Genomic DNA, 54,823 nt, shown 5'->3' with positions numbered 1-54,823 from the left:
TCCTGCGGGGGAGCGGGCTGCGGGGTGGAGCGGCGCATCCAGGCGGCGCCGGTGAACACGCCGGCGATAAAGCCCGCGAGCAGGCCGGTGGCGAGGAGCAAAAGCACGGTGGCGGTCGACATGGCTGGCAGTCAACCACACCCGCAAGACACGCTAGCGTTCGGGTTCGCTCATATGTTCGCTTGGGGTGTCCTTGCTACTGTCGCTCGACTGCCACCCGCGCAGCCGCCCAAGGCCAGTTTCGCGCAGCTTCCGCAGGCTGGAGGTGCCGAAGCGCTCAGTCTGCCTTTCTGCTTCCTCGTCGGCGACGGGGGCGTTGACCCACTCGCGCTCGCCGCGCCACTCCTGGCGTTTGTGCACGGACTCTGCCTCGACGATCTCCGCGATGACCCGGCCCTCGTCGGTGGTGAATTCGATGTCATCTGCGCCCAACTCGCCGGCGTTGATGCGCAGCACCTCCAGCAGGTAGCGGTACACCACCGCGACCATCGCGGCGGTCGGCACGGCAAGGAAGCCGCCGACAAGGCCGAACAGCGTGCCACCGACCGTGACCGAAACCAGCACGATCACCGGGTGCAGGTTCATCGCCCGCGACTGCAGCATGGGGGAGAGGACGTTGCCCTCCAGCTGCTGGGTGGCCAGCACGATCGCCAGCACGATCAGCGCCTTGGTGAACCCGAGGGTGACCAGAGCGATCAGCACCGCCAGCGCGCCCGCGACCACGGCGCCGACGATCGGGATGAAGCCCGCCATGAACGTGATCAGCGCGAGCGTGAACGCCATCGGCACGCCCACGATCGCGATACCGGTGCCGATGACGATCGCGTCTACCAGCGAGCACACCGCCTGCGCGCGGATGAACCCGGACAGGGTGTTCCAGGCGCGGGTGAGCAGCTCCGTCAGGTACAGGCCGGTGCGGCCGCCGGTGGCGGAGCGCAGCCACGGCAGGAAGCGGTGGCCGTCCTTAAGAAAGAAGAAGGTGAGCACGAACAGCACCATCAGCGTCACCGACAGCCCGGCGGCGGTGTTGATGCCGGAGAACACCCCGCCGGCGATCGCGCCCGCCTGGTTCTGGATCCACCGCTGGATCTCGTTGACGCCCTCGTTGAGGTTTTCTGGGTCCATGTTCAGCGGAGGGCCCTGCGCCCATAGCTGAAGGCGCTGAATGCCCTCGAACGCCTGGATGTACAGCAGGCGAGACTGGCCCACGATGTCCGGGGCGATCAACATGCCGATAAATGCCAGCACCCCGAAGAACAACAGCATCGTCAAAAGGGCTGCCAGGCCGGCGGGGACCTTGTGGCGTCGTAAAGCAGCTGCGATGGGGGCGAGCACGGTGCACACGATGAGCGCGAGCACGACCGGCAAAATGCCCGCCCAAAACGCGCCGATGAGCTGGCCCACCGCGTACAAAAACACGGCGATGACCAGGATGCGCAGCGTGAACTTCGCCGCGGAAGCGATCCAGTCGTTGAACACAACGTTGCGGTCCACGCGGTCGTCGCGCACGGCGGTCTGGATCGGTTCACTCACGCGCACCATTATGCCCCATTGCATTTTGCTTTGCGACGGCCCACCTCACGGCCCCCTCCGAACCCCGCGCAAGTCTCCGCTAGGATGTTGCGACGTGAGCCTTACTCTTGGAATTGTCGGCCTGCCCAACGTTGGCAAGTCCACCCTGTTTAACGCCCTGACGCGCAACGAGGTGCTTGCCGCGAACTACCCGTTCGCCACCATCGAGCCCAACGTGGGCCTGGTGGAGCTGCCGGATCCGCGCCTGGACCGGCTGGCGGAGATCTTCGACTCGGAGCGCGTGCTGCCCGCTACCGTGTCCTTCGTGGACATCGCCGGCATTGTCAAGGGCGCCTCCGAAGGCGAAGGCATGGGCAACGCGTTTCTGGCCAACATCCGCGAGGCGGACGCGATCTGCCAGGTCGTGCGCGCGTTTTCCGACGACAACGTCATCCACGTCGACGGCAAAGTCGACCCGTCCTCGGACATCGAGGTCATCAACACCGAGCTGATTCTCGCCGACCTGCAGACCATTGAAAAGGCCCTGCCGCGCCTGGAAAAGGACGGCCGCAAGGACAAGGACATCGCCGCCCAGGCCGAGGAAGCCAAGAAGGCCCAGACCGTGCTCGAGGACGGCCGCACCCTCTTCGCCGCCTCCAAGGGCGGGGAAGTGGACCTTGCGCTGCTGCACCACCTGCACCTGATGACCGCGAAGCCGTTCCTCTACGTGTTCAACTCCGACGAGGACGTGCTCACCGACGACGCGCGCAAGCAGGAGCTGCGCGATCTGGTCGCCCCCGCCGAGGCGGTGTTCCTGGACGCCCAGACCGAAACCGAGCTGCTTGAGCTTGACGACGAAGACGCCGCCGAGCTCCTCGCCGCCGTCGGCCAAGACGAACCGGGCCTGCAAACCCTGGCCAAGGCCGGCTTCGACACCCTCGGCCTGCAGACCTACCTCACCGCAGGCCCGAAGGAGGCCCGCGCCTGGACGATCCGCAAGGGCGACACCGCCCCGAAGGCCGCCGGCGTGATCCACTCCGACTTTGAAAAGGGCTTCATTAAGGCCGAGATCGTCGGCTTCGACGACCTGGACGCGGCAGGCTCGATGGCCGACGCCCGCGCTGCCGGCAAGGTCCGCCAGGAAGGCAAGGACTACGTCATGGTCGACGGCGACGTGGTGGAGTTTCGTTTCAATGTAACCTAAATGCGCTATGAATAGCGTATGACTACACGCGCTGCTATTTACCTCCGTATCTCGCTAGACGCTGCCATGGACGGCCTTGCTATCGACCGGCAGCGTCAGGACTGCGAAGCCCTTGCCGAGCAACGCGGCTGGGACGTTGTGCATACCTACGTCGATCAGTCGATCTCCGCGTCAAAGAAGGACGTGGACCGCCCCGACTACGACGCGATGGTGGCGTCCTTTGAGCGCGGCGAGATCGACGGATTCTGGAACGCTAAGGCGCGTTCTTATTTCACCGTGAATCGGTGCCATACTTCGACTGTGACCGTCAACGGCAGAACGCAACGAAGCATCAACACCCGCGGCGGCCAGAAGTCGATCGCCGAGCTTTCGGCAACGAATTTGCCGGGCACTAAGGACAGCTACTACTACAACTTCTGCTAGAACTCATGCGCATTCGACCCCTAGTACTTGGGCTTTTGAGCCTACTTCTTGCTGCAGTCATCGCGACTACTGGGTGGCTGCTGACAGCCCTGGTTGACTCCACCAAGCCCTTGTCCTTAGGGGTCGAATCAACCTTTAGTCTTGACTACGTCGAGCCTAAGACTTCACTCGCGGAGGAACTTGAGTCAGACTACGCACCGACGGTAATCCGTAACTCACTGGTTTCATTGGCCGAGCAGAACGGCTACTCCATCTACCGGCTGACTGGCACCGATGACGCAAGCGGGACTTCCCACGAGGTTTTCATCCCGCTGGAGCAAAATTATCCAGCACCGGAACGCATTCCCCGGCTCAACCGGCCGGATGCCTTGAGCCAAGCGTCCAGTGAGCTTGGGTCGCTGGATTACCACGGTGACTACGTCTTGGTTCCCAAAGCAACGGGTGGCAATGCGAACCACTTCTACGAATCGGCCAGGAATGACGGGCTCAGGCTAAGCGAAAAGACGCAGTTCCTTCACCTCATCCAATCGGTCGTATTCCGCCTGCCCGCGTTGGTGGCGATCCTGTTTCTATTTGTCGTTTCCCTTTTTGCCCTGGTATTTGTTCTTCGGGTTTCCGGTCTTAGATTGGCAGCGCTGCGCACAATAAATGGCGGGCACCGCAGTCAAAAAGGCAATTGGCGGCAATGGGCCTTTGTCATCCTCCCACACCTAGTTCTCATTGGCCTTGCGAGTACATTCCTCGCCCGCCAAGGAAGCTATTCTTTTGCCTTCCTGTTCCTCAGGTTCTACGCCGCCGGGATAGGCTTGGCCCTGGCCACCACCGGTTTGGCCGTAGCCGTCACCGCCCCATTGTTGCGCCGCGCAGTAGCGCTGCTGGGGCAGCGTGCCCCCGCAGAGAAGGCGGCGGGAAAAGCGCTGAAAGTAATTTCGGTCTTTACCTGCGTGACCTTTGTAGCAGCGGGTCTTAGCTCAGCGGCTGCGCTCCGCTCCTACCAGCAGGAATCCGAGGCCCAGCAGACCTGGAAATCTCTCGCGGAGTTTGGAGCCTTGCATTTTTCAGCCAACTTCGACGGCCCTGCTGGCCGCGCGGAAGGAGGCGAGCTCTTGCCGCCCAGTGTGCAGCAGAACTTCCGCGACTTCGCGCTCAGCTGGGAACGGGAGCACGGGGCTGTCCTCAGCCATACTTTGCCGAAAGAAGGTACCGGTGTGCCGGACTCCTGCCCCGTGGCACTTGCTAACCGCCAATGGCACGATCTGCAGGATTATCAGTTCCGTCCCGGAGACGACAACCACTCGGTCGACTATTCCGCAGCCCAAGAGCATTTCGCAGCTTCCGTGGATCTGTGGGCTCAGGAATCCGGCGACCTGCTCCTTAAGTCTGCGCAAATTGGTCCGGTCAGTGCCGATCATGCGGTCGGATTCATTAGTGGAACAATGTCGGGGGAACTGGTTCCCGGCGATTGTTTTTACGTGCTTGAAACGGACGATCTATCCGGCTTCGACGCAGACTTCCTAAGCTCCACAGCTTCGAGTGAAAATTTGCTCTTCGCGGATTTCTCGGAACTGGGTCCAGAACTTACCGCTGCCGGCCTCGAAGGCTACGTGTACCCGGTACGCGCGGCCGATCGCGGTCTGGCCGAACTAGTAGCCAGCACGGCGCTGTTCTGGCTGAATATCCTGAGCGTCCTCGGAGCTTTGCTCGCCACGCTTGCGGCCTTGATAGTCCAGGCGCGCATCCAGCTCCGAGTTCACCGTCGCCTCCTGGTACTCCTCCACAGCGCTGGGCAATCACCGGACAAAACGATGTGGCGACTATTCAAAAGCCAACTGGTCAGCCTGACAGTTGTCGTCATATTGTCCGTCCTGGCTCCGCTACTGCTTCCCAACCCGTTCCTCTACACCTTCACCGCGCTAAGCTGCCTTGTCTTAATCGTCTACCTCGGTTTTGCCCGTCTCAGTATTTCTCAGCACATGTCCGCCTCCCCTAGGAGTCACAATGTCATTGGCTAGCCCCAATCAGTCCCCCACTCTGCCGCCGGAGATTTCCACCTCTCATCTCTGTCTCGCCGCGGAGTCGACTTTTTCTGTGGGGCGCAGCACGCGGATGGTGAAGAAGTCCCTCGTGGAAAATGCAACGTTTTCCCTACCCGGGCCAGGCTTTGTCGCCATCTGTGGAGCCAGCGGTTCCGGAAAGACTTTGCTGCTCAACACCTTGGCCGGGCTCCTGCCGCCGGCGGACGGCCTCCTCCGGATAGACGGTGAGAATGCCTCCGCGTGGAGGATGAAGCGGAGGCGGAGATTCTGGCGAGAACGCGCAGCGATAATCCACCAAGACCACGGAATCATTCCCGAACTAAGCTGCGAAGATAACCTCACCCTCGGACTATCCAGGAAGCAATACTCCAAAGAAGAATTGCTGCACTCCCTCGGCGAAGTCGGTCTTGATGTCCCCTTCGACGGGCCGGCAGCTATTCTCAGCGGAGGCGAGCAGCAGCGGCTGGCGATCGCCCGAGCCCTGCTCCGCGGCGCGGCTTATGTGTTCGCTGACGAGCCGACCGCCTCCCTCGACCCCACTAACCGCGACCAAGTTATCGCGCTCCTGCGGCGAGCTGCGGACGGGGGCGCACTCGTTCTGGCCGCCACGCACGATGCCGCAGTTATTGCTGCCGCTGACAGCACCTTGCGCATCAATGATCGCCAGGTCACAGTCTCCGGCTCTGCGCGGGATTAAATCGCGATGCCCGCGGCCTTGGCCACCTTCCGGTACCCGGCCGCATGGTCCGCGACGCTGGCGTGGGCGTTGAGTCCGCTGGGGTTGTCGAGCACGGGCCTGACCCCCGGAAAGTAGACACGTCGGGGGTTAGCTATGCTGCTTGGGTCAGCGTAGCTGATGTGAGTGCTTCGAAGTCATTGGGGGCTAGAAAGTTGCACCAGGAGTGCCGTCTGCGGGTGTTGTAGCGCATGCACCACCGGAAGACTTCTTGGCGACTGATGTCGAAGTGGTCGAGTTTTAAGTTCAATGTTAGCTAAGGGCCTTATTAAAAGCGTTTGGCAACACGCGCTCCTATTTACCTTCGTATCTCGCGAGACGCTGACGTGGATGGCCTCACCATCGACCGGCAGCGTCAGGACTGTGAAGCCATTGCAAAGCAGCGTGGCTTGGACGTTGGACATAGGGCATAACTACGTCGATCAGTCCATTTCCGCGTCAAAGAAGAATGTGGCTCGCCCCGACTACGACGCCATGGTGGCATCCTTTGAACGCGGCGAAATCGACGCGATCATCTGCTGGGACCTCGAACTACCCGCCCCACGTCGGTGGGTAGTCCGATCAGTCGGACAAAACTACTCCCGCACCACAGCGTAATAAGGGGTGCACCTTAAAAACATCCGGAGGTGGGGGTAACTCCCCCTCGTTGCCCAGAGACAAAATACGCCAGTGGCGTCTGTACGACGAGCCGAAGGTAGGACAAATTCCAATCCAGAGAGGTCTTGCACTGTTGCGGTGCGGTTGTCTTCTTTCTCACCGTATTGGACCCTGCGAAATTAATTGGATACGATAGGCCCATGTTGATTTCAGGTTCCGTTTTCATGCGGCCGCTCACCAGCCGCTAAGGCGGTTTTCTCCCTCCCGCAGGTTAGAAACCGCTCCGGTCCTTTAGCCGGGCGGCAATTTGCCATGCCCGGCTCCGTTTCAACTCCACGGAGCACACCTGATGTCTACATACGGATACGGCCGTCACGAACATGGCCAAAATTTTCTCACAGACCACAAGATCATCAACTCCATCGTCGATCTTGTAAAACAAACCTCCGGCCCCATCATTGAGATCGGGCCAGGAAGCGGTGCCCTCACTCACCCGATATCCCACTTGGGGAGGGCAATAACGGCAGTTGAGGTAGACGCAAAACTAGCTGCCAAACTCACAAAAAAGACCGCCTCGGCGTCGGTCGAAGTGGTCCATGATGATTTCCTCAACTTCCCGTTACCCGCCACTCCCTGCGTCATTGTGGGAAACATTCCCTTTCACCTCACCACTGCCATTCTTCGAAAGCTGTTGCATGCGCCGGCATGGACTGACGCTGTACTCCTCATGCAGTGGGAAGTCGCTCGCCGCCGGGCCGGGGTAGGTGCAAGCACGATGATGACAGCTCAGTGGTCCCCATGGTTCACGTTTCACCTTGGTTCCCGGGTACCAAGGTTTGCTTTCCGGCCACAGCCAAACGTTGACGGGGGGATCTTAGTGATCCGCCGGGTGGGTGACCCGAAGATCCCGATAGAGCAACGCAAAGCCTTTCAGGCGATGGTGCACACCGTTTTCACCGCCCGGGGACGCGGGATAGGGGAAATTCTCCGAAGGGCAGGGTTGTTTTCATCACGTTCAGAGACACAATCATGGTTGCGCTCGCGAGGAATCGACCCCGCAACCCTACCTCCCAGATTGCACACCAGCGACTGGATCGATCTCTTCCAGGTGACTGGTTCCTCTTCACCGCGCCATCGGCCCATTTCACAATCGGGAAGTAGTCAACGCCCTCCTCAACGGAAAAATCGAGGCCGGCGGCGGTAATCCCCCCACCACCAAAACCGAAATCCACCAGTAGTAGTGAACGACCCATGTTCGTCTACCGTGAGCCGCGTTATGGCAGTGACGTGTTCTCGTCGGGCACAGTCATAGTTCCCGGCGTTGCCAGCGACAGGGTTCTACACCCAGCAGCGGGACCGATCAAAATCACCCGCACGGGGAACGACCCTGCTGGTGGTTTCGATTTTGATGAAAGCGAGGAGACATAGCCCCTCGCCAACTCCCCGTAGCTGGCGAACAGTAGCTCCTGGCGCTGGCGCTCGTTGGTGAGTTTGCGTGCCACATCGAAAGCCTTATCGACTTCCCGGTCCAAGTTGTTGTGAGCCTTGAGCAGAATTGGGTCCATCGATAACGGGTTGTAGTGCTCCGCGAGTGACCGCTGGGGGTGCCGCTCGCGTGCCCGCAGCACCAACTGTCCAGCGTCGATGATTCGCTGCTGCGCCTTCTCATCTAGTTCACACAGAGCTGGTCCGCAGTTGTAGCTCCCGATGTACTCCGAAAACGGAAAAAATAAATAGTGGGGATACATCAACCTTCCACTTTCCATTCTTCCGGCTCAGAGTATTGAGGGGTCTGGGACCGTGTCCGTAAACCCTTTATGTTTTTCGCGCACAGCGGTTTTTAGCGACGCACCCTATAGGTTTTCCGCAGAACTTATATGTGTTTCTGTGCACCCCATATGTTGTCTGTTTTAGCGGTATTTCGTTGTTAATTCCGCACGCGCGCATCAAATGGTTATTTATCGACGACACTCCGTGGAATTTAAGTTCAATGTGTAGGTTAGCCGAATAAGAAGCTCTGGCAGATGGTGGGGTAATCCTGCTCTGACATCTTATTCCAGCTTGGATGCGCTGGGATTAGGACTGGTCACGTGTGAGAAGGTTTCGTGTACAACTAGGGATATGAACTTTTTGTTGCTCGGTGGTACCGGTTTCCTTGGAGGGCACATTGCGTTTGCAGCAGTCGAGCGAGGACATCAAGTTACTTGCCTCGCGCGGGGTAACGGGAAGGTTCCCAACGGAACCGAATTTGTGAGTTCAGACCGTGACCGTGACGGTGCGTACGATGAGGTTGCGGGGAAAACTTGGGACACCATTGTGGATCTGACGAGTCAGCCGAAGCATGCGCGGGATGCGGCGGCGAAACTCCAGGCCAAGCATCGTATATTTGTGTCTTCGAGCAGCGTATATGAGGATCAGGGAAGTATTTCTTCCGAGTCTGATTCTGTAGTCGCTCCGCTTGAAATTGACTACATGGAGAACATGGGGCAGTACCCAGCCGCAAAGTCTGCTTGCGAAACGACTTATCGAAGCACAAATCGGTCGGTAATGGTAGTTCGACCCGGTCTGATCGCCGGCTACGGCGACGAAACAGGGCGCAGTGGTTACTATCCGTGGCGCTTCGCGCATCCCACGGGTGAGAACGTGATCGTCCCAGACCCGGCGTTTCCCGTCGCTATGATCGATGTGAAAGACCTTGCAGGCTGGATAGTTGAGTCCGCAGAAGTCGGGACTTTCGGAACCTTTAATGCTACGGGGTTTGCTACTTCCTTGTCCGATGTGTTCAAGATTTCGCGGGAGTTAACCGCATCGGAGTCTACGGAGCGACCTTGCTCTGATGAACTGCTTCTCGCTAATGATGTAACCCCGTGGATGGGCCCAAAATCGTTGCCGTTGTGGGTACCAGGTGAACAGTTTCGCAACATCGCGCTACTCGATTGCACCGCAGCCTACGAAGCGGGCCTGCGGATTCGCCCGTTGAAAGAAACATTGGCGGATGCGCTGCGATTCGAAGAGGAACAACACGGTGAAAGACTTGCCGGGCTCAGCGATGAAGAAGAAGTCGTGCTTCGCCAGCGGTTAGAAGATGGTATTTAGTTTCGGCACCAACAGTTCTAGCTGCAGCCAGGACCGTGCTCAGTTGGTTTTCGTTCCGCGACTGACTGTGAGAATGAGTCCGAATCTGGCGTGAGGGCAACTTCGGCGGTGCCAGCTCTTCGTGACGGGGAGCGATCTAGCCTGCGGAGGTTGCCTTTCCGAGCAGAAAACGCCTTGCGGCACACTTTTCAGGTTTCTCGAATCGCTTACAACTGAGTGAGGTAGCCTTCTTTCGCCACTCCGTTGAATTCAAATTTAATGTGTAACGCGGAGCGTTAATGACGTTTCGCGTTATTGGGGGGGGGAGGTTGAAGAGCGCTGTCTCTAACTCCGGTTTTCGTTCGGCCTCGGTCCATTCCGCTACCTCGTGTGTAGAATCTGCAAGCGGTATCGGGCCGTTGAACTATTAGGTTCACCCACAGTTCCCGTGCCTGCACGCATCGAGAAGGACCAGGTGGTGAACTCGAATGACTCGCCTGGTCCAACGTGTGTGCGCTCGGCGCGTGGTTTAACTCTTATAAGACTTGCCGGTCACAGCCTCAGCGTTTCGCTCGTGCAGCCCGCAGGCCGTTCAAGATCACGATGACTTCAGCGACTTCGTGAACCAACACGACGGCGGCCAGGCCCAGCACACCGCTGATCGCCAGTGGCATCAACACGATGATGATGGCCAGAGACAGCACGATGTTCTGGTTGATGATCCTGCTGCCTCGGCGGGCGTGCTGCAGCGCCTGCGGGATCAGCCGGAGGTCGTGGCCGGTGAAGGCGACGTCAGCGGACTCGATCGCGGCGTCAGAGCCGGTTGCTCCCATCGCTATGCCCACCGTCGCGCCCGCCAGTGCCGGCGCGTCGTTGATGCCGTCGCCGATCATCGCCGTCGGCGTCTTGGAGGAAAATTCGGCGACGATGCTTGCCTTGTCCTCAGGGCGCAGCTCGGCGCGCACGTCGTCGATTCCGGCGATTTCAGCCAGCGCCCGGGCGGTGCGAGTGTTGTCGCCGGTGAGCATGCTCACTTCCACATCGTTGGCGCGCAGGGTCTGCACGGCTTCGGGCACCTCGGGTCGCAGCTCGTCGCGGACACCGATCGCTCCGGCGAGAGCGTCATCGACGGTGACTAGGACGCAGGTCTGGCCTTCGGACTCCATGCGCTCAACGTCTGCCTTCAGTGGCCCGGCGTCGATCCACCGGGGGCTGCCCACCAGCACCCGTCGGCCTTCGACGGTGCCGCTGATGCCGTGCCCGGCTTCCTCGCTGATGTCCTGGGCGGCGGGCGCTTCGGGCCCCGCTGCCGCGATCGCCGCGGCGAGGGGGTGCGTCGATTGCTGCTCAACTGCCGCCGCGAAAGTAAGCACCTGCGCCCGATCAAACCTGTCTGCCGGGACCACGCCGGTAACCTCGGGCTGGTTGCGGGTGAGGGTTCCGGTCTTGTCCACCGCCAGGTGACGGATGCCGCCGAGCCGCTCGAACGCCGCGCCAGACTTGATGACCACGCCGAACTGGCTGGCCGCGCCGATCGCGGCCACGACCGTCAGCGGCACGGAGATTGCCAGCGCGCACGGCGACGCTGCGACCAGAACCACCAACGCACGGGTGATCCACGTCTCGGGGTCGCCCAGCAGCGAGCCGATCACGCCGACTAGCACCGCCAGGATCATCACCCCGGGCACTAGGGGTTGGGCAATCCGGTCGGCGATCCGGGCGCGGTCGCCCTTTTCCGCCTGCGCCTGCTCGACCAGGTCCACGAGTGTGGTCAGCGAGTTGTCCGTTCCAGCTGCGGTCGTCTCGACTTCCAGCACACCGGCGGAGTTGATCGCTCCCGCGGGCACCTCGTCGCCGGGCGCAACCTCCTCCGGAATGGATTCTCCGGTGATCGCTGAGGTGTCAAGGCTGGAGCGCCCAGACCGAATGATGCCGTCCGTGGCGATCCGCTCTCCGGGGCGCACGAGCATAAGCTCGCCAGCCGCGAGGTCCTTCGCTGCGACCTCGACCGACGTGCCGTCGCGCAGCACCGTCGCGGTCTGCGGTACCAACTTCAACAGTGCCCGCAGCCCGCCCTGCGCCCGGTCCATCGCCTTGTCTTCCAGCGCCTCGGCGATCGAGTACAGGAACGCTAGCGCCGCGGCCTCTCCGACGTAACCGAGGATTACCGCGCCGACCGCGCTGATGGTCATCAGCAAACCAATGCCGAGCTTGCGCTTCGTGACAAGGTTCCGGATCGCGCCGGGCGCGAACGTATACGCCCCTAGCAGCAGGCCGCCCCAGAACAGTACTGTCGCGGGTGTCTCTAGCCCGGACCAGCCCAGCGCCAGGCCTATGCAGAGGGCTACGCCGGAGAAGATCGGCAGTAGCAACTCGGGGTCCTTCCACCATGGCCGATCGAGTTCTTCGATCTCCGTGGCGGGTTCGTGTTCGCATCCACACGCCGAGCTCATGCGTCCTCTCCCTTCTCGCCGCAGCCGGGCACCGAGCACTCAGGGTCGATGCACGGGGCGTTTTCGTCGACAGCCAACGTCGCGTTCACCAGCGCGTTGAGCGCTGCCGCGAGGTGCGGATCGGCGATTTCGTAGCGTGTCTTGCGGCCCTCCGGCTCGGCAACGACGATGCCGCAGTCACGCAGGCAGGTCAGGTGGTTCGAGACGTTTGAGCGGGTCAGGCCCAGGTCGCGCGAAAGTACGGCCGGGTAGCTCGGGCCGTCGAGTAGTGTCATCAGGATTCTGGAACGCGTCGGATCCGCCATGGCCCGGCCGAGCCGGTTCATGACGTCGAGGCGTGAAGCAATAGTCAGCATGTGCTGAACAATACATCGTGTGCTGAACTATTCAAAGTGTGCTGAACTGACAGTTACGCGAAGGTCCTGCGACCTGCAAGAATTAGTCGATGGGATAGCAGATGACTGATCCTTTGTGGTTCGGCTGCCACCCAACGCGGGAGCGACGTGGGTGGCGAGGTTCTCGAGAAAGTTACTTTGCAACTACATACCGTGGAGTTCAAGTTCAATGTGTAACTAGGCCTCGGGGCTGCCCACGCAGAACTCGTTGCCTTCCGGATCCTGCATCACGGTCCATACGAGTCCTGGCGCCTCGTGGGTGGTGAGTTCGGTAGCGCCCAAGTCTGTGAGGCGCTCCACTAAGGTTTCGCGTTCCGCCCCGCCAACGTCGATATGCATGCGGTTCTTGCCAGGCGTGGGATCCTCGACGCGCTGAAACCCTAGCGCTGGAGTCGAATCAACCATCACGAAATCGCCGTAATCCGCGGCGATTTCGCAGCCGGCTGCGGCTGACCAGAACTCGGCGAGCCTAGACGGATCGTGACAGTCGAAGGTAATTTGCCGGATAGTGAGGTTCGGGTCGCTCATGAGCATCATTATGGGGGCGGGGCTTAGAAAGTGCAGCCTGGTCTCCAGGCGGGGACTCAGCCTTCCGGCGTAGTGGAGCGTTTTGAATCGCGAGGGTCACTCCCGCGAGAGCGTAAGAACTCGATCTCGTAGCCATTTTCGGCTTCGGTGACCCAAGCATCAACCTGATCTTCACTGATCGGCTTCCCGTTTATTGTCTTCACGGTAATCACCGTAATGCGGAGCTTGCGACGGTGTGGTTGCGTAAAGTGGGTGTGCATTTGCATTCGGGTGAGCACAAACTTAACGTTGTGCGTTATTGACGCTTCGCGTTATGGGGGATAGGGTGAGACATGATCCAGTCGTTCGCTGACAAGGACACTGAGCGTCTGTGGAATCGAGAGCGGGTTCGCTCGATCGATTCCCGCATTCACTCAGTAGCGCTGCGCAAGCTTCGCCAGCTTGGGTACGCGCAGACGCTTGATGAGTTACGGATTCCCCCGGGGAACCGGCTCGAGGCGTTGAAAGGTGACCGGCGGGGTCAGTTCAGCATTCGAATCAACGACCAGTGGCGGATCTGTTTTCGGTGGTCCGCCGCGGGGCCAGAGGAGGTTGAGATCGTTGACTACCACTGACAAGCTCCCTCCGGTTCATCCGGGTGAGATCCTTATGGAGGACTTTCTCAAGGAAATGGAGATCACCCAGCACAAGCTGGCCGTCTCCATCGGCGTTCCGCCCCGCCGGATCAACGAAATTGTTCACGGTAAGCGCGCTGTAACGGCTGACACGGCCCTTCGTCTAGCGAAGTTTTTCGAGATGAGCCCCCAATTCTGGCTCGGGTTACAGGCCCAGTACGACCTGGATGTGGCAGAAGACAAAATCCTGGCGGAAATCGAACGGATTCAGCCGTTCCAGGCTGCCTCGGCGTAGCAGGTCAGCGACTCTAAATGCGTCGAGCCATGTCGGGGTAGTAGACGACAACCCCATCTTCGTCTACTTCGAGCTCTACATCGACTCCTCGTGTTCCGCTTGCGTAGCGAACTTTGTGTGAGTCGATTGAACTGTAGTACTGATCCGAGGCGATCACCTGGAGGGAAGGCATATCAATCCAGGCCATGATGAGCGGAGTCTTGGAGACATCTTCTTCGAGCAACCCGAGGCGCCGGATGGGCATCGCGTTTGTCAATGGGCATAGTCCGAGATCACAGTCCAGTGCAGTTTCAAGATCAGCTGGTTGCACAATGCCAGGGGATGGGAGACCGTTCGGCTGGGTACCCGATTCTTTAGTAGTCGATGTCCACTCGCCATCTTTGGTCCGTGTGAGCTCAAGGTGGCGCTCCCAACCGTCGCCCACGACGTTGACCTCCACGTTTTGGGTTACCCAGTTCTCTACAGCACTCAGTTCCCAGGTGGCTTCGTACCCTTCCCCGACCTGGGTACCGCTAGCCGTCAAGCCAGTTCGGTGAAACTGCACTCGGGCCTCGTTCTGGATTGAGGGGTTGTTTACGTGCTGCCATGTGTAAGTCTGTTCCATGCGCCGAAGCCTACTGGCCCAGGGAGCTTGTGGTCGATGGCGACAGCTCTAGGGAATCTGAGGTCGCTTCCTTGTGGACTTCAGCTCCGAGCGACGCATCTTCGCTTCTCGACGGCGCCGCACCGAGCCCCTGGTCGGCTTCGTCTTCCGGCGCGGAGGAGGCGGCGGGGCGAGCGCCTCGCGCAGCAGGGCGGCCAAACGCTCGCGCGCCTCGGCGCGGTTGCGGATCTGCGACCGTTGGTTCGACGCGGCCACGGTGAGGACGGTGCCGTCCAGGCGGTGTCCGAGGTTGCGCAAGATGCGGCGGCGTTGGGCGTCGGAAAGCGATGCGCACGCCGCGACATCGAGGGAGAGCTGCACCTTGCTGTCGGTGGTGTTGACGCCCTGGCCGCCCGGGCCCGACGACTTGGCGAACCGCTCCGTCAGGTCGACGGCGGCTATGACCACGCCGCCGGGGATCCCCGGGCCGGGAGCGATGGTCAGGTCCTTCATGCCGCCCACCCTACGTTTTCGCCTCCTGTGTCAACAGCTTCCGATTCTTTAGCACCCCAACTCGCGACAAATCTCGTCCGTAGTGAACCTCTCACCGGAGTCGAACTCGAGAGCAGCACGAAGTTCGTCAACATCTTGGAGGTCTTCGACCTTTTCCATGATGGCGGATCGAGCGAATTCGGAAACAGTCATGCCTTCGGAATGCGCAAATTCGGCTAGGAGCGGTGCTTCCTCGCTACTCAATCGGATCTTTAGGAACACTTTTTTCGGCGGCGAGCTCGACATCATCACCTACGGCGAGCAGCTCGACCGCGGCGCGCAGTTCCCGTTCGACCCGCCGCGCGACGCCGTCGCACACGGCACCCTGACCGGACCGTTCACGCTCGGCGGCGGCGACGACCTGCAGAACAACTCCAGCACGCTGGACCGTGGGGTCTTCGGCTTCACCGCTGAGGTGGAGTCGCCGGAGGAGGGCGAGCAGCTCATCGAGAAGCTCACCCGCGGCGGCGGCAAGGTCACCATGCCGTTCACACAGGCGCCGTGGGGCGCGCACTTCGGTGTCGTCGAGGACAAGTTCGGGCTCGCCTGGAACATCACTACTGGCGACGGAAGGTAGGGCCGCGGGGTGGGGCGGAGCGCCGTCGTGAAGCAAGTGCGCTACCGTCCCGGCAACACCACGGTGGGGTACTTGCGCACGTAGCCCACCGCGATGATGACAAGCGCCGCGATCGCACCGATGACAGTTTCCGCGGTACGGGCGAGCAGCATCGGCGCGACGGGGGCGGCGTCGACGACCTGAATCATGAGCAGCGCCGTCGGGGTGATAAACGTCGCCGCGATGGTGTAGTTGCGGGTCACGTACATCTCGGTGAGGTACTGCAAAATTACAATCCACACGACGATCTGCCAGCCCTGCATCGGGTGTGACAGCAGGAAACCGGCGGCCGCGATGCCGGTCAGGGTGCCCAGCACGCGCTCGATCGCCCGGTAGTACTGCACCTTGAACCGGGAGTTCACCAGCGGCGCAACCGCGGCGACCATCGCCCAGTAGGAATGCGATAGCGGGTCGAAGATCGTCACGGAAATCAGGCCCAGCACGCCGGCGAGCAGCGGGGCGAAAAAGAAGCGGCGCGCCTCGACGCGCAGGCGCCGCCAGGGAACACGGCCCGCGTCGGGGGCGCGGGAGGGGTGCTCGGTTTCCTTCGCGTCGCCGCCCGGGCCCTCGCCGATGAGGTGGGACAGCTGCCCCAGCGCAACGCACAACAACGCTGCGCTACCGGCGATGGCGAAGGCGAGCGCCGGGTGGACCGGGTTGTTGAGGGAGCCGACCGCGGCGACAGAAAACACCACGAACACGGAACCGGTCGGCTTCATGTCGTTCGCCAGCGCCACCGTCGCCCACGCCGAGGACACCAGGGCGGTGGCGGCGATGAGCAGCCAGGGACTCAAATCCAACCACGCAATCGTCGCGCCGAGAGTAACCGACAGCGTTAAGGCGGAACCCGCGAGGATGTGATGCTTCAGCCGCACCTGGCGTGTGGCGTGGCGCCCGTAGACCCCGGTGAACGCGCCGAAATTCGCGTAGATAGCAAGGTCCAGCCGGCCGAGCGCAAGCAGGGTAAACATCGCGGCCGCAACGCCGAGCGCGACGCGGAACGCCGGGATGTGGTCGCGCCGCGCAGGGCCCATCTCAAACAGCGGGCTGAAGTGGTGCAACCGTGGACCTCCCAAACGCGTTCGTGAATTTTTCCGGCGGAGAGTCTAGCGCGGTGGGCGCGGCGACGCGGACTCGTGCCTCTGCACATATCAACCGCGAGGCATACCATGGCCCAGTTAGCCCACACGCAACAAAGACAAGGAGCATGCCGCAGTGTCCCGCACCGGGAATTTCTTTTTCGCCGCCCGCAATCAACCGAACTACGCGTGGTGGAGGCCCCTCGGCGAAATCCTCGCGGTGGCCGTCCTCGCTGTGCTGTTTACGGGAGTGCTCGACCTGTCGTTGGAAGCTGCGGGCGTGGACACCTCCAGCGGCGCGGCCGACAAGTACTTCGGCTACGGGTCGGTGATTGTGGAGATCCTCGCGGTGCTTGTCGCCGTCCGCTTCATCGGGCGCCGGCCGGCCGCGTCGGTGTTCACCGGGCAGCCGGGCACGAAGCCGTGGGTGCCCTTTGCGGCTTTCGCGGTGGCCCTGGTGGTTATCTCTGTGGTCATGTCGCTGGTGGGCGTGTACGGATACGGCGCGTCGTGGGGTCAGGTGGTCGGCAACATCGGCGCCGACTTCCCGGTTGAGCTGGTCGCGCTGCTGTTCGCCGCGCTCGCCGAGGAGATGACGTTCCGCGGCGTGTTCCTCCAGGCGTTCACCGCGTGGACCCGGAACCCGGTGATCGGCGCGCTGCTCGCTGCGGTCCCGTTCGTCCTCGTGCACCCGCAGGCGTACGGCTCCCCGGTCGGCATCGCGCACTACGTCGCCGACGCGCTGCTGTTTACCCTGCTGGTGTGGGTGTTCAACGGGATCTGGGTCGCGGTGGCCGTGCACCTGGCCTGGAACACGTTCGGCACGGTGCAGGACCTTGGATTGCCCACGTCGGCCGCGGCCACCGCAGAGAGCTTCGTCGCCATGGCGGCCGCGACCGCGCTGGTCATAGCGCTCTTCCGGCGAAAGGCGTCGGCGCAGCCCGTCGCGTAGCTGCCTTCGCTACCATCTCGTCTTGTGTTGGAAGTACTGCGCATATTCACCCGCCTCGGCCTGACATCCTTCGGCGGGCCGACGGCGCATTTGGGGTACTTCCGGGACGAGTTCGTCGATAAGCGCAAGTGGCTCAGCGATGAGGAATACGCTGACCTCGTCGCCCTCTGCCAGTTCATGCCGGGCCCCGCATCCAGCCAGGTCGGCATGGCAATCGGCCTCAAGCGCGCAGGCTACGGCGGCATGCTCGCGGCGTTTTTGGGCTTCACGCTGCCGAGCGTGATCCTCATGGTCGCGTTCGCGCTCGGGGTGGCGCGCCTCGGCGACATCTCGGACGCCGGCTGGCTCGCGGGGCTGAAGGCGGCGGCGGTGGCGGTCGTCGCGCAGGCGGTGATGGGCATGGCGAAAAGCATCGTCACGGACCGCTTGCGTGCGGCCGTCGCGCTCGCTGCCTTCCTCATCGTCCTGCTGGTCCCGCACCCCGCGGCCCAGGTCGGCGCGATCGTTGCGGGCATGCTCGTAGCCACCTTTGCGCTTTCGCCTATCGACGCCCCTCCGGCCCCCACACGCACCTCCACCGCCAGCCGCACCGTAGGGATTGTCAGCTTAGGAGTGTTCGCGGCGCTGCTCGCGCTGCTTCCACTGACTGGGCGCATGGGCACGAGCTGGGGCATGTTCGACAGCTTCTACCGCTCCGGCGCTCTGGTCTTCGGCGGCGGGCACGTGGTGCTGCCGCTGTTGGAGCAGGCCACGGTGCCCACCGGCCTGGTGGACCACGACACCTTCCTCGCCGGCTACGGCGCCGCCCAGGCGGTGCCCGGCCCGCTGTTCACCTTCGCGTCCTTCCTCGGCGCCTCGGCCGAGGGTGTTCACTGGCTGTGGGGTGCGGCCCTGGCCACGGTGGCGATCTTCCTGCCGGCGGCACTCCTGGTCGTCGGGATCATGCCGTTTTGGGACCGGCTGCGCGCCAACCCGCACGCCGCCAGCGCCCTTGCCGGCGCGAACGCGGCCGTGGTGGGCATCCTCGCCGCGGCGCTGTACACCCCGGTGTTCACTTCCGGCATCCACGGGCCGGCGACGATGGCGGTCGCGGCCATGGCGTTCGTGGCGCTGAAAAACTTCAAGGCCCCGGCCTGGGCGGTGGTCATCGGCACCGCGGCGGTCGGGTGGGCAGTGTTGTGACTGCGCCCGTGATTCGGATGGCGACGGTGGGGGAGGCGGAGCTCGTCGCAAAGCTAATGCACGACTTCAACACCGAGTTCGACACCCCGGTGCCCGACAACCTGGAGCGCAGGTTCGCGCAGCTCATCGCCCGCGACGACGTGCTCGTGGTGCTCGCAGGCGAGGTCGGGTTCGCGTACCTGACGCTGCGGCCGAGCCCGTACTACGACGGCCCGGTGGCGATGCTGGAGGAGCTCTACGTCGCCCCGTCGCACCGCGGCCGCGGGCTGGGCACGCAGATGATGGCGCGGGTGCTGTCTGAGCTCGCGGCGCGCGGGGCGGGCGAGATGCAGATCAACGTCGACGAGGTGGACGCGGGCGCGCGGCGGTTCTACGAGCGGCACTGCTTCACCAACATCGAGGCCGGATCGCGGATGCTGCTGTATATCCGGGAGCTGTAGCGTAAAGGCATGCACGCGATCGATCTGCTCGACGTCATCTACACCGCCGGTGTCGTCTTCGACGGGCTGTCCACCAGCCGTCCTGCCACCGACCGCTACCTTCGCTCGGGCGATACGGACGGGGTGCGTGGCCGCGGTGATCTGGCGTTGCTGCAGGACCTGGAGGCGGCTGCGGAGTTCGTCATCGCCACCGCCGGCGAGCCAATCACCGCGGCATATCTCGGGCGTATCAACGCACAGCTCACCCGCAGCGCCGCGCTCAACCCCGGCAAGCTGCGCCGAGCGGAACAGGGCATCGGCGTGCACACCGCCCACGGCCGGCACGAACCCGCGGCGCTCACGGCTGAAGAGCTCGACGCGCTCATGCAACAGCAGCTCAAGCTTGACGACTCCCTCCGGTCCGCCGCACACCTCTTCGTCGAAGTCGCTCGAGCCCAGCCTTTCGAAGACGGCAACAAACGCACCGCGATCTTCGCCGCGAACAGTTACTTAATCGGCCAGGGGGCAGGTGTGCTGATGGCGGTGCCGCACGACGACGCGGACCCGTCGGTGAGCCGCGAGTTTCACGACCTGCTCGCTCGGGCCTACGTCTTCGGCGAGACCGGACCGGTAGTGGAAGCCCTGGTCCGGCACAACTCGCGCCAATAGGGAATACTTAACCCCCATGACGAGTAGAAACCAGGCAGAAGTTACCCAAACCGTGATCCTCCCGCAGTCGCGGGACGCGCTGTTTCTCACCCTCGGCTTCAAGGAAGGCGGCGAGGCGGCGGCGCTGGAGGTGCTGTCCAGCCTGTCCAGCCTGACCAACGCCGTGGGCTTCCGCTACCCCAAGGCGCACCTGACCGCGGTGGCCGGCATCGGTGCGAAGATGTGGGACCGCCTCTTCGCGCTGGACAAGCCGGAGCACCTGCACGAGTTCGTGGAGCTTCAGGGCGCTAAGCACCACGCGCCGTCCACCCCGGGCGATGTGTTCTTCCACATCCGCTCCGACGAGTTCGACGTCGCCTTCGAGCTGGCGCGCCGCATCAACGCGATCGTGGAAGACCACATCGACTACCACGACGAGGTCCACGCCTTCCAGTACCAGGACTTCCGCGACCCGCTCGGCTTCGTCGACGGCACTGAGAGCCCCCGCGGCCAGGAGGGCGTCGAGGTGGCGATCATCCGCGACGGCATCTGGAAGGGCGGCAGCTACATCGTCGAGCAGAAGTACGTGCACAACCTGAAGGACTGGAACGACCTGCCGGTGGAGGAGCAAGAACAGGTCATCGGCCGCACGAAGCACTCCGACATCGAACTGGACGAGAAAGCGCCGAACAGCCACGTCGCCGTCAACCAGGTCGAAGACGAGGACGGCAACGGCCTCGAGATCGTGCGCAACAACCTCTCCTTCGGCGACGCGCTGGGCAAGCAGGGCACCTTCTTCATGAGCTACGCCCGCGACCCCCGCGTTACCGAGGTGATGCTGCGGCGGATGTTCATCGGCGAGCCGGAGGGCAACTACGACCGCATCCTGGACTTCTCCGAGGCGCTGACCGGCTGCAACTTCTTCGCCCCGCCGCGCGTGTTCCTGGACCACTGCGCCGACTACGCCCACGCCCACCTGCGCGGTGAGGGCGGCCAGGAGCCGAACCAGCCGGCGATCAACCTGCCGCAGGGCAAGGCGGTCTTCCCGGACCGCGCGGACGTGCCCACCTCCCACAACGCCGAGGACATCGAGGCGGCGAAGGCCCGCTTCGAGGGCGCGCTACGCAGGGAGCAGTAGCTTTACGACGAGCCCGCCCCCGGCCCGCGCCGCCAACTCGAGCGAGCCACCGTGGGCCTTCGCTATCGCCTTGACCAGGGCCAACCCCAGCCCGTGGCCCGAACCTGAGGTGCGGTGGGCGCGGGCAAACGGCTCGGTCCAGGTGGCGACCTCTGCCGGGTCGAGCGGGTCGCCGCCGGATTCGACGGTGATCTCGGCGCCGGCCCCGACGCGCCGGAGCGCGATCGACCCGTCGGTGCCGTGGATCGCGGCGTTGCGCGCGACGTTGTCCACGGCCTGGCGGATCAGGGTGGGGGAGGCCTCGACCGTCAACGGCTCGGCGGTAACGGCCATGCCGTGGGCGGCGCCGACCTCGCGGCACGCGGCGGCCAGGTCGACCGGTGCGCGGTCGCGGACCTGCACGTTGGCCAGCTGCAGCAGCGCAGACACGGTCGCGGCGTTGCGGGCGTTGACCTCGCGGATCCGGCCGAGCGCCGGGCGCAGGTCAGCGTCGCCGCCGGAAAGCGCAACGTCGGCGACGGTCTGAATGGTCGCGATCGGGGTCTTCAGCTCATGCGAGGCGTTGGCGGCGAAGCGGCGCTGGCGCTCGACGGCGTCTGCGAGCTCGTCCAGCATGGCGTTTAAGGCCTCGGCCAGCTCGCCGACCTCGTCGCGGGGGCCGTCGTAGTCGATGCGGGCGGAAAGGTCGCCGCGGGTGACGGTGCGGGCGTCGTCGGCGATCGAGCGCAGCGGGGTGATCACCAGCCCCGCCACGAACCAGCCCACCACGCCCGCCAGCGCCGTGAGCAGCGCGAGCGCCCCGAGGGAGGCGAGGAGGATGCGGCGCAGGATCTCGTCGGTGACCGGCACGGCGCCGTCGATGACCACGCCGTCGTCCGCGCCCGGAAACGACGCCATCACCGGCACCGGGGTGAGCTTCAAGTACGCGTACACCAGTCCGATCAGCGCCAGGCCGACGCCGAGAACGGTGGCCACGAACATCACCGTGATCCGCGCCCGCAGGCTCAGCCTCATCGCTCGGCCTCCGCCACGTAATAGCCGGCGCCGGTGACGGTGTGCACGATGCGCGGCTCGCCGAGCTTCTTGCGCAGGTGCGACACCGTCACGCGCGGGGAGTTGGTGAACGGGTCGGCGTTTTCGTCCCAGGCCTCCGCCAGCAGGTCCTCGGCGGAGATCACCCCGCCGCCGGCCTCCATGAGCACCTTGAGCACCGCGAACTCCTTCGGGCTCAGGCTCACAGGTGTCTCGCCGCGGGTCACCTCGCGGCGGAAGGTGTCCAGGCGCACGTCCCCGCAGCGGTACACCTCGCCGCGCGCCGGCGCGTTGCGCTTCGCCAGGGCTTTCACCCGCGCCACCAGCTCCGGCAGCTCGAACGGCTTGGCCAAGTAGTCGTCGGCGCCGAGGTCGAAGCCCTCCAGCCGGTCGTCCAGCGCCCCGGACGCGGTCAGCATGATCACCCGCGTGGCGGGCTGGGACTCCACGACGTGCCTGCACACCGCGTCGCCGTGCACCCCGGGCAGGTCCCGGTCCAAAACGACGACGTCGGGCGGCAGCTCGTCGATTAGCTTCAGCGCCTCAAACCCGTCGTAGGCGACGCGTGTGTGCATCCCGGCGCGCGACAGGCCGGTGGCGATGGCGTCGGCGAGGAAGGCCTCGTCGTCCACGATAAGCACCCGAATTGTCATGGTTGCGATCGTATGCGCCGCGATGTTGCGCGCGCGTAAACATCCGGGTTAACGCGGGCGCAACACGCGGGTTCGTAGCTTCAAGCGGCATGCAGACCAGAATCGTTGGAATCGACGCGGCCCGGGCGGTGGCGCTTATGGCGATGATCGTCGCGCACCTCACCGCGCCGGGCGGCGTCGCTGCGCAGCTGCTGTTCGGCTTCCCCGCGGGGCTCTTCGCGTTCCTCGCCGGGGTGTCCATGGGGCTCATGCGCGCCCGGCCGGCGCAGTTCGTGGTGCGCGGGGCGTGCCTGATTGCGCTGCACTTCGCGCTGGTGCCGTTCTCCGGAACCATCGAGGTGGTCCTGGGCACGATCGGGATCTGCATGATCGTCCTCGCGTGGGCGCCGAGGCTGGATTCGGCGTGGCTTGCCTGGCTCGCCTTCGCCGGCACGTTGGGCTCCGCGGCGCTGGCCCCGTCCAGCTCGCCGTACCCGCCGCTGATGTGGGCAGTGCTCATGGTCGCCGGGATCCTGTTCGCGCGCCGCATGCCGCTGCGCGCCGGGGCGGCCATCGGGTGCGTGCTGTTCGCGGCCGATGTTGCGCTGCGGTGGTGGGTGCCGTTGCCCCTGCTTCTCGACGCCACCGGCCACGCCGGCGGGCTCGTCGATGTGGTGGGGACCGCCGGGGCGTCGATAGGCATCTGCTCCCTGTGCTGCCTGGCGGGGCGATGGCTGGGGTGGCTCGCGCCGCTGGGGCGGATGACGCTGACTCTGTATTGCCTGCACGTGCTGAGCGCGCAGTGGGTCGGGGTGTGGGTGAGTGTGATCGGCGCCGCCGTGATCGCGTACGGCTGGCTCGCCGTGTTCCGGCGCGGGCCGATGGAAAGTATTGTTCGCCGCCTTACGGCGGTGGTTGGAAAGGAAAATGATGAAAAAGTTGGCATTTAGTGTTGCAGTTGGTGTTGCAGTTGGTGTCGCATTGGCGGCGCAGCCCGCGTGGGCGATGGAATCCGAGCAGTTCGCCGGCGACGCGGCGGAAGCCGAACCGGTGGTCTCAGTGCGCGTGGACGACTCCGACCCCGACGACGGCGTCTGCACCGGCACCGCCATCGACCCGCACTGGGTGATCACGGCCCGCCACTGCGTCGAGGCGGCCGCCAAGCCCGGCGGCTCGGTGCGCACCGGCCAGGGCGAGGACCAGAAGGTGTTCCAGGTGGACCGCCACGAGGTCGCGCCCCGCGGCGACATCGCGCTGCTGCACACCACCGAAGACCTGGGGCTTTCCACCTACGCAACGGTTGCGGACACGGTGCCGTCGGGTGATGTGAATATCTACGGCTGGTCCTCCGACGGCTCCGGCGGCTCGACCAAGCTGCCCGCCGCGGAGGCGACGGTGCGCGGAGAATCGCCGCTCGCGCTTTTCGACGCTCCGTCCGCCCTCGACGTCGCTCTAAAGCACGGGGCGCGGATCCAGCCTGGCGACTCCGGCGGCGCCATCTTCTCCGGCGGCAAGGTCGCCGGCGTGATGTCGGCGGGCCTGTTCGAGGACCCGGAAAACCCGACCGAGGAGGAGATGAACTCCAACGGCGCGGTGGCGGTGGCACCGGTGGCGGAGCAAGCCGAATGGATCCGCGGCGTGGTCGCGGGTTCGGCGGATGCTGGAGTTGCTTCAGGGGGCGAATCCTCTGAGCCCGCCGCCTTCCTGCGCTACGTGGTGCTCGGCCTCGGCGCGCTCACGCTGGTGGCGGCCGGCCTGTTCATGGCCACCCGCCGCAAGCACGAGGGCTAGCGCTTAGCAATCGGCCCCAGCACCCCGTCTACCGCAAACGGGAACAGCAGTGCCACCAGGTTGGCCAGCCCGAAGGCGCCCGCGATGGCCACCGGGATGATCCAGCCGAGGTTGCCGGTGCTCGAGCCGTTGTCGGCAGCGGGCTCTGGCGTGCTCGGGGCGGGCTTGCTCGGGGCGGGCTCGTTCGGCGTGGGCTTGCTCGGCTCGGCCTGCCCCGCGGCGGGCGCGACCTCGACGGGGACGGTCACCTCGGTGCCGGCGTCAGTGGTGATGCGCAGTTCCTGGGCGCCAGACATCCCCGCCGGGACGGTGAGCTTCACGGTGGCGGTGCCGTACTCGTTGGCGGTCTGGTCGCCGTTGTTGGGGGAGATGGAGGCGGAACCGGAGGCGTCGCCAAGCGTTGCGGTGGCGGTGGTGGCGGCCTCGCCCTTGTCGAAGAGCAGGGAGCTGAGCTCGATGGTTGCCTCCTTGCCCGCGGTGAGCGGGGCGGGGAGGTGGACGCCCACGTTGGACTGGCCGGTGCGCTGCTTCTGGCCGGAGCTGAGCGCCTCCACCAGCGCGTTGAGGTCCACGTAGCCCAAGTTCGCGGGCTCGGAGCCCTTGGTGAAGGCCTTGAAGTTGTCGCCGCCGGCGAGCAGGAAGGTCGAGCCGGCCACCACGTAGGTCTTCTCCGGGTCGATCGGGGCGCCGTCGACGGTGACGGAGGTGATCTTGGAGCCGACCGGCGCGGCCGGGTCGTAGGTGTAGGAGACGTTGTCGGAAATGCCCAGCGGAAACATGGGGCGGTCCGGGTCGTCGCGCCACTGCTCCTCCAGCGCCTGTACCACGTCGGAGCCCTTCAGTTCGACGTAGGTGTTCTCGCCGCCGAACGGCTGGACGGAAAACGCCTGCTCGTAGGTGACGTCGCCGGCCTCGAGCTCGGCGCGGACGCCGCCCGCGTTCATCACGCCGATGTCGGCGGTGACCGACGAGTTCTGGGTCACGCCCTGGCGGGTCGCTTCCGCGATGTAGTTGTTGAGCTGGGACTCCTTGTCGCCCGCCTTGTACAGGTCCTCGTCCGTGTGCCCGATGACCTTCTTGCCCTCGGTGCCGGCCTTCGCCAGCGCGTCCTTGACCACGGCGTCGATTTCGGGCTGCGGGGTGTCGCAGGCGCGGATCGTGTCGGCGTCGAGAAGCTCGGCGTTTCTCACGGTCAGCTTCTTGGTGGCGCGGTCGAAGCTCAGGTCCACGTTGGCAAGGTTGGCGCCGTAGGAGCCGGCCTGGATCAAAAGCGGCTTCTCGCCGGTGGGCTCGATCGACTGGTGCGAGTGGCCGAGGAACGCCACGTCGACGGCGTCCGAGAACTCGTCGGCCTTGATGCCGCCCTCGTGCACGAGTGCGATGACCACGTCGGCCTCGCCGCTATCTTTTAGCTGCTCGGCGAGTTTGTTCGTGGTTGCGACCGGGTCGTTCCAGGCGATGCCCTCGATGGACTTCGGGTTGACCAGGTTCGGCATGTCGTCGGTGATGGTGCCCACGAAGGCGACCTTCGCGCCGTCGAGGTCCTTGACCACGTAGTCCTTCGTGTTCTTCACAGTCTTGGCGTTGGCGGCGAGGTAGTCGAAGTCCGCGGCCTTGGTGACGCGGTTTGAGAAGTCCTCGGCGCCCTCGTCGAGCTCGTGGTTGCCCAGTGCGGAGACTTGGAGGTTCATCCGGTTGAGGATCTCCAGGGTGGGGGCGTCGTTGAGCAGCTTCGATGCGAAGGGGGAGGCGCCGATGTTGTCGCCGGCGGAGGTGAAGACGTGGGTCTTGCCCGCGGCGGCCTCGTCTACGGCGCACTTGAGGTGGGCTGCGCCCGGGACGTACTTCGTTTCCTCCCAGTAGCCGTGGAAGTCAGTGACGTTGGAGATGGTGAACTCGGAGGTCTCGGCCGCCAGCGCCGCCGGGGTGAACGGGGTGAAGGCGGCGGCGAGGGCGGCGGTGGTGGTCGCGGTGATCAGCTGGATGCGGTAACGGGCGGACACGAGGGGCCTTTCTTTCTTAGGTAGGTTGTGTGAGAGCAACCTTAGAAAGGCCGTTTTGCGGTGAGGTTTCTTTCAGGTGAATTCTGGGTAGCGGACAAGGAGGTCGTCGCCGACGACGGCGCCGTCGTTCAAGGTTGCATTGCTTATCGACGCCCCCTCCGCCGTGGTCCCCATAATGTGGCCAACCTCGTCCCCGTGGGCGATGAGGTGGTCGGCGATGATGCGGCGGTGGCAGCGCCACCACACCGCTTCGGAGCACATCACGGCGGTGGGGGTTTCGGCGGCGTGCTGGCGCAGTTCGGCGAGGGCGTCGGCGAACTCGCTTCCGAGGGCATGGTCGGCGTAGTTGTGGAAGCTGCGGTTGCGCCAGTTGCCGTTGAGCTCGAAGGGGACGGTGTGTGAGACGTTGCGGCGGCCGGTGAGGCCCTCGCTGCGACTGTACGCGATGCCGTGCTCGGGTAGTTGCGCGGCGAGGTGGTCGTCGTTGAACCACGGGTACTTGCGGGACCCGGGGAGTTTGCGCACGTCAACGATGGACTTCACCCCGGCTGCGGAAAGCATCGCGGTGAAGTCGTCGAAGTCGAGGTTGGAGTGGCCCACGGTGTAAATGCGCATGCCGACCACGCTACGCTCAGGGGTGTCACACCCGTATCGGTGTCCAGGCATCTTTCATCGGCGGGTGGTCGGGCGGGTAGAACGCGGGGTCGCGGCCAGTGTGTTTGGCGCACTCGCACCTGCCCTTCGCGGCATAAATCCTGCTCACCGCCGAATGTTTCGCCGGGACTGATTGGTTAAATTGCAACGGGTCGCTCGGGCGCCGTCGGAACCCTGACCTGCCCGTATTGGGGTCGAAATCCATGTACCCCTTGTTAAAGGAGCCGTCTCTGTGGTCGTTGTTGCACCTGTGGTGCTCGCGACATAGCCCGGTGAGGTTTTCGATGTCGGTGTTTCCGCCTTTGATCCACGCGAGGATGTGGTGGGCCTCGCACTCCGACATGGCCGCGGTGCACCCGAGCCAGGAGCAGACCCCTTGCACCGCAAACATTGCGATGCGCTGGGCCACCGACGCCAGCCGGCTGGTGCGCCCCATCCACAGCGGCACGGAGCTGACCCCGTCGACTTGCAGCAGGAAGTCGGTTGTACCGTCCATGCCCAGGCGAACGAGGTCGAAGCAGTCCACCTCGATGCCGGTGTTGGTGTCGAAGAGCATCGCGGCGTCGCCGTCCGCGAGGTCGTCGAGAGTCAGCGCAAGCACCACGGAGGCGGCGCCGTCGTTCGACTTCTGGCATTGCTCCTCGTACTGCTCAAAGATGGCGAAAAACTGATCGAATCGGCGTTGCTCCGGTGTGCGCGAATCCGCCTCGCCCTGCAGTTCCTCCGGCAGGTTCGAGTTCGGCGCCAGCCCTTTGTCCATGTGCGCCTTCATTAGCGCCGCGTGGCCGGCGGTGGCGTTGATGTGGATGTCCACCATGCCGTCTGCCTTGCGACGGCCAAAGGTGGCACTCCTCTTTTCAAACCCGGCGTTCGGGTTGGAGTGGGGCGCGTGCTTCCGGTTCGCCGCGTTCACCGCCTTGCGCACGAACAGGCGCAGGTCCTCGGGGCTGCGGTGCAGTGCTTCCTCCATAGCCTCAGAATGAATGCGGGTTCGCTCGCAGGACGCGGCCTTGAGCAGTTTGTCCAGCTCGCGGCGGATAATGTCCTGCTTTTCCGCGCTGACCTTCGACGAGTTCTCGCGCGCTTTCTTCTGGCGGGCGCGCTCTTCTTCAGCGGCGGCCTGGGCTTCGGCCTCGGCATCCTCGCCGGCCAAGTCGAACAGGTCCTCCTCGTCTTCGGGCAGGGGAGGGGTGGGCTCCGGCGGTGCGCCGTACAGCAACCGGCCGCGCTCGAGGCGGTTGTAGGCCTCGCTCTTGGACAGGTCCAGGCACTGTTGCAGGTACGCGTTCGGGTAATTGGCCCCGACGACGCGCCCGGCATCGTCCCGGTCGGCGATGAAGGCGAATGCTGCGTCGATAGATGCCTTCTTTTTGAACTGCTCCTCCAGGCGCTCCATGTCGTGTCGGACGTCCTCAAATGCGAGGGCGGAGGGGTCCTCGAACAGTGTGCTAAGCGTGCGCAGCGCTGAAGAAATCTCGTCGACGCACCGGGTAATCTCGCTGGTCATGGCCCCTCCTTCCTACCGGGAGTGTGGTTGTTTGAAAGTGATGAACTCAATCTAACAACGCGGCCGACACGGCCATCCCAGAATTAGAACACCTGTTCGAAGGTGGGTTAATTCAGCACTTCAAACGTGTCTTCGGGCGAGATCCACAGGGCACCGAGAGGCATCGAAGTATCGGAAGGGAAGCCGATATCGTCCTTGTCTTTCAGAATTCTGATTCTCTCGCCAACGCGGCCTTCCCACTCAATGTTTTTCTCTTCAGGGCCTCGCGGCCACAGCTCGCGGCTGCCTAACGCGACATACTGAATCTCCTTTGTATCGGTGCCGCCACCGACAAACCCCGTCACAGACATGGGCTGATCCAGCCAAAGTAAAAAGTACTCGCTTTGCGGATCCTGGCCGTTGGGCATGTCTAAGCCACGCGGCGCCATAAGCTCTTCACCGGTTTTGCGCACCACATTGCCCACGAACTCGATCTGAATCGAAGGAGCAGTTTGCGAATCACCCCCGCTCGCACTCTCGCCGGAGGGTGGAAGCACCGTCAGGTTGCCGTCGCGAAGCGGCTGCGGGTTGCTCACCGGGATCCAGTCGATGAGTTGGTGGTCCGGGAGGTGGCCTTCGCTAGGGAAGGTCTCCTTTGCGCCTCCGCTTAGCGACGTGCCATGCAACGTAAACAGCTCAGAAACGGATTCCTTGCCCAGCGACGACCCGCTGATCTGGTACACGCCCCTGCCACTCGCAGACGCCCGCACCGCCAACCGGCCGCCACCGTTGCCGGGCGCGCCCATCATGAGCACGTCCGTGGACGCGCGCGCCTTGCCGTCGTCGCCGATGGTGAACACGATCACCGGTGTGGTGTCGCTGCCACCGACCGCGAGCAGGAGTTCGGGCGTGCCGCCACCGGTGGCCTCAACCAGGGCGTACTCGTAGGTGCCGTCGGGGGTGTACTGCGCCGCGGCGTTCACGGGGTAGTCGCCGGGGTGGGAGAGGACCCATTCGTACTCGGTGCGCCAATCGGCGGCGTTCTCAGCCTCGCCCTCAGCCTTAGTCTCGCCCGCATCAGGCTCCGCCACCGCGCCCGAATCCGGATCCACCCACTGCGTGGACGTGACCACCACGGTTTCGCGCTCGCCACCCCCCGCGCAACCCGAAACCAGCCCGACAGAACCAACCACACCCAGCGCCACCACGCGTCGCAACATCATGCACCCACTCTAACCGTCGGGCACAGGAAACTCCCGGTTATTTCCCAAGCTCCTTGCGGCGCTCGGCGGCGAGTTTCAGCCGCTCGGCGCGATCGGAGCGTTCCTTCTCCAGCAGTTCCTCGAGGATCTCGTCCTCCTCGTCGGAGATGTCGAAGACGGCGTACCAAGCGACCGCGAGAATGCCCACCACCGGCCACACCACCCAGGCGTAGTCCAGGTCGAGCCCGATCTGCAGCACGAAAAATACCGCTAGGCCGCCGATCAACGTGGTGTAGATCGCGGTGTCCAACTTCCGCTTCGCGGAGAGCTTTTCCTCCAGTTCAACCTCAGACGGCTCGCGCTTATCCAATGCGACGGGCTCGGCCGGGAGGTCGTCGAAAAGCACCGAAAGCTCCCCGCGCGTGCGAGCAACCGCCGCCTGACCTGTGCGTTCCTCGAACTCGCCCACATCGAGGTAGCCGTCCGCGAACAGGGTGCCCAGCCGGTCCAGCGCGTCCGAACGCTCGGCATCGCCCACGCGGATTTCGTCCATCATCGCTCCCAACTTGCGCTTGCCCCTACGGCAAGCTGTTCAATCGCAATCATGGCAGATGGTAACGAGTACACGATTGGCGAAGCCGCGGAGGCCCTCGGCGTATCCACGAAGGCGCTGCGCCACTGGGAGGCGATCGGCCTCATCGCGCCCGCGCGCACCTGGGCCGACCACCGCGTCTACAGCGAGGCCGACCTCGAGCGCGGCGCGGCCATCGCTCTCTACCGCGGCGTCGGCGTGCCGCTTGCGCAGATCGCCAAGCTTCTCGACGCCTCCGGGGCCACCCTCACCCGCGCCCTCAAACACCACCAGGAAGCACTCGCTTCTCGACGGCGCACGCTCGACGCCCAGCTCGCATCTGTCCAGCACCTCATTGACAACGCAACGAAAGGAACCATCAACATGGACGCAATGAAGAAGTACCTCGGCGAGGATATGCCCGCCTACCAGGAAGAAGCCGAGCAGCGCTGGGGTGATACCCCGGAGTGGGCGCAGTCCCAGGAAAAGCTCGCGCAGATGGGCGAAGGCGACTTCAAGCGCCTCAAGGATGAACAGGACGCGCTCGCCGCGGACCTGGTCAAAGCCCGTGACGCCGGCGTGGAACCCGGCTCCGAAGAAGCCGCGGCCCTAGTGGAGCGGCATCGCGCCAGCATCGCCCAGTGGTACGACGCCACCCCGGCTCGCCAACTCATCCTCGCGCGCATGTACGTTGGCGACCCCCGCTTCCACGAGGCGTACAACGGCGCGCAGGATTACCTGCTCGAGCTGGTCACCGCCCACGCGGCGGCTGAAGGTGTGGACGTGGACAACCCGCAGTGGGGCTAGCCACACCCCACTTGTCCTCCCTACACGGGGCAGACCACGGGCACACCGGCGTCGTCTAGGACGCGGGCGCGGAAGCCGTACACGTCTTCGAGCAGGTCGGGAGTGAGCACCGCATGGGGTGTGTCTTGGCCGACGAGGCGGCCGGCCTTGAGCACGAGTAGCTCGTCGCAGTAGCGGGCGGCGAGGTTGAGGTCGTGGATGGCCACCAGCGCCACCCGGTCGGTCCCGCGGACCTCGTCGCAGATGAGCTGGAGCAGTTCGACTTGGTGGCGTAGGTCGAGGGCGGACGTGGGTTCGTCGAGAAGCATGACGCTCGGCTCGCGCACCAGCATCTGCGCAACAGCGACGAGCTGGCGCTGACCACCCGACATGTCCGAGACCAGCCGGTCGGACAGATGCGTGATACCCAAACGGTGCATGACATCGGCGGTGCGCTCCAGCGGATCCCACCCGTCGACGCCGCGGCGGCGGGCGGAGACCATGACCGATTCGAACGCGGTCAGCGTGGCGCTGCTCAACAGGTCCTGCGGCACATAGCCGATCGCCTCCACGCGGTCCCTGCCGGTGAGCTCCGTGCCGCCCTTGCTGATGGTCACCGACCCCGCCGTCGGCTTTTTAATCCCGGCGATGGCTTTGACCAGCGTCGACTTGCCGGCGGCATTGGGGCCGATCAGGCCGACGACCGTCCCGCCCTCGAGCGGGCCGAACGACAACGAGTGCACGATGGTGGACCGTCCGTAGGAAACGGAGAGGTTCTGCGCGCTAACAGTCATGGTTTTAGGCCCCCTTCCGGCGGGCACGGGTGAAGATGAGGAACACGAAAAACGGCACGCCGACCAGCGAGGTGATGATGCCGATCGGGATGGCCAGGCCGGGGATGATAGACAGCGACACGGCGTACGCCAGGCTCAGCAGCATCGCGCCCGCGGCGGCCGCGGCGGGGAGGAAAAACTTCTGGTCCTCGCCCACGAGCATGCGCGCCACGTGGGGTCCGACGAGCCCGATGAACCCGATGATGCCGGTAAACGCCACAGACGCGGCCGCCAAAAACGATGCGACGAGCAGGGTGGCAAGGCGCAGGCGTTTGACGTCGATGCCGAGGGCGGCGGCGCGGTCGTCGCCAAGCCGCAGCGCGGTCAGGCGCCACGCGTTGGCCACGCAGAACGGGATCGCCGCAGCGAGGACAACAGCGAGGATGATGTTCGCTGTCCAATTTGCGCGCTGCATCGACCCCATAGTCCAGAAGACGATCTGCTGTAGCGCCTCGACGTTGGCGCCGTACTGCAGCAGCGACAGCAAGGCCTGGAAGAAGAAGGACAGTGCGATGCCGAGCAGGATCATCGACTCGGCCGTGGCACCGCGCCACACTGAAGCGCCCGCCACAATCGCCACGGCGATCAGCGCCGCCAGCGCGGCGGTGGCGGCGAGGTTGAACTGCGGGTTGGCCACCAGCGACCAGCCCATCACGATGGACAGCGCGGCGCCGAACGCCGCTGCGGCCGAGATACCGAGGGTGAACGGCTCCGCCAGCGGGTTGTCCAAAATCGTCTGCATCTGGCCGCCCGCAAGCCCCAGCGCGGCACCGCACAGCACCGCCATCACCGCGGCCGGCAGGCGCAGCGTGCGAATCACCACCAGGGTCTGCTCGTCCACCCGCTCCGGGCGGAACACCGCGTTAAACACGTCGGCCGCAGCGATGTCGATCGGGCCGACCACAACGGCAAACAGGAAGCTCACCACTACCGCGACCAGCAGGCCGGCAATGGCGAAGGACTTCTTCCGCCCGCGCTTGAGGTAGCTGTCAATCGCGGTCTGGCGGGCGTCCTCAGCCACGTCAGGTTTCGCGGGCACGTGCGTGGTCATGCCCTAGATCGCCTCCGGGTGTGCTGGGTCGGCGAAGAACACGCCGCTGTACTCGAACGGCAGCCATTCCTTGTGGAAGTCCTTGAAGTCCTGCGCGGGGTCCAGGTCCGCGAACTCCTCCGGGTGCAGCCACTTCGCAAACGCTTCGAGGGCGAACACGTTGAAGGGGTTGTCGTAGAACTGGTGGTAGATGGCGAAGTAGTTGCCTTCCTTTGGTGCGTCGAGAAGCTCCATGCCCGGCTGCTGCAGCGGGCCTTCGCACGTTTCGAGCACGAGGTCGGGGTTGGACTGGTAGCCCAGCTCAACGTGGCGGAAGGTGTCTGCCTTGTTCGGGTCGCGCGCCCACTCGCCGCCGGTGACGATGAGCTTGTCGGGATTGAGCTCGACCAGCTTCTCCGGGGTGATGGTCTTCGTCTCCGGGCCGAGCACCTCGGGGCCCAAGTTGTGCCCGCCAGCTGCCGTGATCAGGGTGCCCAAGTGCACATCTCCGGCGACGGCGCAGCAATCGCTGAACCCGGCGGCCGTCCACAGCAACACATCCGGCTTATCAGTGATCTTCGCCGCCCGGTCAGTGATCTCCTTGACCTTGGCCTGGTAGAACTCGTTGTACTTCTGCGCACGCTCGCTCTGGCCGAGCAGGTCGCCCAGCAGCTGCATGGACACCGTGGTGTTTTCCAGCGGCTTCTGGCGGAAATCGATGAACGCGTAGGTGATGCCGGCCGCGTCCAAATCGGAGATGAAGCCGCTTTCTTCCACGGACTTCTTCTGGTCCAGCGTCATGATCACCACGTCCGGCTTCTGCGCCAGCAGGTTCTCCACGGTGACGTCGCCCTTCTGGATCATGCCGATCTCCGGCATGTCCTTCGCTTCTGGCTGCATCTCGAAGAGTTTCTCGCGGAACGCCCCGGCCGCCTTTTCCAAGTCCTGGCCGTAGGCGACGACGTTGTCCAGCGGATTGTCCTGCAGCAGGGCAGTGGCGTACGCCGCGCGGCCCTCCGCCAGCACGATGCGCTCCGGCAGTTCGTCGAACTGGAGCGTGCGGCCGGCGGCATCGGTGACGGTGACCGCGCCCTCGGCGGATCGGGTCTGAGTTCTGGCAGCGGTGCCGCCCGCCTCTGTGCTGACTTCGGCGCTGACCTCAGTGCCGGTTTCGTTGCCGGCAGTGGGGGCCGTCTCGCCGCTCGAGCAGGCGACCAGTCCGCAGACGGTGGCAAGTGAGACGGCGAGGGTGCCGATCCGGTGTGAACGTTTCACTACGTTTCCCTTCGTTAGGTGACGTTAGCCTAAGCTAAATTGCAGGAACTATGGCGACACTAAGGTAAGCCTAAGTTGAGTGTCAACTGTCACGGGGGGAGCAGTGGGGCTAAGCGCTTTTGCCCTTCTTCCCAGACCCAGACTTCCCACCACCGGAGGACCGCTTATCCAGCGACGCCTTCAGCGCGGACATCAGGTCCACCACGTTGTCGTCGTCCTCGGAACCGGAACCGTCCTCCGAACCATCCGAACCGAACGTCGCCTCGGTGTCCAGGGTCTCGCCCTGCTCGAACTTCGCGTCGATGAGTTTGCGCAGCTCGGCCTGGTAGTCGTCTTCGAACTCTTCGGGCGTGAAGTCGGAGGCGTAGGACTCCACGAGCTGCTTGGATAGCTTCAGCTCTTTCTCGCCGATCTTCGCGCGGGACTTGGTGCCCTTGAATTCGTCGTCGAAGTCGAGCTCGCGCACCTCGTCGGCCCACATCAGGCCCTGCAGCACGATGACCTTGTTCACCACCCGCAGCACGCCCAACCTGGTCTTTTGCCGCAGGGCGAAGCGCACCACGGCGATCAGCTCCGAATCCAGCAGGGTCTGCCGCAGCAGCAGGTACGACTTCGGCGTTTTGCCCTCGGGAGCTAGGTAGTAGGACTTCTCCAGCATCAGCGGGTCGATCTGGTCGGCGGGGACGAACTGCACGACTTCGATCTCGTCGTTGTCTGCTTCGGGCAGCGAGTCGAAGTCCTCGTCGGTGAGCACGACCGTGTCGCCGTCCTCCTCAAACGCCTTGTCGATGTGCTTGTACTCCACCTTCTCGCCGCAGACTTCGCAGCGCCGTTCGTAGCGGATCCGCCCGCCGTCCTTGTCGTGGACCTGGTGGAACGACAAGTCGTGGTCCTCGGTCGCCCCGTACGCCTTGACGGGGACGTTGACAAGGCCAAATGTGACGGAACCTGTCCATACTGCGCGCATGCGCCTCACTTTACGCACGCCTCTACAGTGGGGCCATGGCGAACGACCAGAGGGTCCGCGTCGGCGGCCGCGAGCTCACCGTGAGCAACCTGGACAAAGTGCTCTACCCGGCCACCGGCACCACAAAGGCCGATGCCATGCGCTACTACCAGGCGGTCGCCGACGTACTCGTCCCGCAGGTCAGAAGGCGCCCGGTGACCAGGAAGAGGTGGCCCGAAGGCGTCGATAAGCAAAGCTTCTTCCGCAAAGACCTCGAGGATTCCGCACCCGCGTGGGTGCCCACCGGCACCATCCAGCACACCACGAGCGTCAACGCGTATCCGCTTATCGACGGCTCCGCCACCCTCGCGTGGCTTTCCCAAGTCGCGGCACTCGAGCTGCACACCCCGCAGTGGCGCTTCGGCGCGGACGGCAAACCGCAAAACCCCGACCGGCTGGTGCTGGACCTCGACCCGGGCCCCGGCGTCGAATTACACGACACCGCCGAGGTGGCGCTGATGTGCCGCGAAATCCTCGAAGACATGGGACTGACCTGCGTGCCGGTGACCTCGGGGTCCAAAGGCATCCACCTGTACGCGGGCCTGGACGGCACCAGCGACGCCATTGCTGTGACCAACGTGGCCAAAACCCTTGCGCAGCACCTGCAGCGCGCGCACCCGGACAGCATCACCGCCGTCATGGCGAAGGCCGAGCGCAAGGGGCGCGTGTTCATCGACTGGAGCCAGAACAACGGGAAGAAAACCACCGTCAGCCCGTACTCGCTGCGCGGGCGCGAGCGCCCCACCGTGGCGGCGCCGCGCACGTGGGAGGAGATCGCGGACCCGGCGCTGCGGCAGCTGGAGCTCGACGAGGTCATCGCGCGGGTGGAGGACGGGCTCGACCCCATTGCGGCCCTCGGCGCGCCGGGGGAGGACCGGCTGGCCACGTACCGCGCCATGCGCGACAAAACCAAAACCGGCGAACCGGTGCCCGACGCCGCCCCGGCCCCGCGCGACGGCGAGCCGATCTTCGTCATCGGCGAGCACGACGCCTCCCACCTGCACTGGGATTTCCGCCTGGAGCACGACGGGGTGCTCGTCTCCTGGGCGGTGCCGAAGGGGCCACCGCTGGACACCGACGTCAACCGCCTCGCCGTGCAGACCGAGGACCACCCGATCGAATACGCCGAGTTCGAGGGCACCATCCCGAAGGGCCAGTACGGCGCGGGCACGGTGAAAATCTGGGACATCGGCACCTGCGAGATTGAAAAGTGGCGCGACCGCGAAATCATCGCCGTCCTCCGCGGACGCGACGGCGGCGGTTTGGGCGGCATCCCGCGCCGCTTCGCGCTGATCCGCACAGACGAGACAAACTGGCTGCTCAAGCTCACCCGCAGCCAGCCCAGCGCCGCGCCCGTGCTGGCGCCGATGCTGCCCACCGCCGCCACCCGCGGCGACATCACCCTCGAGCACAAAGACGGCGCCGAATTCGCCTACGAAATGAAGTGGGACGGCTACCGCATCCTCGCGGACGTCGGCGACGCGGTCCGCCTGCGCAGCCGCAGCGGCAAGGACTACACGCACCTCTTCCCTTACACCGACGAGCTCGCACGATTGCTTGTCGACGGCGGCCGCGTCGACGGCGAACTCGTCGCCCTCGACGAAGACGGCAGGCCAGACTTCTCCGCCCTGCACCACGCCGACCAACACGGCACTCACGACGCAAAGACAAACCTGCGCTACATGGTCTTCGACGTGCTGCGCCTTGCCGAGCGCGACTTCACAGGAACGCCTTGGCGGACCCGCCGCGAGTTGCTCGAACAGCTTCCGGAAACCGAGCATGTCGTCATCCCGCCCGCGTACACCGGCTCCTTCGACACCGCGTGGCGCGCCGCCGAGGAGCTCGGTCTGGAGGGCGTGGTGGCCAAGCGCACCGACGCCGCCTACGCGTCGGGGGAGCGGTCGCGGGCATGGCTGAAGGTCAAGCGCGCCCTGCACCAAGAGGTGGTGGTCGTCGGCGTGCGCACGGGTAAGCGCGGCATCGCATCGCTGCTGGTCGCCGTGCCGGACGACACCGGCGAGCTGCGCTACGCGGGGCGGGTCGGCACCGGTTTTTCCAACGCCCAGCTCGCCGAGATCGCCCGCAAGCTGCGCCGCGTCGAGCGGAAGACCCCGCCCATCGACGTCCCCGCCTCCGACGCGAAAGACGCCTGGTGGGTGACCCCGAAGTTCGTCGCCGAGGTGCAGCTCGCGGGATCAACAGCGGATAAAAAAGTGCGCCAGGCCTCCTGGCGGGGCTGGCGCGACGACAAAGACCCCAGCGAGGTGCGCTGGGAGGTCTGAGAGGAGCTATTCGTCCTCGTTGGTGGTGTCTTCCACCGTCTCCTCTGCGGTTTCGCCGTAGCCGAGCGCGGAGCCGGTGTCCTGCGCGAACTGGTCCTCATCGCGATCGACTGGTTTGTTCGGGCTGCCCTTGGTGGTGTAGCCGGGCTTTGCGGGATCGTTCTGCATCATTGTTCCTTTCGTTCGCGTGAGCGCCCCATGGTACGCGGGAGAAGCAGGTACCCTCGGCCCAATGTCGCCCGAGAACATCCTGTTGCGCCTGCTCGAGGCAGAGGAGCAGGCTGTCCGCGCGATCTACGCCGAGCTCGCCGAGCGCGGCTTTCCGCAGCAGCACCAGCGCCCGCACATCTCCGTCACTTTCGCGCCCGCCATGCACCGCCGCGCCATCGCCGCGGCGAGCGACCTTTTGCCGCCCGTGTTGCCTGCAGCTTTACGACGTTCCGGTGTCGCCATCTTCGGCACCAAGTCCAAACAGACCGTGGCCTGGCTGCTCGAGGCACCGGAGGATCTCGAGCGCGCGGCCCGTGCCGTCAGCGCCGCGAACCCGGAGGGCCGCGGCGAGCGCTGGATCCCGCACCTGACCATGGGGCTGCGCCTGCCTAAACGCATCGTGCCGGACTATATAGCCGCGCTGCAGGAGGTCACCTCCCCGCACTTCAAGGAGCTGACCGCGGAGCGGGCGGTGTTCTACCAGCCGAGTTTGGGCACTGAATTCGAGTTCTAGTCGTGGACGGGCGAAGCGCCGTCGATAGGCAATTGTGTGCCGGCGAGCGGATTGTCGCTCGCGGCGACGACGACGTTGCCGTAACCGCGGCCGGCGTATGTGACCGCGGTGTGGGCGAAGACCTGCTGTAGCCCGGCAAGCGTGGAGCGGGTGCGCGGCAGGCCGGCCACATCGCCGACGTTGGCCACGAACAACCCGCCCGGAGACAGCGCGCGGTGCGCCGCCCGGTAAAACTCCACCGTGGTCAGCGGGCGGGGAGTGTCGGGGCCGGCGAAGACGTCGCGCACGATCACGTCCACCGAGCCCGGCGCGAGCGCGTGGGTGAACGCGCGGGCTTCCACCACCGCGATTTCTACGGGCGGGTCGAACGCCTCGCGCACCAGGCGGGCTAACCCGCGGTCCAGCTCGACGGCGATGTTGCGGCTGTCCCACCGGTGCTGCACGTAGCTGGGCAGCGCGCAGCCGGCCGCGCCCAGGTGCACCGCGGCAAACGGCTCCGGCAGTTCAGCGGCCTCGATGAAGTCCGCGATCCACTCCATGTAGTCGTAGCTAAGCACCTCCGGCGCGCCGGGCACGACGTACGATGACGGCACCTGGTTGACCTCCAACACGTATGCGCCGTCGCGGTCCGGGTCCGCAACGATGGTGGCGGTGCCGGTGTCGATGGGGTAAGTGCCCTCGATGCGTTTCTTCGGCGCGCGCGGTTTCCGCCTCCGGTTGGACATGGGAGTATGCATACCTGTTGTGTGGCCGGTATCGCACCCGGAACCGCCGCTGGGGGTAGGCGGGGTTGGTAGAATCGTCATATGGTGTATTTGTCGCAGGACTATATCAGTGAGCTGCCGAAGTCGCACGCCTCGCTTTCAGAGGTCGACTTGAGCCCACTTCCTCGCGACCCCAACGAACTCTTCGCCCAGTGGTTCAAAGATGCGGTGGAACACAACGTGGGAGACCCCACGGCAGTCACTATAGCCACTGTGGACGAGAAATCCCGGCCTGATGCGCGCATCGTCGACATCATTTCTCTCGACGAGAAAGGCTTCCACTTCGGCACCGCGACCCGTACGGCCAAAGTTGAGCAGCTCGAAAAGACTGATTTGGCGTCGCTGGTATTTTGGTGGCAGCCGCTGCGACGGGCGGTGCGCGTGCGTGGCACAACGTCGCGCGATTTCGGCGGCGAGCGGCTCAACGTGTGGTGCGTCAAGCCTTATCATTTCGAGTTCACCTATATCTGGGACGACCGGATGCACTCAGATCGGGTGATTTACAACATCGATGAATTCGGTGAGTGGGAACGCATCCGCATCCAACTCTGAGGCCGCTAAAATGCTGTCCTAATCGTTCCAGGACTTTGTCCGCGCGAAGAAACACGCGGCGACGGCGCCGGCAGCGATGACGGCGCACGGCAGCCAGATCGAGTTGCCCATCGCCAGCGCGAACGGCTCGTGCAGCGCCTCCGGGAGCGGGCCCGTGGTCTGGCCAGTGTTGGCCATGTTGCCGGCGCCGGTGCCGTCGCCAAGCTTTGCGGCGAGCTGCGCCGACATCATCGCCGCGATCGCCGCCGAGCCGATCACCGCGCCGATCTGGCGGGTGGTGTTGTACACGCTCGAGCCGGCGCCGGCCAGGCGCGGGTCCAGGTTGCGGGTGGCGATCATGGACAGCGGGCCCCACATCAGGGAGTTGGCCACGCCGTAGACCACAGCGACGGCGTACATCCAGCGCGGGTCCACTGCCGGGGTGGTGATCAGCGCGGAGGCGCCCATGGACGCCGCCGCCAGGGTCAGGCCGGTGATCGCGAAGGGCTTCGGGTCGTGCGTGTTGGTCAGCTTGCCGACCCACGGCGACAGCAGCCCGGAGATCACGCCCGACGGCAGAACTAGCAGCGCCGCCTCGGTGGGGGTGAAGCCCTGCACCGTCTGCACGTAGATCATCCACGGGATGATGTAGGTGGAGATGGCAAAACCCACCGTGGAGATGGTGGCGCCGGCGAGCGAAAAGTTGCGGTCGCTGAACAGCGCCAACGGCACCAGCGCGCTGTCGCCCTGCCGGGCCTGCCAGCGGAAGAACAGCACCATCGTGGCCGCCCCGAAGAGCACCAGCGCCCACACGCGCCAGTCCCAGTTGAAGTTCTCCGCCTCCTGGATGCCAAAGACCAGGCAGAACATGCTCACGGAGCTCAAACCCACGCCCATCCAGTCGAAGTGCCGGTTCGTCCTCTCCAGGCGCGGCACGTAGATCCACGCCAGGATCAGCCCGAGCACACCGACGGGGACGTTGACGAAGAAGATCCAGGGCCAACCGGAGGCGTCGACAAGCACACCGCCCAACAGCGGACCCGTCACGGTGGCAAGCCCCGCCGTGGCGCCCCACACGCCCATCGCGCCGCCGCGCTCCTTCGGGGAGAACGTGCGGATCATCACCGACATGGTTTGCGGGGTGACCATCGCCCCGCCCAGGCCCTGGAACGCGCGCGCGGCGATGAGCGCGGCAGACGACGTCGCCAAGCCGCATGCAAGCGACGAGGCGGTGAACAGCGCCAGGCCGATCAGGTAGATGCTGCGGGGCCCGAAACGGTCGCCGAGGCGCCCGGTGATCAATAGCGGTACCGCGTACGCCAAAAGGTACGCGGAGTTGACCCAGATGACCTCGTTATAGGAGGCGCCGAGGCCTTCCGAGATGGCGGGAATCGCCACCGAAACGATGGTGGAATCCACCAAGATCATGAAAAAGCCCAGCATCATCGACCACAAGGCCGGCCACGGTGAGCGAGTTGAAGTTTCCTGCACCGGGGAGATGATACTGGGCTTTGTTGGGGCCTACCGGAAGGCCTAGATCGGCAGCATCTGCTGGATCGGCTCCGGCAGCATGTCCCGATACATCGGCAGCGTCACGGCACCGATGGCGCCGACGGTCGCCAGTACGCCCAGGATGATGCCGACGGTGCGCAGGGTGCCCAGCGCCTCGCTGTCCTCGGAGGACATGAACAGCTCCGGCTTGTCGTTGACCAGGTTGTCCTCGGCCTCCATGTCCGCAGTGGTCTCGGAGCCCTGCTTGACCACCGTGACCTCCGGTTCCTCGCGCACCTCGTCCGCGTCGATGCCGTAGACCTTGTCCAGCCCCTTCACGTTGAACTGGGTGGCGGTGTAGCGGCTGTTGTCGGAGGTCTTCCACTGCGAGACGACAATGTCCATGTCGTCCAGGTGCGAGCCCGGCACGATGTAGCCGCCGTAGGGCTGCGACCAGTTCAGCGGGGTCTGCTCGTTGTCCCAGGACCCGTTCCGCGCGATCTTGGCCACGCGCACGTTGTCCCAGTTGCGCCCCAGGGTCTCGGAGATGCGCACCTCGACGTCCTGCGAGTCCTCGTTGAACATGACCAGGACCCAGTGGCCGTCGATGTAGCGCAGGCACATCTCGCCAGCCTTCACGTTGTTCTTCAGGATCGGCTCGGCGTGGTTGGACCAGTCGTCGATCTGGGCGCTGTAGCCCTCCCAGTTGCCCGGTTTGTCAATGTCTTCCGGCTTGAAGCGCCACAGGTACACGGGCGATTCGCGGCCGAACTTGGTGGAGGTGGCGTAGATGTAGCCGTCCGGACCATTGTCCCAGCTGATCAGCTGCGTCATACCGCGCATGTGGTTGCCGGGGGTGGAGCTGATTTCCTTCCAGGTTTTGCCGCCGTCGTCGGACTTCCACACGTTGGAGGAGACGACGGTGCCGAAGGGGGCATGGAACGTGCCGTGCAGGTACAGCGTGCCGTCGACGTTGATCACGTCGGATGGGATCAGGGTGCTGTCGTTGATGCGGTGGTACGAGATCATGTCGCTGACCTCGGAGGTGTTGTCGATGGGGCGGAGGATCTTGATAAAGCCGTCCTCGTCCATCTTGGCCACCACGCCGACGGGGCTCATCCACCCTTGGCCGAAGTTGCCGCGGAAGGAGTCGCCGAAGATCATGGCGAACTCGCCGTTGCCCATCGGCGCCATTGCGCCCAGGTCGCCGGAGCGGAAACCGGTGTGGGCGGAGTATTTGCCCAGCACGTCGTCCATGACCTGGATGGTGGTGCCGTTGGGGAGACGCAGCGGCTTCGACGCGGTCTTCTTCGGCGGCTCCACGGGCACCCAGGGCTTCTTGTCGCGTTTCTTCTTCGCGGGGGTGCCGGAGGAGGAAGACAGGCTGGACACGCTCGACTCTGCGTGGGCCTGGGGCACTGCCACGGCGGACAGTGCGAGGGCGCTAGCCACACCAGCGCTGATGAGGATCTTCGGGGTTGTCTGGGTGCGCATGAGGCTCGCCTTTTCTACAGATGTTGGTTAGACATTTCAGAACCATCGAGCACTCTAGCACCTGAAACGGCGCTGAGGAGGCGTTCGGAAAAGCTCGGAAACGACACGTTGGTTTCCGGGCTGTGACCTGCGTTGCGTCTAGACCGCGTCGGTCTCCTGCGGGTCGTTATCCGCCTCCGCTTTGGTCTCGTGGCGGGTGCCGGGGGCGTGCTCCGGCGGGGCGTAGATGGAGTACAGCTTCGCCGGGGCGTCGGATTCGTTGACGAAGTTGTGCCACTTGCCGGCCGGCACGAACGCGGCCCAGTCGGCCTTGATCACTTCGTCTACTTCGAGGTTGTCCTCGGACGGGCCGATCTGCGCGCGCAGCTCGCCTTCTTCGAGGCGGAGGAACTGGTCGTGGTCGTCGTGGATTTCGGCGCCGATTTCGCCGCCGACCGGGATGGTCATCACGGTCAGCTGCAGGTTCTTGCCGGTCCACAGCGTGTCGCGGAACGCCTCGTTGTCCAGCGTCGCCTTCTCAATGTCCACCACAAACGGGTTCGGTCCCTGGTCGGCCATCATGCCTCCTCGGTTGTCGGAAGTTGTGCACACCTCAGCCTAGGAGCTTTTGCTTATCGACGGTGGCGTCCGCCCCGCCGACGCTTCCTATTTTTCCTCCTGAGCTGGACTTTCTCCACCTCGGTGAGGTAGCCGTCCCGGGTGTTTTGCGCAGCCACGGCGGTCGGCTCCGGCCGCCTCGGGGATTCGGCTTCGGCGGGCTCGTCGACGCGGCCGAACATCTCTGTCGGCGCGGAGAGTTCTTCGGGACGCGCACCGCCGCCCAGCGAAACGTAGCGGGCCGTGTGCTTCGGCTTGACCTCGTCGACCGGGTCGGTGGCGAAGTCGCGCTCCACGGTCACGGCCCAGCCGCCGCCGGGGAACTCGATGAGCTGCCACGGCTCCGGGCGCCGCTGCGGCGCGGCACTCAAGGCGGGGATCTGCTCGGTGCCCTCGTCTGGGCTGGCAGCGTCGAGGGCGGCCATGCCGTCCAAGACCACCGCGCGCGCCCAGAGTCCGCCGTTGGGGAACTGTGACAGCCACGCGAGCACGGCCTCGCCGTCGGGCTCGGCGATGGCGCCGAGGACTCGGCCGTCGAGGGTGGCCAGCGGAGTGCCGTCGATAGGCACAAGCCCCACGAACCACTGGCCGGGGGAGCGGGCGGAAAGTTCGGCGGCCTCGAATTCGCCGACGGAGGTGTCGATGACCAGCATGTCTCCCGGCAGCAGCACCGCAGCTTCTTCGGGCGCGTTGTTGCGCGGCACCGCGAGCTGCGGCTCCGGCAGGACCACGTGCACGTCGAAACGCCCCGTGTCCTTATTCAGGTTGACCGCGGCCACCGTGGCGGGCTGCAGAAACGACGAGTGGACGCGCTCCACCTCGTCGAAGTGGGCGCGCCACTCGGGCGCGACCTCGCCGAGCACGGGACCAGGCAGCTCGCCGCCGCTGCGACGGCGCACCCGCCACGAGCGGTTCAGCGGGTTCGCCTCCAACACCACATCGACGTACGTGGTGCCCTTGCGGCCCGCAAAATCGGAGAAGAGGGCGGCCTGCGAGACGTGGTCCACCGGGACTTCCACGCCGGCACCCCACGTCGACGGGGCGAGAGAGTACTGCTTGGCTGCCATGGACAAAATTGTAGGCAGGAGCTAGCGCAGCTTCTTCACCAGCTGCACCACGCCCAGCACAATGAAACCGACGACAAGGCCCGCCACCAGGGAAACGCCGGTCTCCACCAGCCAGCCCAGCGCGCCGCCGCCGACGGCCTCCTGGCCCATGGCGATGACGTCGTGCGGCCAGTGCCAGCCGAAGACCTCGTCGAAGCCACGGATGAGCAGGTGGCCGCCCACCCACAGCATTGCCACGGTGCCGATGATGCCGATGGCGTTGAGCACGTACGGCATGCCCTTGACCAGCGCGCGGCCGGTCTTCGGGGCGTTGCCGCGCTTGATCATGCCGTGGCCGATGTCGTCGATCTTGACCAAAAGCGCCACTGCACCGTAGACGGCGATGGTGATGAAGATCGCCACCGCGATCAGCACGGCGGCTTCCATCCACACCGACTGATCCTTGACCTCATCGAGGGAGATGAACATGATCTCCGTGGACAGGATCAGGTCCGTGCGGATAGCACTGTTGACCAGCGCGTCTTCGTCCTGGTCGGACTTGTTGGCCGCCTTCTCGGCTTCCTCGTCGTCGTTGGAGGACAGCTTGTGCGCGATCTTCTCCGCACCCTCGAACGCGAGGTAGGTGCCACCGAGCATGAGAATCGGGGTCAGCGCCCACGGCGCGAACGCGTTGAGCAGCAGCGCGACCGGCAAAATGAAGACCAGCTTGTTGCGCAGCGAACCCTTGGTGATGCGCCAGATCATCGGCAGCTCGCGCGCCGGCGTCACGCCTTCGACGTACTGCGGGGCCACCGCGGCATCGTCGATGACCACGCCGGCGGCCTTCGAAGACGTCTTTGCGGTCATGCCGGCAACGTCGTCGATGCTTGCGGCGGCTTGGCGGGCGATCAGGGCGACGTCGTCGAGCAGGGCGAGTAGGCCACCGGCCATGTGGGGGTTCTCCTCGGGAGGTGGGGAAAAGTAACTTGGCCAGTATACGGAAACAGGTGTAACCGGCCTCGCGGCGTGGGGTAAGGATTGCCTAACCTCTGTTAGGGTGGTGGCATGCAGACATCACAGGCCAACGTGAAAACAGCCCGTCCCGAGCGCTACGGCAAACAGCTCGCTTCCCACTTCAGCAGGAAAGTTGAGGCGACGTGGGACGACGCCGCACGCGAAGGCGCGATTACATTCCCCGCGCCAGAAGGTGCTGGGGAGGGCACCACGTGCAGCCTCGCTGCGGGGGAGGAGGTGCTGCACATGCGTATCGACGGCACCGCCGACGCGGTCGAGCAGATCGGGCGCGTCGTGGGCACCCACCTCGTGCGCTTCGGTGCACGGGACGGGCTTGTCGTGCAGTGGCAACGCGGCGACGGGCCTGGGCAAAGCTTCACAGCCTCCGAGCCGGAGCCGCCCAGCCAATGATGTAATATCTTTGCGACAACTGAATGGCCCACACGGGTGCTGCCGCGTAACAACGCGGTGGCTGAGACGTCGAGGATGTTCGGCGAACCGTAGAACCTGATCCGGGTAATGCCGGCGCGAGGAAGGAAGATTATGACGAAGAATTATTCGTGGCGTGTCATCGACATCGTCACCGCCGCGGTCCTCGGCGTGGCCTGCGGCCTGCTGTTTTGGGTGTGGAACAGCATTGGCGCCGCAGGGTTTAAGGCGCTCGACGCCCTGACTCCGGGCCTGGGCGGTCTGGTTACCGGCATCTGGTTCACTGGCGGTGTGCTCGGTGGCCTGATCATTCGCAAGCCGGGCGCGGCGCTGTTCGTCGAAGTCGTCGCAGCCTCTGTCTCCGCGGTGCTGGGCAGCCAGTGGGGCCCGGAGACGCTGTACTCCGGCCTCGCGCAGGGTCTGGGCGCGGAGCTGATTTTCTTGATCTTTGCCTACCGTCGTTTCGGCCTGTCCACGGCGGTGCTTTCCGGTATCGGCGCTGGTGTCGGCGCGTTCATCCTGGAGCTGTTCCTCACGCCGAACCTCGCGATGAGCCTGCAGTTCAACCTCATCTACCTGACCTGCCTGATCATCTCCGGTGCGGTCCTCGCCGGCGTAGTGGCCTACTACCTGGTCAAGGCGCTGGCGCAGACCGGCGCGCTGGACCGCTTCGGCGCAGGCCGCGAGCGCTTCAACAACGCCGCGTAAATGTCGCCGGCCATCCAGGCACGCGGGCTGACCTACCAGCACGCCACGCGCCCGCAGCCCGCGTTTTCCAACGTCGACCTCGACGTCGCGCGCGGGGAGCGGGTGCTCATCACCGGCGATTCGGGCTCGGGCAAGTCCACGCTGCTTGCGGTCATCGCGAAGCTTATCGACGACTCCGAGGACGGCAGCCGCGCCGGCACCTTAGACGTGAACGGGATCGTCGGCATGGTGCTGCAGGACCCGGAATCACAGACAATCCTGTCGCGGGTGGGCGACGACGTCGCCTTCGGCGCCGAGAACCTCGGTGTGCCGCGAGAGGAGATCTGGCCGCGGGTACGGAGCGCCCTCGACGCAGTGGGTCTCGACGTCCCCCTGGATCACCGCACCGCGCACCTGTCCGGCGGGCAGAAGCAGCGCCTGGCGCTGGCGGGCGTAATCGCGATGGGCGCGGACATCCTCATCCTGGACGAACCCACCGCCAACTTGGATCCGCGCGGGCGCGACGAGGTCATCGCCGCGGTGGACCACGTCTGCCAGCTCACCGGCGCCACCTTGATTGTGGTGGAGCACCGCCCGAAGCACTGGGCGCACGTGGTGGACTCCTACTACCGCCTGGACCAGACCGGACTTTCCCGCATCAGCGCGGACGAGCTGCCGGACGCGCCTGAGCTGCCGCCTGCGAAAAGGGTGCCGGCGGGGGTGCCTTCAGCCGTCGCAACGCAGGAGGTGCTCACGCGTTTCGGGCCGCCGCGCACCATGCGCGCGCCGGAGGGGTACTCCACCGTGATCACCGGCGAGAACGGCTCCGGCAAGACCACGCTGGTGCAGGTGCTGGCGGGGCTGACCCCGCCAGAGCGCGGCCAGGTGGAGTACTCGGAGACCATCCGGCAGGGGCTGACTGCACCGTCGATCAAGTGGTCGTCGAAGGATCTGGCCAACCGCATCGGCTACGTGTTCCAGGAGCCGGAGCACCAGTTCGTCACCGCCACCGTGCGCGAGGAGATGGCGCTGTCCGGCGCGCCGCAGGAGCGCATCGACGACCTGTTGCAGCGCCTGCGCCTGGAACACCTGGTCAACGCCAACCCGTTCACCCTCTCCGGCGGCGAGAAGCGGCGCCTGTCGGTGGCCACCGCGCTGGTCAACGCCCCGCAGCTTTTGATCTTGGACGAGCCCACGTTCGGCCAGGACGACCGCACCTTCGTTGAGCTCGTCGGCCTGATCCGCGAATTGACGGAGCAGGGCGTGACCGTCATGTCCATCACCCACGACGAGGCGTTCATCGCCTCGCTGGGCGACCACATCGTAGAGATCGTCGCCGGAGGTGACCGATGAACCTGCTGCGCGACATCAACCCCGTCACCCGCATCCTCGGCCTGGTGCTTTTGACCACGCCGCTGATGTTCACCATCGACTGGGTCTCCGCCACCTGCGTGCTCGCGTTCACGCTGCTTATGGTGCCTATGTGCGGGATGGGCTACGGCCGCTTTTTCAAGCGCGCGCTGCCGATCCTGTTCATCGCGCCGCTGGCGGGCATCCCGATGGCGCTCTACGGCCAGGCGGGCGGGGAGACGTACCTAGAGTGGGGGCTGGTGCACGTCACCGAGCTGTCGGTTTCGCTGGCGTGGGCGGTGATCTTGCGCGTGCTCGCGATTGCGCTGCCGGTGGTACTGCTGTCTGCCGACGTGGACCCCACCGACCTCGGCGACGGGCTCGCGCAGGTGCTGCACCTGCCGGAACGCTTTGTCATCGGCACCGTCGCAGCGCTTCGCATGCTCACCCTGCTTCGCGACGACCTCGACGCCATGCGCCGCTCCCGCCGCGCCCGCGGAATCGCCGACCAGGGCAAAATCAAATACTGGTTCTCGCTGTCGTTCGGCCTGTTGGTGATGTCGCTGCGCCGCGCCGGCAAGCTCGCCACCGCCATGGAAGCGCGCGGCTTCGGCGGGCCGAACAAGCGCTCCTGGGCGCGCGAATCCAAGCTGCACTCCCGCGACTGGGCGGTCATGGCCGCCTGCCTGGCCGTCGCGCTCGCCGCGCTCGCGCTCGCGTGGGCGACCGGCTACCTGCGCCCGGTGTGGGCGGTGCGATGACGTATACGCTGCTTATCGACGGCCTCTCGGGCTCCGGCAAAACCACCCTCGCCAACCACATCGGCTCCGTACTGGGCATCCAGGTGGTGCACCTGGACGATTTCTACCCCGGCTGGGGTGGGCTTGCCGAGGGCGCCCGCATGGTCGCCGACGACGTCCTCGACCCTGTCGCACCCGGGTTCTGGCGCTGGGACTGGGAACACAACCGGCGCGCGGAGTGGGTGCCGCTCGTGCCCGGCGCGGACCTCGTGGTGGAGGGGGTAGGGGCGGTGACGGAGGCGTCGATAAGCAAGGCGAAAGCGCGCGGGGACGTGGACACGCTGAGGGTTGTCGCGGCCGAAGAGATGCGAAAAGCCCGGGCCCTGAAGCGGGACCCGGGCTACGCACCCTGGTGGGACATGTGGGCCGAGCAGGAAAAACTCCTGCCCGCACTCCCGGTGGACGTGGAGGTTAGGAGGGGGTGACCTCCTCCGGTGTGTACACCGTGCGCACACGCGCGCGCTCCGCGTCCGGATCCGGGATCGGGATCGCCGACAGCAGCGCCTTGGTGTAAGGGTGCTGGGGGTTGTCGAAGACGTCGTCGGTTTCGCCGAACTCCACGAAGTCGCCCTTGTACATCACCGCCACGCGGTCCGACAGGTGGCGCACCACCGACAGGTCGTGGGCCACGAACAGGTAGGACAAGCCGAGTTTGCGCTTGAGCGAATCCAACAGGTTGATCACGCCCGCCTGGATGGACACGTCAAGCGCAGAGACCGGCTCGTCCAGCACGATCACCGACGGGTTCGTCGCAAGGGCGCGGGCGAGGCCGATGCGCTGGCGCTGGCCACCCGAGAAGTGGCCGGGGAAGCGGTCGATCTGCTTCGCGTCCAGCCCCACGGTGCGCATCAGCTCGGAGATGCGGGCGTCCTTGTCGCCCTCGTAGCCGAGTGCGTCCAGCGGCTCCTGGATGATTTCCTTCACCGTCATGCGCGGGTTCAGCGAGCTCATCGGGTCCTGGAAGACCATCTGGATGTTCTTGCGGGCCTCGCGGCGCTGCGCGGTGTTCATCTTTGCCGCGTCCTGGCCGCAGATGACAATGCGCGAATCCGGCTCCGGCTCGAGGTTCATAATCTCCATCAGCGTGGTGGTCTTGCCCGAGCCCGACTCTCCCACGATGGCCATGCACTCGCCGGCGCGCACGTCGAAGGAGAGGTTCTTCACGGCCTCCACGGTGCCGATGCGGCGCTTGACCAACGCGCCTTTTGTCAGCGGGAAGGCGCGGTAGAGGTTCTCTACCTCGAGCGTGATTTCGCGGTCCTCGCGAGGTATGCCCGCGTACTTGTTCTCCGGCAGTTTCGGAGCGGGGAAGAGCGGCTTGCCGTCGATTTTGCCCTCCACGATCTCATCGCGGCGGATGCAGGCGACCAGGTGCTCATCGTCGTCGCCCTTGTCCGGGACCAGGGCCGGCTCCTTGGCCAAGCACTCGTCTACGGCGATGGGGCAGCGGGGGGCGAACTGGCAGCGGTCCGCGACGTCGATAAGCATTGGCGGGTTGCCGTCGATGTACGTCAGCGGCTCGGTGGACGGCTGGTCCACGCGCGGGGTGGAGCCCAACAGGCCCACGGAGTACGGCATTTTCGGGTTGCCAAACAGCTCGTGCACCTCGGCGCGCTCCACCGGGCGGCCGCCGTACATCACTAGCACGTCGTCCGCGGTGCCGGCGACGACACCCATGTCGTGGGTGATCATGATGCAGGCGGCGCCGGTTTCGCGCTGGGCCTTCTTGATCACCTCGAGGATCTGCGCCTGGATGGTCACGTCGAGCGCGGTGGTGGGCTCGTCGGCGATGAGCACCTTCGGGTTGTTCGCGATCGCAATCGCGATGACGACGCGCTGGCGCATGCCGCCGGAAAACTCGTGCGGGAAGGAGCGCAAGCGCTTCTTCGGCTCCGGGATGCCCACCAGATCCAGCAGCTCCGCGGCGCGGTCCATCGCCTTGGACTTGGGGATGCTGTTGTGCGCCTGGATGGCCTCCACCAGCTGGGTGCCGATGTCGTAGACCGGGGTCAGTGCGGACAGCGGGTCCTGGAAGATCATGCCGATGCCGTTGCCGCGGATCTTGGACATCGCGTTATCGGATTTACCCAGCAGCTCGTCGCCGGCGAACCTCACGGAGCCGGTGACCTTCGCGTACTCGGGCAAAAGCCCCATCACCGCGAGCGAGGTGACGGACTTGCCGGAGCCGGACTCGCCCACGATGCCGAGGGTGCGGCCGGGGTAGAGGTCGAAGTCCACGCCGCGCACCGCCCGGACCACGCCCGCCTCCGAGGGGAAGGAGACGTGGAGGTCGCGCACCGAAAGCACCGGGTCGCCGGTAGGCGCCGGGGCAGCGCCGCCGAAGCCTGCGCCGCCGGGGTTGTGGATGCTGGTTGTCATGCTGCGGAACCTCCGGAGTTCGAGTTCGGGTCGAGCGCGTCACGCAGGCCATCTGCGATAAACGCCATGGACACGGTGAGCAGGGTCAGGATCAGCGCCGGGAAGTAGAACTGCCACGGGGCGGTGATCAGCGTCGACGTGCCCGTCTGCAAAAGCGTGCCCAGGGACACGTCGGGAAGCTTCACGCCAAGGCCGAGGAAGGACAGCGCGGTCTCCGACATGATGGTGGAGACGATGCCCAGCATCAGCTGGATGATCAGCAGCGATGCGACGTTCGGGATGACGTGGCGCACGATCGTCTGCGGGCGGGAGACGCCCATGAACTTCGCGGCGCGCACGTAGTCGTTCTCGCGGATGGACAGCGACAGCGACCAGATCACACGCGCCGAGTACATCCAGCCGAATGCGATGAGCACGACGGTGAGCACCTTCCAATCGCCGCCCGAGCCGGAGACCAGCAGGGCGATGATGAGGAAGGTCGGCACAGCCAGCAGGAAGTGGATGACGGCCAGGATGACCTTTTCCACCCTGCCGCCGTAAAGCGCCGCGCCTGCGCCGATGAGTGCGGAGATGATCGTGGTGGCAATGGACGCCGGCACCGCAATCGTCAGCGAGCGGCCCAGGCCGTGGACCACTTGGGCGAACAGGTCGTTGCCGGAATCTGTCGTGCCGAACCAGTGCTCTGACGACGGTGGCACGGACAGGTTCAAAAAGTCCGGGTCCTGGTAGTTCCACGGGGTGAGGAACTTGCCGAAGACGGCGAGTAAGACCAACAGGAAGAAAATGATCAGGCCGAGGACCGCAGCCTTGTTGCGCATGAAGCGGCGGAAGTAGATCTTGGATTTCCGCGTCGCGCGCATCGTCCGCTGGTCGTCGATGCTGTTGCCCTGCTTCGGGGCGGGCGGAGGAGTGTCGCGCTCCTCGCTTCGCACACCATCAGCCTGGCGGCCGGTCTCGGAGATGGCGGTGAGGTCGTTGAGCGGCATGTTCGCGTGCATGCCCAGGCTGGTCGAGCTGTGCGCGCGGGGATCTTTCAGTTTGCGGGATACGCCGCGGGAGGTATTCGGTGCCATTTCGGTGCTCCTTAGCTCACGCGCACGCGCGGGTCGAGGGCAACGACGACGAGGTCCGCCAGGATGGCGGAGACAGCCGTCATGGCGGCGCCGAACGCGGCCACGACGACGACCCCGTGGACGTCGTTACGCGCAATGGTCTGGATGAAGTACTGGCCCATGCCCTGCCAGGCGAAGATGCGCTCCGTCATCACGGCGCCGGTGAAGATGCCGGGCACGGAGAACGCCACGGAGGTGGCCACCGGGATCAGCGAGGTGCGCAATGCGTGACGACGCACCGCCTTCGCCTTGGTCAACCCCTTCGCGCGGGCGGTGCGCACGTAGTCGGCGTTCAGGTTGTCCAGCAGCAGCGTGCGCTGCATGAAGTGGTAGCCGGCGTACGAGATGATCAACAGCGACAGGGTCGGCAGCACCAAGTGCTGGGCGTAGTCCACCATCTTCGCGCCGAAACCTTGGACACCCGGGCTGGAAGCGCCGGTGACGTAGAAGACGCGCTTGCCGGTCCACTCGTTGACCTTCAGGCCGAACCACACCACGGCAATCGACGCCACGACCACGTGGATGTTCATGGTGATGATCGAGATGCCCTGCCACACGCGGTCGGCGCGCTTGTACTGGCGCGACGCGGTGTACACGCCGAGCGCCACGCCGATGAGAATGGATAGCAGGGTGGCGAACAGCGTCAGCTGGGCGGAGACCCAGATGCGGTAGGAGACCTGCTCGTTCACCGAGTCTCCGAGCGGGGACTTGCCCCAGTCCCAGCGCGTGAGAATGCCGGTGAGCCAGGTCCACCAGCGCTCGATGAGCGGGGTGTTCGGGCTCAAATTCAACGGCTCGAGCAGGGCGTCGATCTGATCTTCGGGCAAAGGTGGGCGGCGGCCGAAGTAGTTGGCTCGCGGGTCGAGGAAAAAGCTAGCGAGGAAGTAGGTCAGGTTGGTGGCCAAGAAAACGATCAGGCCCCAACTCAGTGTCTTCCTGAGCAGGTATCGAAACATGTGCGCTCTCAGTTCCGGTGTCAGCGGGTGTGCAGGAGGTTTTCGGCGATGCAAGTGCGGAAGCCCGCCCAGTGCTCACGCTGGGCGGGCTCACACTCATCGCGGGTGTTTCACCAGGTTGAAGGTGGGGTGAACTACTTCGCCCAACCCACGTTCTCGATCGGCAGGACCGCAAACGAGTTGGCGCCGAAGTTGGCCAGGCCCTTCTTTACGGCCACGATCTCGGGGCCGTTGGCGTACGGCATGATGCCGTACTGCTGCAGGGCTTCCTTCTCCAGCTCGTTGGCGCGCTTGATCTGCTCGTCCGCGTCCGCGATCTGCTGCAGTTCCTCGATCTTCTTGTCCATCTCCGGGGTGCCGGTGGCGGACTTGTTCAGCTCGGAGTCGGAGGCGTAGATCTGGCCGAAGTACGCCACGCCGAACGGGTCGGAAGAGTTGAAGCCGGACATGAACAGGTCGAAGTCGCGCTCAGCGGTGACCTTGGAGAAGTCGGATCTCGGGCGCTCCTCCACCTGGACGTCGATGCCGATGTTGCGCAGCATCGCCTGGATGGCGGAGGTGGTGGCCTGCACCATCGGGGAGTCGCCGAGGGTGACGTAGCGGATGGACAGCGGGTTCGCCTCGTCGTAGCCGGCCTCCTTCAGCAGCTCCTTGGCCTTCTCCGGGTCGTACTGGACTACTTCGCCGAAGTTGTCCTCGTAGCCGTCCTGGGTCTGGAAGAGGTTGAACGAGCCCGGCAGGTCCTCCTCGTAACCCAGGCCCTGGAAGCGGATGGCGGCGAGCTGCTCGCGGTCCACACCGCGCATGATCGCCTCGCGCACCTTGATGTCCTCCAGGCCCGGGGCGGTGGAGTTGATGGTCATGAGGAAGGTGGACGGGCGCAGCGCGGTGCGGATCTCCACCGCATCGCCCATCTCCTTCGCGGTGGCCAGGCGGTCGCGGGTGCCCACGCCGGTGGCGTCGAGCTCACCTGCGCGGAAGGCGTTCAGGGACGCCTGGTCTTCCATCTGGCGGTAGGTGATCTTGTCCAGCTTCGGCTTTTCACCCCACCAGTTCTCGTTGGGCACGAAGGTCGCGGTGCCGCCTTCGAAGTCCACGTTTTCCACCTTGAACGGGCCTGCGCCCCACTCGGGGTGGACCTGCTTGAGGTAGGCGTTCATGAAGGTATCCGCGTCCTTGACCTGCGGTGGGACCAGGGAGTCGAAGAGGCCTTCCCACCACGGGTACGCCTGCTTGAAGGTGACCACTGCCTGCTTGTCGTCCTCGCCGCGTTCGACGGATTCGATCAGCTCGTAGCCGTCGGTGGAGTTGACCTGCACGTCCGGGTTGGTGCCGTTGTTGAACTTCCAGGTGTTCTCGTAGGCGGTCCAGTCGATCGGGGTGCCGTCGTTGTAGTTGGCCTCCGGGTTGATGGTGTAGGTGACCACGGTCTTGCCGTCGACAACCTCGTCCTTCACATCGGTGAGGTACGCCGGGTTCGGGTGGTAGGTGCCGTCACCGTCGAAAAGCGAAAGCACCGGGTTGTACTTCGTCCACAGTGAGCGGGTGTAGAGGTTCATGTTCGCGTGGAACATGTTCTGCTGCTCGGCGATCTCGGTGATCGCGAGCGTGAGCTCGCCGCCATCCTGGATCTGGTCGCGCTCGAGCGGGTTGTAGTCGCCCGCGGCGTTGACCTCGAGCTTTTCGCCGTTGTCACCGGACGTCTCAGCCTGGGTGTTCGCGGTGTCCTGGCCACCACCTGCGGCTGTGCCCTCGGAGTTTCCGTCCGAGGAGCAGGAGGCGAGGACGAGGGAGATGGAGGAGAGGCCGGCGAGGGCCGCGACGCGGAG

58 protein-coding genes, 1 pseudogene and 1 riboswitch (2 of these 60 only partly in view) are annotated in these 54,823 nt (G+C 64.8%); of the genes and pseudogenes, 26 read left to right on the top strand and 33 right to left on the bottom strand.

The window, feature by feature from the left end; genetic code table 11:
* Window positions 1–122 carry the 5' end (the start) of a DNA recombination protein RmuC gene (locus MHY23_RS01085; RefSeq protein ID WP_194991483.1) on the bottom strand. Its footprint begins 928 nt before the window's first position, so the window shows 122 of its 1,050 coding nt (coding positions 1–122); its start codon is at window positions 120–122; its stop codon lies beyond the left edge, outside the window.
* A gap of 31 nt (window positions 123–153) precedes the next feature.
* On the bottom strand, window positions 154–1,533 hold the full coding sequence (locus tag MHY23_RS01080) for an AI-2E family transporter (RefSeq protein WP_239306046.1): 1,380 nt from the start codon (window positions 1,531–1,533) through the stop codon (window positions 154–156).
* A 94-nt stretch (window positions 1,534–1,627) separates the two neighbouring features.
* On the opposite strand from MHY23_RS01080, the gene ychF reads away from it, so the two are divergent.
* From ychF to MHY23_RS01060, 4 genes are all read left to right on the top strand, one after another.
* Window positions 1,628–2,716 (top strand): redox-regulated ATPase YchF, encoded by a 1,089-nt coding sequence (ychF, locus tag MHY23_RS01075; RefSeq protein ID WP_239306045.1) that lies wholly within the window; start codon window positions 1,628–1,630, stop codon window positions 2,714–2,716.
* 18 nt (window positions 2,717–2,734) lie between these two features.
* Window positions 2,735–3,139 carry a recombinase family protein gene (locus tag MHY23_RS01070; protein WP_074299875.1) on the top strand — a complete coding sequence of 135 codons (405 nt, stop codon included), beginning with the start codon at window positions 2,735–2,737 and terminating at the stop codon, window positions 3,137–3,139.
* A gap of 227 nt (window positions 3,140–3,366) precedes the next feature.
* On the top strand, window positions 3,367–5,151 hold the full coding sequence (locus tag MHY23_RS01065) for a hypothetical protein (protein ID WP_228496378.1): 1,785 nt from the start codon (window positions 3,367–3,369) through the stop codon (window positions 5,149–5,151).
* Window positions 5,138–5,872, top strand: coding sequence for an ATP-binding cassette domain-containing protein (locus MHY23_RS01060; RefSeq protein WP_016456434.1), 735 nt, complete (start codon window positions 5,138–5,140; stop codon window positions 5,870–5,872). The genes MHY23_RS01065 and MHY23_RS01060 overlap by 14 nt, the downstream gene beginning before the upstream one ends.
* A gap of 133 nt (window positions 5,873–6,005) precedes the next feature.
* Here the strand turns inward: MHY23_RS01060 and MHY23_RS01055 are convergent.
* Window positions 6,006–6,128, bottom strand: a pseudogene (locus MHY23_RS01055) (IS3 family transposase); the annotation flags it as partial.
* A 32-nt stretch (window positions 6,129–6,160) separates the two neighbouring features.
* Between MHY23_RS01055 and MHY23_RS01050 the strand changes: the two are divergent.
* Both MHY23_RS01050 and erm read left to right on the top strand, forming a co-directional pair.
* Window positions 6,161–6,508, top strand: coding sequence for a recombinase family protein (locus tag MHY23_RS01050; protein ID WP_016423160.1), 348 nt, complete (start codon window positions 6,161–6,163; stop codon window positions 6,506–6,508).
* Window positions 6,509–6,857: 349 nt separating this feature from the next.
* The gene (gene erm / locus MHY23_RS01045; RefSeq protein WP_049172293.1) at window positions 6,858–7,712 is read left to right on the top strand and encodes a 23S ribosomal RNA methyltransferase Erm; all 855 of its coding nucleotides are present in this window, start codon (window positions 6,858–6,860) and stop codon (window positions 7,710–7,712) included.
* A gap of 70 nt (window positions 7,713–7,782) precedes the next feature.
* Here the strand turns inward: erm and MHY23_RS01040 are convergent, their stop codons facing one another.
* Window positions 7,783–8,256, bottom strand: a complete 474-nt coding sequence (locus MHY23_RS01040; RefSeq protein WP_228496377.1) for a type IIL restriction-modification enzyme MmeI — start codon at window positions 8,254–8,256, stop codon at window positions 7,783–7,785.
* A gap of 373 nt (window positions 8,257–8,629) precedes the next feature.
* On the opposite strand from MHY23_RS01040, the gene MHY23_RS01035 reads away from it, so the two are divergent.
* Window positions 8,630–9,604: an NAD-dependent epimerase/dehydratase family protein gene (locus tag MHY23_RS01035; protein ID WP_005291014.1), complete on the top strand. Its 975-nt coding sequence runs from the start codon at window positions 8,630–8,632 to the stop codon at window positions 9,602–9,604.
* Window positions 9,605–10,143: 539 nt separating this feature from the next.
* Here MHY23_RS01035 and MHY23_RS01030 read toward each other — a convergent pair.
* From MHY23_RS01030 to MHY23_RS01020, 3 genes are all read right to left on the bottom strand, one after another.
* Window positions 10,144–12,036 carry a cation-translocating P-type ATPase gene (locus MHY23_RS01030; protein WP_239306043.1) on the bottom strand — a complete coding sequence of 631 codons (1,893 nt, stop codon included), beginning with the start codon at window positions 12,034–12,036 and terminating at the stop codon, window positions 10,144–10,146.
* Window positions 12,033–12,392 (bottom strand): helix-turn-helix transcriptional regulator, encoded by a 360-nt coding sequence (locus MHY23_RS01025; protein WP_005291009.1) that lies wholly within the window; start codon window positions 12,390–12,392, stop codon window positions 12,033–12,035. The genes MHY23_RS01030 and MHY23_RS01025 overlap by 4 nt, the downstream gene beginning before the upstream one ends.
* 216 nt (window positions 12,393–12,608) lie before the next feature.
* Window positions 12,609–12,959: a VOC family protein gene (locus MHY23_RS01020; protein WP_181888124.1), complete on the bottom strand. Its 351-nt coding sequence runs from the start codon at window positions 12,957–12,959 to the stop codon at window positions 12,609–12,611.
* Window positions 12,960–13,291: 332 nt separating this feature from the next.
* Between MHY23_RS01020 and MHY23_RS01015 the strand changes: the two genes are divergently transcribed.
* Window positions 13,292–13,573, top strand: a complete 282-nt coding sequence (locus MHY23_RS01015; RefSeq protein ID WP_005290974.1) for a type II toxin-antitoxin system RelE/ParE family toxin — start codon at window positions 13,292–13,294, stop codon at window positions 13,571–13,573.
* 34 nt (window positions 13,574–13,607) lie between these two features.
* Window positions 13,608–13,868, top strand: coding sequence for a HigA family addiction module antitoxin (locus MHY23_RS01010; RefSeq protein ID WP_239306094.1), 261 nt, complete (start codon window positions 13,608–13,610; stop codon window positions 13,866–13,868).
* Between the two features lie 13 nt (window positions 13,869–13,881).
* On the opposite strand, the gene MHY23_RS01005 is transcribed toward MHY23_RS01010, so the two are convergent.
* From MHY23_RS01005 to relB, 3 genes are read right to left on the bottom strand one after another with little or no spacing between them, the layout of a single operon-like run.
* Complete coding sequence (locus tag MHY23_RS01005; protein ID WP_239306042.1) at window positions 13,882–14,472, bottom strand: putative glycolipid-binding domain-containing protein; 591 nt, start codon at window positions 14,470–14,472, stop codon at window positions 13,882–13,884.
* A gap of 48 nt (window positions 14,473–14,520) precedes the next feature.
* Window positions 14,521–14,964 (bottom strand): alternative ribosome rescue aminoacyl-tRNA hydrolase ArfB, encoded by a 444-nt coding sequence (gene arfB, locus MHY23_RS01000; RefSeq protein ID WP_181888127.1) that lies wholly within the window; start codon window positions 14,962–14,964, stop codon window positions 14,521–14,523.
* Between the two features lie 48 nt (window positions 14,965–15,012).
* On the bottom strand, window positions 15,013–15,249 hold the full coding sequence (relB, locus tag MHY23_RS00995) for a type II toxin-antitoxin system RelB family antitoxin (RefSeq protein WP_239306041.1): 237 nt from the start codon (window positions 15,247–15,249) through the stop codon (window positions 15,013–15,015).
* Here relB and MHY23_RS00990 point away from each other — a divergent pair.
* Window positions 15,155–15,580 (top strand): VOC family protein, encoded by a 426-nt coding sequence (locus tag MHY23_RS00990; RefSeq protein WP_239306040.1) that lies wholly within the window; start codon window positions 15,155–15,157, stop codon window positions 15,578–15,580. The genes relB and MHY23_RS00990 overlap by 95 nt on opposite strands.
* A gap of 41 nt (window positions 15,581–15,621) precedes the next feature.
* On the opposite strand, the gene MHY23_RS00985 is transcribed toward MHY23_RS00990, so the two are convergent.
* Window positions 15,622–16,680: an FUSC family protein gene (locus MHY23_RS00985; protein ID WP_181888128.1), complete on the bottom strand. Its 1,059-nt coding sequence runs from the start codon at window positions 16,678–16,680 to the stop codon at window positions 15,622–15,624.
* Window positions 16,681–16,834: 154 nt separating this feature from the next.
* On the opposite strand from MHY23_RS00985, the gene MHY23_RS11950 reads away from it, so the two are divergent.
* The 5 genes from MHY23_RS11950 to MHY23_RS00960 are packed head-to-tail and all read left to right on the top strand — an operon-like array spanning window position 16,835 to window position 21,037.
* Window positions 16,835–17,650 carry a CPBP family intramembrane glutamic endopeptidase gene (locus MHY23_RS11950; protein WP_239306039.1) on the top strand — a complete coding sequence of 272 codons (816 nt, stop codon included), beginning with the start codon at window positions 16,835–16,837 and terminating at the stop codon, window positions 17,648–17,650.
* Between the two features lie 24 nt (window positions 17,651–17,674).
* The gene (gene chrA, locus MHY23_RS00975; RefSeq protein ID WP_239306038.1) at window positions 17,675–18,832 is read left to right on the top strand and encodes a chromate efflux transporter; all 1,158 of its coding nucleotides are present in this window, start codon (window positions 17,675–17,677) and stop codon (window positions 18,830–18,832) included.
* Between the two features lie 17 nt (window positions 18,833–18,849).
* Window positions 18,850–19,272 (top strand): GNAT family N-acetyltransferase, encoded by a 423-nt coding sequence (locus MHY23_RS00970; protein ID WP_239306093.1) that lies wholly within the window; start codon window positions 18,850–18,852, stop codon window positions 19,270–19,272.
* A 9-nt stretch (window positions 19,273–19,281) separates the two neighbouring features.
* Entirely contained in the window at window positions 19,282–19,920 is a 639-nt protein-coding gene (locus tag MHY23_RS00965) for a Fic family protein (protein WP_239306037.1), read from the top strand.
* A 16-nt stretch (window positions 19,921–19,936) separates the two neighbouring features.
* On the top strand, window positions 19,937–21,037 hold the full coding sequence (locus MHY23_RS00960) for a Dyp-type peroxidase (RefSeq protein WP_239306036.1): 1,101 nt from the start codon (window positions 19,937–19,939) through the stop codon (window positions 21,035–21,037).
* Here the strand turns inward: MHY23_RS00960 and MHY23_RS00955 are convergent.
* Both MHY23_RS00955 and MHY23_RS00950 read right to left on the bottom strand, forming a co-directional pair.
* Window positions 21,020–22,051 carry a HAMP domain-containing sensor histidine kinase gene (locus tag MHY23_RS00955; protein WP_239306035.1) on the bottom strand — a complete coding sequence of 344 codons (1,032 nt, stop codon included), beginning with the start codon at window positions 22,049–22,051 and terminating at the stop codon, window positions 21,020–21,022. The two genes, MHY23_RS00960 and MHY23_RS00955, sit on opposite strands and share 18 nt — an antisense overlap.
* Complete coding sequence (locus MHY23_RS00950; RefSeq protein ID WP_239306092.1) at window positions 22,048–22,716, bottom strand: response regulator transcription factor; 669 nt, start codon at window positions 22,714–22,716, stop codon at window positions 22,048–22,050. Before MHY23_RS00950 ends, MHY23_RS00955 begins: the two co-directional genes overlap by 4 nt.
* Before the next feature lie 95 nt (window positions 22,717–22,811).
* Here MHY23_RS00950 and MHY23_RS00945 point away from each other — a divergent pair, with 95 nt between their 5' ends.
* Both MHY23_RS00945 and MHY23_RS00940 read left to right on the top strand, forming a co-directional pair.
* A complete protein-coding gene (locus tag MHY23_RS00945) occupies window positions 22,812–23,651 on the top strand; it encodes a DUF418 domain-containing protein (protein WP_239306034.1) in 840 nt (279 codons plus the stop codon).
* Complete coding sequence (locus MHY23_RS00940; RefSeq protein ID WP_239306033.1) at window positions 23,629–24,492, top strand: trypsin-like serine protease; 864 nt, start codon at window positions 23,629–23,631, stop codon at window positions 24,490–24,492. The genes MHY23_RS00945 and MHY23_RS00940 overlap by 23 nt, the downstream gene beginning before the upstream one ends.
* Here MHY23_RS00940 and MHY23_RS00935 read toward each other — a convergent pair.
* From MHY23_RS00935 to MHY23_RS00915, 5 genes are all read right to left on the bottom strand, one after another.
* A complete protein-coding gene (locus MHY23_RS00935; RefSeq protein ID WP_239306032.1) occupies window positions 24,489–26,495 on the bottom strand; it encodes a bifunctional UDP-sugar hydrolase/5'-nucleotidase in 2,007 nt (668 codons plus the stop codon). The two genes, MHY23_RS00940 and MHY23_RS00935, sit on opposite strands and share 4 nt — an antisense overlap.
* 72 nt (window positions 26,496–26,567) lie before the next feature.
* The gene (locus MHY23_RS00930; protein ID WP_239306031.1) at window positions 26,568–27,110 is read right to left on the bottom strand and encodes a DUF488 family protein; all 543 of its coding nucleotides are present in this window, start codon (window positions 27,108–27,110) and stop codon (window positions 26,568–26,570) included.
* Window positions 27,111–27,135: 25 nt separating this feature from the next.
* Complete coding sequence (locus MHY23_RS00925) at window positions 27,136–28,656, bottom strand: HNH endonuclease signature motif containing protein (protein WP_239306030.1); 1,521 nt, start codon at window positions 28,654–28,656, stop codon at window positions 27,136–27,138.
* A 107-nt stretch (window positions 28,657–28,763) separates the two neighbouring features.
* Complete coding sequence (locus tag MHY23_RS00920; RefSeq protein ID WP_239306029.1) at window positions 28,764–29,858, bottom strand: hypothetical protein; 1,095 nt, start codon at window positions 29,856–29,858, stop codon at window positions 28,764–28,766.
* Window positions 29,859–29,895: 37 nt separating this feature from the next.
* Window positions 29,896–30,393, bottom strand: coding sequence for a DUF1707 domain-containing protein (locus tag MHY23_RS00915; RefSeq protein WP_239306028.1), 498 nt, complete (start codon window positions 30,391–30,393; stop codon window positions 29,896–29,898).
* A 48-nt stretch (window positions 30,394–30,441) separates the two neighbouring features.
* On the opposite strand from MHY23_RS00915, the gene MHY23_RS00910 reads away from it, so the two are divergent.
* Window positions 30,442–31,215, top strand: a complete 774-nt coding sequence (locus tag MHY23_RS00910; RefSeq protein ID WP_239306027.1) for a MerR family transcriptional regulator — start codon at window positions 30,442–30,444, stop codon at window positions 31,213–31,215.
* A 20-nt stretch (window positions 31,216–31,235) separates the two neighbouring features.
* Here the strand turns inward: MHY23_RS00910 and MHY23_RS00905 are convergent, their stop codons facing one another.
* The 4 genes from MHY23_RS00905 to MHY23_RS00890 all read right to left on the bottom strand — a co-directional run bounded on the left by MHY23_RS00905 (window position 31,236) and on the right by MHY23_RS00890 (window position 35,299).
* The gene (locus MHY23_RS00905; RefSeq protein WP_181888141.1) at window positions 31,236–31,988 is read right to left on the bottom strand and encodes an ABC transporter ATP-binding protein; all 753 of its coding nucleotides are present in this window, start codon (window positions 31,986–31,988) and stop codon (window positions 31,236–31,238) included.
* A gap of 4 nt (window positions 31,989–31,992) precedes the next feature.
* A complete protein-coding gene (locus MHY23_RS00900; protein WP_239306026.1) occupies window positions 31,993–33,078 on the bottom strand; it encodes an iron ABC transporter permease in 1,086 nt (361 codons plus the stop codon).
* A 3-nt stretch (window positions 33,079–33,081) separates the two neighbouring features.
* Window positions 33,082–34,332, bottom strand: a complete 1,251-nt coding sequence (locus tag MHY23_RS00895; protein ID WP_239306025.1) for an ABC transporter substrate-binding protein — start codon at window positions 34,330–34,332, stop codon at window positions 33,082–33,084.
* Window positions 34,333–34,441: 109 nt separating this feature from the next.
* Complete coding sequence (locus tag MHY23_RS00890) at window positions 34,442–35,299, bottom strand: Ku protein (RefSeq protein ID WP_239306024.1); 858 nt, start codon at window positions 35,297–35,299, stop codon at window positions 34,442–34,444.
* 35 nt (window positions 35,300–35,334) lie between these two features.
* Between MHY23_RS00890 and MHY23_RS00885 the strand changes: the two genes are divergently transcribed.
* A complete protein-coding gene (locus MHY23_RS00885) occupies window positions 35,335–37,620 on the top strand; it encodes an ATP-dependent DNA ligase (RefSeq protein ID WP_239306023.1) in 2,286 nt (761 codons plus the stop codon).
* Window positions 37,621–37,626: 6 nt separating this feature from the next.
* Here the strand turns inward: MHY23_RS00885 and MHY23_RS00880 are convergent, their stop codons facing one another.
* Window positions 37,627–37,791 carry a hypothetical protein gene (locus MHY23_RS00880; RefSeq protein WP_239306022.1) on the bottom strand — a complete coding sequence of 55 codons (165 nt, stop codon included), beginning with the start codon at window positions 37,789–37,791 and terminating at the stop codon, window positions 37,627–37,629.
* A 61-nt stretch (window positions 37,792–37,852) separates the two neighbouring features.
* Here MHY23_RS00880 and MHY23_RS00875 point away from each other — a divergent pair, with 61 nt between their 5' ends.
* A complete protein-coding gene (locus tag MHY23_RS00875) occupies window positions 37,853–38,344 on the top strand; it encodes a 2'-5' RNA ligase family protein (RefSeq protein WP_239306021.1) in 492 nt (163 codons plus the stop codon).
* Here MHY23_RS00875 and MHY23_RS00870 read toward each other — a convergent pair.
* Window positions 38,341–39,081 carry a spermidine synthase gene (locus tag MHY23_RS00870; protein ID WP_239306020.1) on the bottom strand — a complete coding sequence of 247 codons (741 nt, stop codon included), beginning with the start codon at window positions 39,079–39,081 and terminating at the stop codon, window positions 38,341–38,343. The genes MHY23_RS00875 and MHY23_RS00870 overlap by 4 nt on opposite strands.
* A gap of 69 nt (window positions 39,082–39,150) precedes the next feature.
* On the opposite strand from MHY23_RS00870, the gene MHY23_RS00865 reads away from it, so the two are divergent.
* Complete coding sequence (locus tag MHY23_RS00865; protein ID WP_181888147.1) at window positions 39,151–39,660, top strand: pyridoxamine 5'-phosphate oxidase family protein; 510 nt, start codon at window positions 39,151–39,153, stop codon at window positions 39,658–39,660.
* Between the two features lie 18 nt (window positions 39,661–39,678).
* Here MHY23_RS00865 and MHY23_RS00860 read toward each other — a convergent pair whose 3' ends face one another.
* The 5 genes from MHY23_RS00860 to MHY23_RS00840 form a co-directional block, all read right to left on the bottom strand.
* A complete protein-coding gene (locus MHY23_RS00860) occupies window positions 39,679–41,130 on the bottom strand; it encodes a DHA2 family efflux MFS transporter permease subunit (RefSeq protein ID WP_311389515.1) in 1,452 nt (483 codons plus the stop codon).
* Window positions 41,131–41,172: 42 nt separating this feature from the next.
* Entirely contained in the window at window positions 41,173–42,624 is a 1,452-nt protein-coding gene (locus MHY23_RS00855; RefSeq protein WP_181888148.1) for a DUF4185 domain-containing protein, read from the bottom strand.
* A 138-nt stretch (window positions 42,625–42,762) separates the two neighbouring features.
* Window positions 42,763–43,182, bottom strand: coding sequence for a cupin domain-containing protein (locus tag MHY23_RS00850; RefSeq protein ID WP_181888149.1), 420 nt, complete (start codon window positions 43,180–43,182; stop codon window positions 42,763–42,765).
* Window positions 43,183–43,235: 53 nt separating this feature from the next.
* On the bottom strand, window positions 43,236–44,288 hold the full coding sequence (locus MHY23_RS00845; RefSeq protein WP_239306019.1) for a hypothetical protein: 1,053 nt from the start codon (window positions 44,286–44,288) through the stop codon (window positions 43,236–43,238).
* 21 nt (window positions 44,289–44,309) lie between these two features.
* Window positions 44,310–45,218: a DUF808 domain-containing protein gene (locus tag MHY23_RS00840; RefSeq protein ID WP_239306018.1), complete on the bottom strand. Its 909-nt coding sequence runs from the start codon at window positions 45,216–45,218 to the stop codon at window positions 44,310–44,312.
* A gap of 114 nt (window positions 45,219–45,332) precedes the next feature.
* Between MHY23_RS00840 and MHY23_RS00835 the strand changes: the two genes are divergently transcribed.
* The 5 genes from MHY23_RS00835 to MHY23_RS00815 all read left to right on the top strand — a co-directional run bounded on the left by MHY23_RS00835 (window position 45,333) and on the right by MHY23_RS00815 (window position 48,972).
* Entirely contained in the window at window positions 45,333–45,692 is a 360-nt protein-coding gene (locus MHY23_RS00835) for a DUF2218 domain-containing protein (protein WP_239306017.1), read from the top strand.
* 22 nt (window positions 45,693–45,714) lie between these two features.
* Window positions 45,715–45,833: riboswitch (TPP riboswitch) on the top strand.
* A complete protein-coding gene (locus tag MHY23_RS00830; RefSeq protein WP_239306016.1) occupies window positions 45,825–46,418 on the top strand; it encodes an ECF transporter S component in 594 nt (197 codons plus the stop codon). (Overlaps the previous riboswitch by 9 nt.)
* A complete protein-coding gene (locus MHY23_RS00825) occupies window positions 46,419–47,750 on the top strand; it encodes an ABC transporter ATP-binding protein (protein WP_239306015.1) in 1,332 nt (443 codons plus the stop codon). It abuts the gene before it with no gap.
* On the top strand, window positions 47,747–48,508 hold the full coding sequence (locus tag MHY23_RS00820) for an energy-coupling factor transporter transmembrane protein EcfT (RefSeq protein ID WP_239306014.1): 762 nt from the start codon (window positions 47,747–47,749) through the stop codon (window positions 48,506–48,508). Before MHY23_RS00825 ends, MHY23_RS00820 begins: the two co-directional genes overlap by 4 nt.
* Complete coding sequence (locus tag MHY23_RS00815; RefSeq protein ID WP_239306013.1) at window positions 48,505–48,972, top strand: hypothetical protein; 468 nt, start codon at window positions 48,505–48,507, stop codon at window positions 48,970–48,972. The genes MHY23_RS00820 and MHY23_RS00815 overlap by 4 nt, the downstream gene beginning before the upstream one ends.
* Here MHY23_RS00815 and MHY23_RS00810 read toward each other — a convergent pair.
* The 4 genes from MHY23_RS00810 to MHY23_RS00795 form a co-directional block, all read right to left on the bottom strand.
* Entirely contained in the window at window positions 48,959–50,926 is a 1,968-nt protein-coding gene (locus MHY23_RS00810) for an ABC transporter ATP-binding protein (RefSeq protein WP_239306012.1), read from the bottom strand. The genes MHY23_RS00815 and MHY23_RS00810 overlap by 14 nt on opposite strands.
* Window positions 50,923–51,999, bottom strand: coding sequence for an ABC transporter permease (locus MHY23_RS00805; protein ID WP_239306011.1), 1,077 nt, complete (start codon window positions 51,997–51,999; stop codon window positions 50,923–50,925). Before MHY23_RS00805 ends, MHY23_RS00810 begins: the two co-directional genes overlap by 4 nt.
* A gap of 11 nt (window positions 52,000–52,010) precedes the next feature.
* Window positions 52,011–52,994, bottom strand: coding sequence for an ABC transporter permease (locus tag MHY23_RS00800; RefSeq protein WP_239306010.1), 984 nt, complete (start codon window positions 52,992–52,994; stop codon window positions 52,011–52,013).
* A gap of 134 nt (window positions 52,995–53,128) precedes the next feature.
* A protein-coding gene (locus MHY23_RS00795) for an ABC transporter family substrate-binding protein (RefSeq protein ID WP_239306009.1) crosses the window boundary here: on the bottom strand, window positions 53,129–54,823 show its 3' portion. 12 nt of this gene lie beyond the right edge of the window; 1,695 of the gene's 1,707 nt are visible here — the last part of the coding sequence; the start codon falls outside the window, past its right edge; the stop codon is at window positions 53,129–53,131.

This window comes from Corynebacterium sp. ACRQP (genome assembly GCF_022345915.1).
Lineage (GTDB): Bacteria > Actinomycetota > Actinomycetes > Mycobacteriales > Mycobacteriaceae > Corynebacterium > Corynebacterium lehmanniae.
The sequence above is the reverse complement of the archived record's forward strand: the minus strand, read 5'-3'. Positions and strand labels throughout refer to the sequence as shown.

Coding starts and splice junctions, on each gene's coding strand:
- MHY23_RS01070 (WP_074299875.1), top strand. CDS start 2,735: ATGACTACACGCGCTGCTATTTACCTCCGTATCTCGCTAGACGCTGCC.
- MHY23_RS01060 (WP_016456434.1), top strand. CDS start 5,138: ATGTCATTGGCTAGCCCCAATCAGTCCCCCACTCTGCCGCCGGAGATT.
- MHY23_RS01050 (WP_016423160.1), top strand. CDS start 6,161: ATGTTAGCTAAGGGCCTTATTAAAAGCGTTTGGCAACACGCGCTCCTA.
- erm (WP_049172293.1), top strand. CDS start 6,858: ATGTCTACATACGGATACGGCCGTCACGAACATGGCCAAAATTTTCTC.
- MHY23_RS01040 (WP_228496377.1), bottom strand. CDS start 8,256: ATGTATCCCCACTATTTATTTTTTCCGTTTTCGGAGTACATCGGGAGC.
- MHY23_RS01035 (WP_005291014.1), top strand. CDS start 8,630: ATGAACTTTTTGTTGCTCGGTGGTACCGGTTTCCTTGGAGGGCACATT.
- MHY23_RS01030 (WP_239306043.1), bottom strand. CDS start 12,036: ATGAGCTCGGCGTGTGGATGCGAACACGAACCCGCCACGGAGATCGAA.
- MHY23_RS01025 (WP_005291009.1), bottom strand. CDS start 12,392: ATGCTGACTATTGCTTCACGCCTCGACGTCATGAACCGGCTCGGCCGG.
- MHY23_RS01020 (WP_181888124.1), bottom strand. CDS start 12,959: ATGAGCGACCCGAACCTCACTATCCGGCAAATTACCTTCGACTGTCAC.
- MHY23_RS01015 (WP_005290974.1), top strand. CDS start 13,292: ATGATCCAGTCGTTCGCTGACAAGGACACTGAGCGTCTGTGGAATCGA.
- MHY23_RS01010 (WP_239306094.1), top strand. CDS start 13,608: ATGGAGGACTTTCTCAAGGAAATGGAGATCACCCAGCACAAGCTGGCC.
- MHY23_RS01005 (WP_239306042.1), bottom strand. CDS start 14,472: ATGGAACAGACTTACACATGGCAGCACGTAAACAACCCCTCAATCCAG.
- arfB (WP_181888127.1), bottom strand. CDS start 14,964: ATGAAGGACCTGACCATCGCTCCCGGCCCGGGGATCCCCGGCGGCGTG.
- MHY23_RS00990 (WP_239306040.1), top strand. CDS start 15,155: ATGCCTTCGGAATGCGCAAATTCGGCTAGGAGCGGTGCTTCCTCGCTA.
- relB (WP_239306041.1), bottom strand. CDS start 15,249: ATGTCGAGCTCGCCGCCGAAAAAAGTGTTCCTAAAGATCCGATTGAGT.
- MHY23_RS00970 (WP_239306093.1), top strand. CDS start 18,850: ATGGCGACGGTGGGGGAGGCGGAGCTCGTCGCAAAGCTAATGCACGAC.
- MHY23_RS00965 (WP_239306037.1), top strand. CDS start 19,282: ATGCACGCGATCGATCTGCTCGACGTCATCTACACCGCCGGTGTCGTC.
- MHY23_RS00960 (WP_239306036.1), top strand. CDS start 19,937: ATGACGAGTAGAAACCAGGCAGAAGTTACCCAAACCGTGATCCTCCCG.
- MHY23_RS00955 (WP_239306035.1), bottom strand. CDS start 22,051: ATGAGGCTGAGCCTGCGGGCGCGGATCACGGTGATGTTCGTGGCCACC.
- MHY23_RS00945 (WP_239306034.1), top strand. CDS start 22,812: ATGCAGACCAGAATCGTTGGAATCGACGCGGCCCGGGCGGTGGCGCTT.
- MHY23_RS00940 (WP_239306033.1), top strand. CDS start 23,629: ATGATGAAAAAGTTGGCATTTAGTGTTGCAGTTGGTGTTGCAGTTGGT.
- MHY23_RS00930 (WP_239306031.1), bottom strand. CDS start 27,110: ATGCGCATTTACACCGTGGGCCACTCCAACCTCGACTTCGACGACTTC.
- MHY23_RS00925 (WP_239306030.1), bottom strand. CDS start 28,656: ATGACCAGCGAGATTACCCGGTGCGTCGACGAGATTTCTTCAGCGCTG.
- MHY23_RS00920 (WP_239306029.1), bottom strand. CDS start 29,858: ATGATGTTGCGACGCGTGGTGGCGCTGGGTGTGGTTGGTTCTGTCGGG.
- MHY23_RS00915 (WP_239306028.1), bottom strand. CDS start 30,393: ATGATGGACGAAATCCGCGTGGGCGATGCCGAGCGTTCGGACGCGCTG.
- MHY23_RS00910 (WP_239306027.1), top strand. CDS start 30,442: ATGGCAGATGGTAACGAGTACACGATTGGCGAAGCCGCGGAGGCCCTC.
- MHY23_RS00905 (WP_181888141.1), bottom strand. CDS start 31,988: ATGACTGTTAGCGCGCAGAACCTCTCCGTTTCCTACGGACGGTCCACC.
- MHY23_RS00900 (WP_239306026.1), bottom strand. CDS start 33,078: ATGACCACGCACGTGCCCGCGAAACCTGACGTGGCTGAGGACGCCCGC.
- MHY23_RS00890 (WP_239306024.1), bottom strand. CDS start 35,299: ATGCGCGCAGTATGGACAGGTTCCGTCACATTTGGCCTTGTCAACGTC.
- MHY23_RS00885 (WP_239306023.1), top strand. CDS start 35,335: ATGGCGAACGACCAGAGGGTCCGCGTCGGCGGCCGCGAGCTCACCGTG.
- MHY23_RS00880 (WP_239306022.1), bottom strand. CDS start 37,791: ATGATGCAGAACGATCCCGCAAAGCCCGGCTACACCACCAAGGGCAGC.
- MHY23_RS00875 (WP_239306021.1), top strand. CDS start 37,853: ATGTCGCCCGAGAACATCCTGTTGCGCCTGCTCGAGGCAGAGGAGCAG.
- MHY23_RS00870 (WP_239306020.1), bottom strand. CDS start 39,081: ATGCATACTCCCATGTCCAACCGGAGGCGGAAACCGCGCGCGCCGAAG.
- MHY23_RS00865 (WP_181888147.1), top strand. CDS start 39,151: ATGGTGTATTTGTCGCAGGACTATATCAGTGAGCTGCCGAAGTCGCAC.
- MHY23_RS00855 (WP_181888148.1), bottom strand. CDS start 42,624: ATGCGCACCCAGACAACCCCGAAGATCCTCATCAGCGCTGGTGTGGCT.
- MHY23_RS00850 (WP_181888149.1), bottom strand. CDS start 43,182: ATGGCCGACCAGGGACCGAACCCGTTTGTGGTGGACATTGAGAAGGCG.
- MHY23_RS00845 (WP_239306019.1), bottom strand. CDS start 44,288: ATGGCAGCCAAGCAGTACTCTCTCGCCCCGTCGACGTGGGGTGCCGGC.
- MHY23_RS00840 (WP_239306018.1), bottom strand. CDS start 45,218: ATGGCCGGTGGCCTACTCGCCCTGCTCGACGACGTCGCCCTGATCGCC.
- MHY23_RS00835 (WP_239306017.1), top strand. CDS start 45,333: ATGCAGACATCACAGGCCAACGTGAAAACAGCCCGTCCCGAGCGCTAC.
- MHY23_RS00830 (WP_239306016.1), top strand. CDS start 45,825: ATGACGAAGAATTATTCGTGGCGTGTCATCGACATCGTCACCGCCGCG.
- MHY23_RS00825 (WP_239306015.1), top strand. CDS start 46,419: ATGTCGCCGGCCATCCAGGCACGCGGGCTGACCTACCAGCACGCCACG.
- MHY23_RS00820 (WP_239306014.1), top strand. CDS start 47,747: ATGAACCTGCTGCGCGACATCAACCCCGTCACCCGCATCCTCGGCCTG.
- MHY23_RS00815 (WP_239306013.1), top strand. CDS start 48,505: ATGACGTATACGCTGCTTATCGACGGCCTCTCGGGCTCCGGCAAAACC.
- MHY23_RS00810 (WP_239306012.1), bottom strand. CDS start 50,926: ATGACAACCAGCATCCACAACCCCGGCGGCGCAGGCTTCGGCGGCGCT.
- MHY23_RS00805 (WP_239306011.1), bottom strand. CDS start 51,999: ATGGCACCGAATACCTCCCGCGGCGTATCCCGCAAACTGAAAGATCCC.
- MHY23_RS00800 (WP_239306010.1), bottom strand. CDS start 52,994: ATGTTTCGATACCTGCTCAGGAAGACACTGAGTTGGGGCCTGATCGTT.